The 50,361-nt window shown below is 57.0% G+C and carries 43 protein-coding genes, 1 tRNA gene, 2 pseudogenes and 2 riboswitches; of the genes and pseudogenes, 17 read left to right on the forward strand and 29 right to left on the reverse strand.

Annotated features, from left to right (window positions below; all coding sequences use genetic code 11):
* Positions 1 to 77: 77 nt before the first annotated feature.
* From NM10_RS07945 to NM10_RS14615, 10 genes are all read right to left on the reverse strand, one after another.
* Complete coding sequence (locus tag NM10_RS07945) at positions 78 to 698, reverse strand: cyclodeaminase/cyclohydrolase family protein (RefSeq protein ID WP_020311065.1); 621 nt, start codon at positions 696 to 698, stop codon at positions 78 to 80.
* A gap of 1 nt (position 699) precedes the next feature.
* The gene (locus NM10_RS07950; protein WP_020311066.1) at positions 700 to 2,379 is read right to left on the reverse strand and encodes a formate--tetrahydrofolate ligase; all 1,680 of its coding nucleotides are present in this window, start codon (positions 2,377 to 2,379) and stop codon (positions 700 to 702) included.
* 51 nt (positions 2,380 to 2,430) lie between these two features.
* A riboswitch (ZMP/ZTP riboswitch) is annotated at positions 2,431 to 2,508 on the reverse strand.
* A gap of 54 nt (positions 2,509 to 2,562) precedes the next feature.
* Complete coding sequence (locus tag NM10_RS07955; RefSeq protein WP_036201137.1) at positions 2,563 to 4,071, reverse strand: phosphoglucomutase; 1,509 nt, start codon at positions 4,069 to 4,071, stop codon at positions 2,563 to 2,565.
* Between the two features lie 63 nt (positions 4,072 to 4,134).
* Positions 4,135 to 5,055, reverse strand: a complete 921-nt coding sequence (locus tag NM10_RS07960) for a transketolase family protein (RefSeq protein ID WP_020311068.1) — start codon at positions 5,053 to 5,055, stop codon at positions 4,135 to 4,137.
* On the reverse strand, positions 5,055 to 5,873 hold the full coding sequence (locus NM10_RS07965; protein WP_020311069.1) for a transketolase: 819 nt from the start codon (positions 5,871 to 5,873) through the stop codon (positions 5,055 to 5,057). The genes NM10_RS07960 and NM10_RS07965 overlap by 1 nt, the downstream gene beginning before the upstream one ends.
* 393 nt (positions 5,874 to 6,266) lie before the next feature.
* The gene (locus tag NM10_RS07970) at positions 6,267 to 7,082 is read right to left on the reverse strand and encodes a Cof-type HAD-IIB family hydrolase (RefSeq protein WP_020311070.1); all 816 of its coding nucleotides are present in this window, start codon (positions 7,080 to 7,082) and stop codon (positions 6,267 to 6,269) included.
* Positions 7,079 to 8,431 (reverse strand): MATE family efflux transporter, encoded by a 1,353-nt coding sequence (locus NM10_RS07975; RefSeq protein WP_020311071.1) that lies wholly within the window; start codon positions 8,429 to 8,431, stop codon positions 7,079 to 7,081. The genes NM10_RS07970 and NM10_RS07975 overlap by 4 nt, the downstream gene beginning before the upstream one ends.
* Positions 8,432 to 8,434: 3 nt before the next feature.
* Positions 8,435 to 8,938: a hypothetical protein gene (locus NM10_RS07980; protein ID WP_020311072.1), complete on the reverse strand. Its 504-nt coding sequence runs from the start codon at positions 8,936 to 8,938 to the stop codon at positions 8,435 to 8,437.
* A 12-nt stretch (positions 8,939 to 8,950) separates the two neighbouring features.
* Positions 8,951 to 9,196 carry a hypothetical protein gene (locus NM10_RS14610; RefSeq protein ID WP_020311073.1) on the reverse strand — a complete coding sequence of 82 codons (246 nt, stop codon included), beginning with the start codon at positions 9,194 to 9,196 and terminating at the stop codon, positions 8,951 to 8,953.
* Positions 9,148 to 9,414, reverse strand: a complete 267-nt coding sequence (locus NM10_RS14615) for an RrF2 family transcriptional regulator (protein ID WP_020311074.1) — start codon at positions 9,412 to 9,414, stop codon at positions 9,148 to 9,150. The genes NM10_RS14610 and NM10_RS14615 overlap by 49 nt, the downstream gene beginning before the upstream one ends.
* A 156-nt stretch (positions 9,415 to 9,570) precedes the next feature.
* Here NM10_RS14615 and NM10_RS07990 point away from each other — a divergent pair, with 156 nt between their 5' ends.
* Complete coding sequence (locus NM10_RS07990) at positions 9,571 to 11,175, forward strand: peptide chain release factor 3 (RefSeq protein WP_020311075.1); 1,605 nt, start codon at positions 9,571 to 9,573, stop codon at positions 11,173 to 11,175.
* A gap of 179 nt (positions 11,176 to 11,354) precedes the next feature.
* Here the strand turns inward: NM10_RS07990 and NM10_RS07995 are convergent, their stop codons facing one another.
* The 5 genes from NM10_RS07995 to NM10_RS08015 all read right to left on the reverse strand — a co-directional run bounded on the left by NM10_RS07995 (position 11,355) and on the right by NM10_RS08015 (position 18,862).
* On the reverse strand, positions 11,355 to 11,993 hold the full coding sequence (locus tag NM10_RS07995; protein ID WP_020311076.1) for a metallophosphoesterase family protein: 639 nt from the start codon (positions 11,991 to 11,993) through the stop codon (positions 11,355 to 11,357).
* Positions 11,994 to 12,100: 107 nt separating this feature from the next.
* Positions 12,101 to 13,828: an ammonium transporter gene (locus tag NM10_RS08000; RefSeq protein WP_020311077.1), complete on the reverse strand. Its 1,728-nt coding sequence runs from the start codon at positions 13,826 to 13,828 to the stop codon at positions 12,101 to 12,103.
* The gene (locus NM10_RS08005) at positions 13,825 to 14,811 is read right to left on the reverse strand and encodes a Gfo/Idh/MocA family protein (RefSeq protein WP_020311078.1); all 987 of its coding nucleotides are present in this window, start codon (positions 14,809 to 14,811) and stop codon (positions 13,825 to 13,827) included. The genes NM10_RS08000 and NM10_RS08005 overlap by 4 nt, the downstream gene beginning before the upstream one ends.
* Before the next feature lie 14 nt (positions 14,812 to 14,825).
* Positions 14,826 to 17,297: a homocysteine S-methyltransferase family protein gene (locus NM10_RS08010; RefSeq protein ID WP_036200743.1), complete on the reverse strand. Its 2,472-nt coding sequence runs from the start codon at positions 17,295 to 17,297 to the stop codon at positions 14,826 to 14,828.
* Positions 17,298 to 17,308: 11 nt separating this feature from the next.
* A complete protein-coding gene (locus NM10_RS08015) occupies positions 17,309 to 18,862 on the reverse strand; it encodes an ASKHA domain-containing protein (protein ID WP_335340748.1) in 1,554 nt (517 codons plus the stop codon).
* A gap of 749 nt (positions 18,863 to 19,611) precedes the next feature.
* Here NM10_RS08015 and NM10_RS08020 point away from each other — a divergent pair.
* A complete protein-coding gene (locus NM10_RS08020) occupies positions 19,612 to 19,740 on the forward strand; it encodes a hypothetical protein (RefSeq protein ID WP_020311081.1) in 129 nt (42 codons plus the stop codon).
* A 155-nt stretch (positions 19,741 to 19,895) separates the two neighbouring features.
* Here the strand turns inward: NM10_RS08020 and NM10_RS08025 are convergent.
* The 3 genes from NM10_RS08025 to dnaG all read right to left on the reverse strand — a co-directional run bounded on the left by NM10_RS08025 (position 19,896) and on the right by dnaG (position 23,112).
* Positions 19,896 to 19,970 (reverse strand) — tRNA-Ile (locus NM10_RS08025).
* A gap of 73 nt (positions 19,971 to 20,043) precedes the next feature.
* Positions 20,044 to 21,294, reverse strand: coding sequence for an RNA polymerase sigma factor RpoD (gene rpoD, locus NM10_RS08030; RefSeq protein WP_020311082.1), 1,251 nt, complete (start codon positions 21,292 to 21,294; stop codon positions 20,044 to 20,046).
* A 24-nt stretch (positions 21,295 to 21,318) separates the two neighbouring features.
* Complete coding sequence (gene dnaG, locus NM10_RS08035) at positions 21,319 to 23,112, reverse strand: DNA primase (RefSeq protein ID WP_020311083.1); 1,794 nt, start codon at positions 23,110 to 23,112, stop codon at positions 21,319 to 21,321.
* 308 nt (positions 23,113 to 23,420) lie between these two features.
* Here dnaG and NM10_RS08040 point away from each other — a divergent pair, with 308 nt between their 5' ends.
* The 7 genes from NM10_RS08040 (at position 23,421) to NM10_RS08070 (ending at position 30,379) form a co-directional block, all read left to right on the forward strand.
* Entirely contained in the window at positions 23,421 to 24,302 is an 882-nt protein-coding gene (locus NM10_RS08040) for an RluA family pseudouridine synthase (RefSeq protein WP_051132251.1), read from the forward strand.
* Positions 24,303 to 24,336: 34 nt separating this feature from the next.
* Positions 24,337 to 25,302 (forward strand): class II fructose-1,6-bisphosphate aldolase, encoded by a 966-nt coding sequence (gene fba, locus NM10_RS08045; protein ID WP_014016799.1) that lies wholly within the window; start codon positions 24,337 to 24,339, stop codon positions 25,300 to 25,302.
* Between the two features lie 90 nt (positions 25,303 to 25,392).
* Complete coding sequence (gene rpsT / locus NM10_RS08050) at positions 25,393 to 25,659, forward strand: 30S ribosomal protein S20 (protein WP_020311085.1); 267 nt, start codon at positions 25,393 to 25,395, stop codon at positions 25,657 to 25,659.
* A gap of 198 nt (positions 25,660 to 25,857) precedes the next feature.
* Positions 25,858 to 27,219 (forward strand): MATE family efflux transporter, encoded by a 1,362-nt coding sequence (locus tag NM10_RS08055; RefSeq protein WP_020311086.1) that lies wholly within the window; start codon positions 25,858 to 25,860, stop codon positions 27,217 to 27,219.
* 4 nt (positions 27,220 to 27,223) lie between these two features.
* A complete protein-coding gene (locus tag NM10_RS08060; protein ID WP_020311087.1) occupies positions 27,224 to 28,456 on the forward strand; it encodes an aminopeptidase in 1,233 nt (410 codons plus the stop codon).
* Positions 28,457 to 28,515: 59 nt separating this feature from the next.
* Positions 28,516 to 28,613, forward strand: a riboswitch (SAM riboswitch).
* Positions 28,614 to 28,701: 88 nt separating this feature from the next.
* Positions 28,702 to 29,745: a methionine ABC transporter ATP-binding protein gene (locus NM10_RS08065; RefSeq protein ID WP_020311088.1), complete on the forward strand. Its 1,044-nt coding sequence runs from the start codon at positions 28,702 to 28,704 to the stop codon at positions 29,743 to 29,745.
* On the forward strand, positions 29,726 to 30,379 hold the full coding sequence (locus tag NM10_RS08070) for a methionine ABC transporter permease (RefSeq protein WP_020311089.1): 654 nt from the start codon (positions 29,726 to 29,728) through the stop codon (positions 30,377 to 30,379). The genes NM10_RS08065 and NM10_RS08070 overlap by 20 nt, the downstream gene beginning before the upstream one ends.
* Before the next feature lie 231 nt (positions 30,380 to 30,610).
* On the opposite strand, the gene NM10_RS08075 is transcribed toward NM10_RS08070, so the two are convergent.
* From NM10_RS08075 to NM10_RS08100, 7 genes are all read right to left on the reverse strand, one after another.
* Positions 30,611 to 31,534 (reverse strand): dihydroorotate dehydrogenase, encoded by a 924-nt coding sequence (locus NM10_RS08075; RefSeq protein WP_020311090.1) that lies wholly within the window; start codon positions 31,532 to 31,534, stop codon positions 30,611 to 30,613.
* Positions 31,531 to 32,295 (reverse strand): dihydroorotate dehydrogenase electron transfer subunit, encoded by a 765-nt coding sequence (locus NM10_RS08080; protein ID WP_020311091.1) that lies wholly within the window; start codon positions 32,293 to 32,295, stop codon positions 31,531 to 31,533. The genes NM10_RS08075 and NM10_RS08080 overlap by 4 nt, the downstream gene beginning before the upstream one ends.
* 77 nt (positions 32,296 to 32,372) lie before the next feature.
* Positions 32,373 to 32,699, reverse strand: coding sequence for a MurR/RpiR family transcriptional regulator (locus tag NM10_RS14620; protein ID WP_239639671.1), 327 nt, complete (start codon positions 32,697 to 32,699; stop codon positions 32,373 to 32,375).
* Positions 32,699 to 33,229 carry a MurR/RpiR family transcriptional regulator gene (locus NM10_RS14625; RefSeq protein WP_239639672.1) on the reverse strand — a complete coding sequence of 177 codons (531 nt, stop codon included), beginning with the start codon at positions 33,227 to 33,229 and terminating at the stop codon, positions 32,699 to 32,701. Before NM10_RS14625 ends, NM10_RS14620 begins: the two co-directional genes overlap by 1 nt.
* A 34-nt stretch (positions 33,230 to 33,263) precedes the next feature.
* Positions 33,264 to 34,583 (reverse strand): gluconate:H+ symporter, encoded by a 1,320-nt coding sequence (locus NM10_RS08090; protein WP_020311092.1) that lies wholly within the window; start codon positions 34,581 to 34,583, stop codon positions 33,264 to 33,266.
* 15 nt (positions 34,584 to 34,598) lie between these two features.
* Positions 34,599 to 36,011, reverse strand: a complete 1,413-nt coding sequence (gene gnd / locus NM10_RS08095; RefSeq protein ID WP_020311093.1) for a decarboxylating NADP(+)-dependent phosphogluconate dehydrogenase — start codon at positions 36,009 to 36,011, stop codon at positions 34,599 to 34,601.
* Between the two features lie 25 nt (positions 36,012 to 36,036).
* Positions 36,037 to 37,596, reverse strand: a complete 1,560-nt coding sequence (locus NM10_RS08100) for a gluconokinase (protein WP_020311094.1) — start codon at positions 37,594 to 37,596, stop codon at positions 36,037 to 36,039.
* A 311-nt stretch (positions 37,597 to 37,907) separates the two neighbouring features.
* Between NM10_RS08100 and NM10_RS08105 the strand changes: the two genes are divergently transcribed.
* From NM10_RS08105 to hemL, 7 genes and pseudogenes are all read left to right on the forward strand, one after another.
* Positions 37,908 to 38,471: a flavodoxin family protein gene (locus tag NM10_RS08105; protein ID WP_020311095.1), complete on the forward strand. Its 564-nt coding sequence runs from the start codon at positions 37,908 to 37,910 to the stop codon at positions 38,469 to 38,471.
* A 363-nt stretch (positions 38,472 to 38,834) separates the two neighbouring features.
* Positions 38,835 to 39,482, forward strand: a complete 648-nt coding sequence (locus NM10_RS08110) for a precorrin-2 dehydrogenase/sirohydrochlorin ferrochelatase family protein (protein WP_020311096.1) — start codon at positions 38,835 to 38,837, stop codon at positions 39,480 to 39,482.
* Entirely contained in the window at positions 39,472 to 40,407 is a 936-nt protein-coding gene (gene hemC, locus NM10_RS08115; protein ID WP_020311097.1) for a hydroxymethylbilane synthase, read from the forward strand. Before NM10_RS08110 ends, hemC begins: the two co-directional genes overlap by 11 nt.
* Positions 40,408 to 40,418: 11 nt before the next feature.
* On the forward strand, positions 40,419 to 41,939 hold the full coding sequence (cobA, locus tag NM10_RS08120; RefSeq protein ID WP_020311098.1) for a uroporphyrinogen-III C-methyltransferase: 1,521 nt from the start codon (positions 40,419 to 40,421) through the stop codon (positions 41,937 to 41,939).
* A complete protein-coding gene (gene hemB / locus NM10_RS08125) occupies positions 41,936 to 42,925 on the forward strand; it encodes a porphobilinogen synthase (RefSeq protein WP_020311099.1) in 990 nt (329 codons plus the stop codon). Before cobA ends, hemB begins: the two co-directional genes overlap by 4 nt.
* A gap of 1 nt (position 42,926) precedes the next feature.
* On the forward strand, positions 42,927 to 44,195 hold the full coding sequence (hemA, locus tag NM10_RS08130) for a glutamyl-tRNA reductase (RefSeq protein ID WP_020311100.1): 1,269 nt from the start codon (positions 42,927 to 42,929) through the stop codon (positions 44,193 to 44,195).
* A 12-nt stretch (positions 44,196 to 44,207) separates the two neighbouring features.
* Positions 44,208 to 45,508 (forward strand): annotated as a pseudogene (hemL, locus tag NM10_RS08135) (glutamate-1-semialdehyde 2,1-aminomutase).
* Positions 45,509 to 46,006: 498 nt separating this feature from the next.
* On the opposite strand, the gene NM10_RS08140 reads toward hemL, so the two are convergent.
* The 4 genes and pseudogenes from NM10_RS08140 to NM10_RS08160 all read right to left on the reverse strand — a co-directional run bounded on the left by NM10_RS08140 (position 46,007) and on the right by NM10_RS08160 (position 49,231).
* Complete coding sequence (locus NM10_RS08140) at positions 46,007 to 46,726, reverse strand: amino acid ABC transporter ATP-binding protein (protein WP_020311101.1); 720 nt, start codon at positions 46,724 to 46,726, stop codon at positions 46,007 to 46,009.
* Positions 46,713 to 47,378: an amino acid ABC transporter permease gene (locus NM10_RS08145; protein WP_020311102.1), complete on the reverse strand. Its 666-nt coding sequence runs from the start codon at positions 47,376 to 47,378 to the stop codon at positions 46,713 to 46,715. Before NM10_RS08145 ends, NM10_RS08140 begins: the two co-directional genes overlap by 14 nt.
* A 332-nt stretch (positions 47,379 to 47,710) precedes the next feature.
* A pseudogene (locus NM10_RS08150) lies at positions 47,711 to 48,626 on the reverse strand (ATP-dependent 6-phosphofructokinase).
* A 44-nt stretch (positions 48,627 to 48,670) separates the two neighbouring features.
* Positions 48,671 to 49,231, reverse strand: coding sequence for a shikimate kinase (locus NM10_RS08160; RefSeq protein ID WP_020311105.1), 561 nt, complete (start codon positions 49,229 to 49,231; stop codon positions 48,671 to 48,673).
* 338 nt (positions 49,232 to 49,569) lie between these two features.
* On the opposite strand from NM10_RS08160, the gene NM10_RS08165 reads away from it, so the two are divergent.
* Positions 49,570 to 50,361: RNA-guided endonuclease InsQ/TnpB family protein (locus NM10_RS08165; protein WP_020311106.1), on the forward strand; the 792-nt coding region annotated here is incomplete at its 3' end.

The raw sequence follows: 50,361 nt of genomic DNA on the forward strand, positions 1-50,361 counted from the left end.
TCAGGGGGTCAGGGGTTAGAGCCGCTGACTGCTGAGTGCTAAAAAAGGCGCTGTCTTCATGCGACAGCGCCTTTTTTTCACCGCTTCCGGTATTCATATTCTACGTTTTGTTCGACGATGGCCGCTTTTTCTTCGATTTCGCGGATTTCGTTGATCATCTTCGTCACGAAGGTTTCATCCTTGATGGATTTCAGGTTGATGCGGACGCTGTAAAAAGCCGAGCGCATGGCTGCCCTGGCGTTCATGGTGGCAATGACGCCGTCCGTGATGACCCAGGCGTTGCCGTAGCGGACGACTTGTTCCGCCAGCTGGAGGAGGACGAAGATGTCCTTGCCCAGTTCAAAGGGCGACAGGGCCGCATCCTTGAAGGCCTGCTGGACCTTGGCCGCCCGGTCCGGCGTATCCTTGGGCAGGCGGACGGCGCGGATGACGCCATCGAAGGCCGCCGCGTCTTCAGCGATGCCGTCGAGGTAACGCTGGCGAAGGCCGTGAGCCTTATCGCGGATGGATACCATGAGTTTCTCGATTTCATCGTAGCCCTTCTTGCCGATGGTCAGGTTGGCGACCATCTCTACGAGCGCTGCTGCCGAAGCAGCGGTCATAGCGGCGATGCCGCCGCCGCCGGGAACGGGTTCCTTGGAAGCCGTGACTTCCAGGAGCCCGTCGAGGGGCATGGATTGGAATTGTGCAAAATCCATCTTAGAACAATCCCGTAATGATGCCATTTTCGTCGATGTCCATGCGGTTGGCAGCCGGTACTTTCGGCAGGCCCGGCATGGTCATGATATTGCTCGTCTGGCAGACGATGAAGCCCGCACCGGTGCAGACGCGGACGTCTTTGACCGTGACTTTGAAGCCCTTCGGTGCCCCCAGGAGCGCCGGGTTATCGGACAGGGAATACTGCGTCTTGGCCACGCAAATCGGCATTTTATCGAGGCCAAAGGCTTCCAGTTCCTTGATCTGTTTCTGAGCGTTGCCTTCAAAGAGGACGCCGTCGCCGCCGTAGACTTTCTTGACGATAGTTTCCAGTTTTTCAGGAATCGAAGCGTTGACGTCGTAGAGCGGTTTGTACGGGGTCTTCGGCTGCTGCAGCAGTTTCAGGACTTTTTCGCCCATTTCGACGCCGCCTTTGCCGCCTTCGGCCCAGCAGTTGTTGAGGGCGACTTCGACGCCGTAATCTTCGCAGAGTTTCCGCAGCGTAGCGATTTCTTCATCTGTATCGCTGATGAATTTATTGATGCCTACGACGACGGGGACGTCGAAGAGGCGCATATTTTCGATGTGTTTGGCCAGGTTGGCAAAGCCCTTCTTCAAGGCTTCGACATTTTCTTCCTGCAAGTTCTTCTTGTCGACGCCGCCGTGCATCTTCAGGGCACGGACGGTCGCGACGATGACGACAGCATCGGGTTTGATGCCGGCGAAACGGCATTTGATGTCCATGAATTTTTCAGCACCCAGGTCGGCACCGAAACCAGCTTCCGTAACGGCGATATCGCCCATCTTCATAGCCAGTTTGGTTGCGACGACAGAGTTGCAGCCGTGGGCGATGTTAGCGAAGGGACCGCCGTGGACCAAGGCCGGCGTATGTTCGATGGTCTGGACCAAATTCGGCTTGATGGCATCTTTCATGAGGATGGCCATGGCGCCTTCGACGCCGAGCTGACGGGCTTTGACCAGATTGCCGTCCAGGTCATAGGCCACGGTGATGTCGCCCATGCGCTTCTTGAGGTCCATGAGGTCGCTGGCCAGGCAGAGGGCTGCCATGATTTCCGAAGCGACAGTGATCATGAAATGGTCTTCCCGCGGGAAACCGCAGACTTTGCCGCCCATGCCGACGACGACGTTGCGCAAAGCCCGGTCGTTCATATCCATGACGCGTTTCCAGATGATGCGGCGCACATCGATGCGCAGGGCGTTGCCCTGGTGGACGTGGTTGTCGATGGCTGCGGCCAAGAGGTTATTGGCTGCCGTAATGGCGTGCATGTCACCGGTGAAGTGCAGGTTGATGTCTTCCATGGGCAGGACCTGGGAATAGCCGCCGCCAGCAGCACCGCCTTTGATGCCGAAGACCGGCCCCAGGGACGGTTCGCGCAGGGCGACGACAGCCTTATGGCCCATGTAGTTCAGTGCCTGGGCCAGGCCGATAGTGGTCAAGGTCTTACCTTCGCCAGCCGGTGTCGGCGTGATGGCCGTGACCAGGACCAGTTTCCCGTCTTCATTCTTCGACAGGCGCTTGATGGCGTCAAAAGAAATCTTTGCTTTATATTTTCCGTAGAGTTCCAAGTCATCATCGGTGAGGCCGACTTGTTTTGCAATGGCCGTAATCGGTTCCAATTTCGTCTGCTGTGCAATTTCGATATCGCTCAATACCTTTGCCATAGTAGTTGTCACTCCTGTTCTTTTCTTTGCATAAAAAAAGCCGCTCCGCTGGAAGGTTGCCCAGACGGTCGGCTTCAAGAAATCATGCTCCCCGTGGTAACTCCACTTCCGTCAGTCACATGATTATGGCTTCATTATACAAAAAAAAGAACCCTCTGGTCAAGGGTTCTTTTTCAGGACATCTTACTGGATCACGCTGGTATCGAGGTGTTCAAAGCCCGTGAGCAGGCCTTTCACCTGATTGGCGATCTGCTGACAGCCGCCTTTTTCCCTGCTTTCGATGTTCAGCGGCATGTTCGGGTCGTGGAGGGACATGCGCAGCAGGGCCCAGCCGTTAGGGAATACGAGACGCACGCCTTCATAGGACGGCTTGGCGATGGCGATGCCCGCTTGAGCGGCCCGTTCTTCAAACTGTTTAAGTACGTCAGCGCCGTAGGCCTGGACGTCGTCTGTGCCGGTGATTTTCAGGCGGAATTCGACGCCTTCCGCAGGATGGCCCAATTTGGCAATGAGGTCGCCGAGCTGTTTGCCTTCCTTCTTGGCTTTCGTCGCAGCGATGAGCAGTTTGACGGCCAGGTACGCGCCGTCGTCGAGGTAGTAGTTTTCACTCAGCGCGCCGTGCCCGGATGTTTCGATGGCCAGCGGCGAAACGGTGCCGGCCTTGTTGAGGCGGATACATTCGTCGATGACATTCTTATAGCCCCGCATATAGCGGTGATGGACCAGATGGAGTTCATCTTGGAGGAACGTCGTCAATTCGTCGGATGTGACCGAGTCGGTGACGATAGTGCTGCCGGGATAATCAGGCGCCAAGATGGCGGCCATCATGGCGATGAGGGCGTTGCGGTTGATTTCTTCCCCATCGGGCAGGACGGCGCTCATGCGGTCCACGTCGGTGTCGAAAATGAGGCCCAAGTCGGCTTTGTTGTCGAGGACGGCCTTGCGGATAGAGGCCATGGCATCGGCATTTTCCGGGTTGGGGATATGGTTGGGGAACATGCCATCCGGTTCGAGGAACTGGCTGCCCGTCGTATCGGCGCCGAGTTCCGCCAGGACCTTAGTGGCAAAGAAACCGCCGCTGCCGTTGCCGGCGTCGATGACGATGTGCATCCCTTCCAGAGGACGGTCGTACATGCCGGAACAGAGGCCGGCACAGATCTTACGGCGCAGGTGCAGGGCGTAGAGGTCGATCAGATCCAGCGAGGCAATGGCTGCCGATGATACGGCCATGGCCGACAGGCCCGAAGCCAGGGTCAGGACTTCTTTGACTTCGCTCTTTTCCAGGCCGCCGTCGACGGTAAAGAATTTCAGGCCATTGCGGTTATAGGGCAAATGGCTGGCCGTAATCATGATGGAGCCATCCATGTGGGTATCTTCAAAAATAATGGACATGAACATGGCCGGCGTCGAAGCCAGGCCGCAGTCCGTGACGTGGACGCCCTGACCGAGGAGGCCGCCGAATACGGCTTCTTTCATCATGCCCGCCGACACGCGGGAATCGTGTCCGACGGCAATGCGCAGGTCACTCGTCTGTTTATTCAGCTTCTTGGCTAAAAACTTGGCAAATCCAGCGGCAATGCGGTTGACCGCTTCCGGGACCAAGGTGACGTCTTCACCGGGAACGCCGGCGATGGCGACGCCGCGGACGTCACTGCCATTCTGTAATTTCATCATCGCTTCTGTAGTTATCATGTAGGGATGTTTCCTTTCTTCGATTTAGCGGACAGCGTCCGCTGCCTCTTATCATACTGAAAATCAGGCCAAAAGGCAAGCGTCGACAATGGCTTCTGCCGTCAGGCCGTACTCTTTCAAGAGGTCTCCGGCCTTGCCGGATTCACCGAAACAATCCTGGATGCCGACGTAAGCCTGGCGCGTCGGACAGCGGCGCGACAAGGTTTCTGCCACGGCGCCGCCCAGGCCGCCGATGACGCTGTGTTCTTCGGCAGTGACGACGAAGCCCGTCTTCCTGGCTGCAGCGACGACCAGGTCTTCGTCGAGCGGTTTGATGGCGGCCATGTCGATGACCATGACCTGACAGCCCCGATTGGCCAGGATATCGGCTGCTTTCAGGGCTTCCTGGACCATGAGGCCCGTAGCGATGACGGCAGCATCACAGCCGTCGCGCAGGACTGTCCCCTTCCCCCACTGGAAGGGACAGCCAGATTGATAGACGTCGTCGACTTTGGCCCAGCCCATGCGCACGTAGACCGGCCCGTCATGAGCGACAGCCGCCCGGATGACAGCTTCCGTTTCGGCGCCGTCAGCCGGACAGACGACGGTCATATTCGGCAGACTGCGCATGATGGCCATGTCTTCAACGGACTGATGGGTCGCCCCGTCTTCGCCGACACTGAGGCCGGCGTGGGTCGCACAGATCTTGACGTTGAGCTTTGGCAGGCAGATGGAGTTGCGAATCTGTTCAAAGGCCCGACCCGTGCCGAAGACGGCAAAAGTGCTGGCCAGGGGAATCTTGCCGCAAGCGGCGAAGCCCGCCGCCGTGCCCATCATATCCTGTTCCGAAATGCCCATATCGAAATAGCGTTCCGGTGCTACCTTTTTAAAAGCAATCGACCGCGTCGACGAACCCAGGTCGGCGTCGAGGACGACAATCCTCGGATTTTTATACAATTCCGTTTCTAAGAGATGCCCGTAGGCATCGCGCGTTGCCCTTGCCATCAGCCTTCGCCCCCTAATTCACGTAATGCCCGTTCACATTCTTCTTTCGTCGGCGCCTTGCCATGCCAGGACACGGCATTTTCCATGAACGATACGCCTTTGCCCTTGACGGTCTGGGCGATGATGACCGTCGGCTTCCCTTTTGCGGCCTGCGCCTGGTGCAGTGCAGCGCCGATGGCGTCGTAATCGTGGCCGTCGATTTCCAGGACGTTCCAGCGGAAGGCCCGGAATTTGTCGGCAATGGGCATGACGTCCATGACGTCTTCATTGGACCCGTCGATCTGCAGTCCGTTATGGTCGATGAACAGGGTCAGGTTGTCCAGTTTATACTGAGCTGCCGACATAGCCGCTTCCCAGATCTGGCCTTCTTCGATTTCGCCGTCGCCGGCGATGACGTAGACCCGCCAGTCCGCCCCGTCCAGCTTGGCCGTCATGGCCATGCCGTTGGCAGCAGACAAGCCCTGTCCCAGGGATCCCGTCGTCATGTCGATGCCCGGCGTCGTATTCATGTCGGGATTGCCCTGGAGCATGGCGCCGCACTGGCGCAGGTGCCACAATTCATCTTCCGGGAAAAAGCCCCGTTCGGCCAGCGTCGCATACAGAGCCGGTACGGTATGGCCCTTGGAGAGGACGAAACGGTCCCGGTCCGGCCAGTGAGGCCGCTTGGGATCGATCCGCATGACATCGAAATACAAGACTTGCAGCATATCGACGATGGACAAAGAGCCACCGGGATGACCGGACTGGGCCAGGGTGACCATCTTGACGATATCCTGCCGCACGTGAGCCGCATGACGGCTCAATTCTTTGCTATCCATGAGAAAGCCCCCTTTTGCCTTCCATTATAGCACAAAAGAGGTTGCCCGGCGGCAGCCTCTTTTGTGAGTTTGAAGTTTGCAGTTTGTAGTGGATGGTCATAAACTTGAAACCATCTTCTACAAACTCCGTACTACAAACTATAAAGAGAAATGGGCCTGCATGATGGCAAAAAGCTTCGTGCAACAGTCTCTTTTAAGTGGCTAGTGGTTAGTGGATGGCTTTAGATGTAAATGCCCATTGGCTCTCTTCATAGGAGAGCTGTCAGCACAGCTGACTGAGAGGTTCAACCTCTCCGGCCCTGCGGGCCACCTCTCCTATCAGGAGAGGCTTACGGTCTGCGACCTGCGGCCGCGGCCTTCGCAGTTCAGTTTCTTACGAGCCACGAGCCACGCTCACAACACATACTTCTCGATGGCTTCGGCGACGGCGCCTTCGTTATTGGTGGCGTCGGTGACGACGTCGCAGTATTGGCGGATGACGGGGTTGAGGTTATGGACGCCGACGGAAAGGCCGGCGGCCTTCAGCATGTCGATGTCGTTGATGTTGTCGCCAATGGCCATGGTTTCTTCATGGGCTACACCGAGGATATCCGCCAATTTCCACAGGCCCGCCCCTTTATTGACGCCTTTGTGCATGAATTCGATATAGCGGTTGCTGGAGAAGCTGACCGTAATGTCGTCCAGCAAGGGGCGGATTTCAGCGTGTATCTGCTGTAAATAGTCGTAATCCGTATTGGTCACGATGAGCTTGCAGACTTCTTCTTTGCCGCGGATGAAATCGAGGTCCTCCGCTTCGACAGGCACGTAGCCCATGCGGCCGTGGAGGAAGGCTTCTTCGTCGGGCGTAATATTCGTGATGTAGACGACATCACGCGTATAGATATGCATACATTGACCATAGGTACAGCAGCGGCGGAAAATCCGGTCGGCCAGGTCAAAGGGGATCGGGTCCCTGAAGAGGGAGCGGCTGCCCTTGTTTTCCGTAATATTGGCGCCGTTGAAGCCGATAACATACTGGTCCGCCTGGTCGTAGAGGCCCAGAGTCCTCAGAACGCCTTCGATGGAACGGAAGCCCCGGCCCGTACAGGGCACGAATTTCACGCCTTTGGCAATGGCTGCCGTAATGGCTTCGATATTGCGCCGGCAAATCGTCGCGTCGCTGCTGAGCAGCGTTTCATCCATATCACAAGCAATGATCTTATACTTCATGTCGTCTCCTTTTCTTTCGTAACGGCTGGGGCATAGTGGTCGTAAATCTTCCAGGCTGCCAGTGCTGCCAGACATTCAAAGATCCAGAAGGCGTGCCACACGCCGTCCGGTCCATAAACGCGGCAGAGGAGCCACGCCGCCGGCAGGCTGATGACGACGTAGCGCAACAGGGTGATGGCAAAGGACGGATTGCCCTTCCCCAGCCCTTCCAGGGCGCCAGACGCCGTAATAGACAAGGCCGACGGTACGAATCCCCAGGCAATGATGCCCAGGGCCGACGCACCGGCTGCGATGGTTTCCTCACGGGACGTGAACCAGCCCATGAGGACGTCCGGTACGGCCAGGCAGATGACCAGGCCTGCCGCCATGACCAGGCCGTTGAGGAACAGCGTCGTCCGATAAATGCGGCGCACGCGGCCCAGTTCCCCAGCTCCGTAATTATAGCCGATCAGCGGCCGCACACCTTGAATGATACCATTTGTCGGCATAGAAAGAAAGGTCTGGAGCTTATAATAGACGCCGAGGATGAAAATATACGTCGGCGAAAAAGGCGCCAGGAGATGGTTCAGGGCGACGAGGAAGACCGACGACAGGCCCATGTTGAGGGCCGCCGGGATGCCGATGCCATAGAGCCGTTTATCGAGTTCGATGTCCCAGTGGAGATGGCAGCGGCAAACTTCGACCCGCAGCGGCCGCCAATGGCAGACCACGGCATAAAAGAGGAGGTTCACCGTCTGGCCCAGGCCCGTCGCCCAGGCCGCGCCTTCAATCCCCATGGCCGGAATCGGTCCCAGGCCAAAGATGAGAATCGGGTCGCCGATGATATTGACCAGGCAGCCCAGGGACAAGCCGGCCATGGTGACCTGCATGCGGCCGACGGCCTGGAACATCTTTTCATAGACCAGGTCGACGCTGAGGATCGTAGAAAAGGCAAAGACGATGACGGCATAGCGCAGGCCCAGGTCGATGAGTCCCGCGTCCTGCGTAAAGGCCCGCAAAAAAGACGGCACGGCCCAGATACAGCCTGCCGTCATGACCAGACCATGAATGACAGCCAGGAAGACACCGTGTGTCGCAGCCACGTCGGCCGTCCCCTTCTGGCCGGCGCCGAGGCAGATGGAAATAATGGCATTGAGGCCGACGCCAAAGCCGATGCAGACGGCATTGACGAAGTTCTGCATGGGAAAGACCAGGGACACAGCCGTCATGGCCTGTTCACTGATCATGGCGACGAACAGGCTGTCGACGATATTATAGAGCGAATTGACGATCATCGACACGACGGCCGGCAGGGCCATAGAAGCGATGAGCGGCAAAATCGCCCGTTCTTTCATAAACGATTCGTCCATACGTCACCTTCTGCGGCGGTCTCGCAGCCTGCGGCGGTCTCGCAGCCAGCGCCAGAGGGCCGCTGCGCCCTTGATGACCAGGTAGAGGATGAAGATATTCACTAACAGGCCGAGGATATCGGCACCCCAGCCCAGGGAACCCCAGCCGAAGAGATGGCTGAGCATACTGCCCAGGAACATGCCGCCAGCAAAGAGGCCGATACCGCGCATGACGCTGCCCAGGCGGGACGAAGACGTCGTCCGGCTGGCATTGGCCTGAGCCGTTTCAGCCTTGCGGGCCTGCGTCTGCCCATTCGGTTTCGTATTGCCCAGGCTGGGCGCTTCATTTTTCGTCGTCCCCGTTTTCGGTGTCACATTCTTAGGCGCCGGGGCCGGCAGCGATTTCGGCGCCGATACGCGGGCACCGCCACCACCTTTGGCGGCCTGTACGGAAGACGGGACAGCCGGCAGGGCCAGGGCCGTCCACAAAGCAAAGACACAAACGGCGATAAGAGTCGTTTTTTTCATAAATAGGCTCCTTTATAACAAATTGTGCGACGGATCCGACCCTTTCAAAACGGCCGGTCCCCCATGGGGAAACATGATGTCATATAGATTCAATGTCGATAGATAATCGGCCAGCTTGCCCTGTACCCCGGCCAGGGCTTCGTGGACGTCACAGAAACCATAGCGGTGATGGTACGGGCACTGGAAATCGCCGTCCAGGCAGCTGGTGATCATGTTTTCCCGTTCGTTTTCCCGTTCCATGACGTTAATGATGTCCATGAGGTAATGCCGTGCAAATCCCGTGTCAGGCGGCATCCGCCCTGGGCGCCGCGGATGATTTCGATGAACCCGGCCCGTTCGAGTTTCTTGGAAATCTTGTAGGCGAACTGCCGGGGGACGAGCTGTTCGTCGCTGATTTCCCGTATATTTTTCAGCTGTAAATCAGCCAGGGATCGTAAAATGCGGATCGCATAGTCTGTTTCTCTGGTAATAATCACGATGTAAGACGCTCCTTCTCATTCTGTATAGATTAAGTCTATTATAACGTGAAATGACGAGAAATGCCAGTCGTAAATGCCTTGCGGTTACCAGAAAAACCCGATATAATAAATAGTGTTTGCATGTTTTAGCTTTAACTACAGATGAGGTGTACTATGTCATTAATCGATGAAGTAAATAATCGCCGTACTTTTGCCATCATCTCCCACCCTGATGCCGGCAAGACGACGTTGACTGAAAAATTACTGCTCTACGGAGGTGCCATCCACCTGGCCGGTTCCGTCAAGGCCCGCAAGACGGCGAAACATGCCGTTTCGGACTGGATGGAAATTGAAAAACAGCGTGGTATCTCCGTCACCAGTTCGGTCCTCCAGTTCGACTACGAAGGCCATCATATCAATATCCTCGACACGCCGGGCCATCAGGACTTCAGTGAAGATACGTACCGGACCCTCATGGCTGCCGACAGCGCCGTCATGCTCATCGACGTCGCCAAAGGCGTCGAAGCCCAGACGAAGAAGCTCTTCCGCGTCTGTAAAGAACGGGGCATCCCCATTTTCACCTTCGTCAACAAGATCGACCACTTCGGCCGCAACCCCTTCGACCTCATGGATGAAATCGAAGACATCCTGGGCATCCACGCCTACCCCATGAACTGGCCTATCGGCCTGAATGGCAACTACCAGGGCATCTACGACCGGGCTTCGTCGTCTATCGAACTCTTTGAAAAAGACACGACCCACGGCCAGCGCAAACTGGCATCGACCAAGGGCTCGGCAGACGACCCGATTTTCAAAGAACTCCTCGACGAAGACGTCCACCAGGGCCTCATCGACGACATCGAGCTCCTCGATGAAGCGGGCGACGAATTCGACATGGAAAAAGTCAAGCGCGGCGAACTGACGCCGATGTTCTTCGGCTCGGCTATGACCAACTTCGGCGTCAAGCCCTTCCTGGAAGAATTCCTGCGCATGGCTCCGAAGCCGCAGCCGCGCAAATGCCTGGAAGGCGTCGTCGAACCGACATCGGACCAGTTCACGTCGTTCGTCTTCAAGATCCAGGCCAACATGAACCCCCAGCATCACGACCGCATCGTCTTCATGCGCATCTGCTCGGGCAAGTTTGAAAAAGGCATGACTGTCACGCACCGCCAGTCCGGCAAGACCCTGCGCCTCATGCAGCCCCAGCAGTTTCTGGCAACGGAACGGACCATCGTCGAAGATGCCTATCCGGGAGACATCATCGGCGTCTTCGATAACGGCACCATGGGCGTCGGCGACACCCTCTATTCGGGCAAGAAGAAAGTCACCTTCAAGGACTTCCCGACCTTCCCGCCGGAACTCTTCGCCCGCATCCGCGCCAAGGATTCGATGAAGCGCAAACAGTTCCTCAAGGGCATGACCCAGCTGGCCCAGGAAGGGGCCGTCCAGATTTATGAAAACCTGGGCTCCATGGAAAGCTACATCGTCGGTGCCGTCGGGCAACTCCAGTTCGAAGTCCTGGAATACCGCCTGAAACACGAATACGGCGTCGACCTGGAAATGAACCGCCTGCCCTACACCGTCGCCCGCTGGATCCAGACCAACGGCCACGACTACAAAGAACTGAAGAACATCGACAGCGCCATGATCGTCAAGGACCATAAACAGCGCGTCGTCCTGCTCATCGCCAACGAATGGCAGACCAACTGGATCGTCGAACGGAACCCGGAATTCACATTCTGCACCACACCGGACCAGTTGAAAATAGAAGAAGAGTAGAAAAAAGGCTTGTCGCGTGCGACAAGCCTTTTCGAATATTAAGTTTGCAGTTTGTAGTTTTTAGTGAATGGTTTTAAATTTAAAGCAATCTTCTGCAAACTATAACTCTATGCTACAAACTATACCGAGAACGGGTCTACACATGATGGCGTATACCTCTATACATGTATACACGCCCCTCACGCCGTGAGGCAGCACCATTCCGGCAGGGTTACGGTACGGTCGAAGGCCGGGAGCCACTCGCCGCGGGTATGGTCATAGGTCCGGATGAGGATATGGTCTTCATAGAGGTAGAGGGAGTTGGTATAAATCGTATCTTCATCCCAATCGCTGTTGTAGACATTGAGGACGCGGCCTTCATAATAGTTGGCGTCGTCCATGAAGGTCGCATCGGACGGCATCGTATGGGTATGGCCCGATACCCACAGGCGGGCCTGGTGATGGCGGGCCAGGATGGTGCGGATATCCCCTGCCGGCTGGACGGAATTGCGCGGCGACGGCAGGCTGATGCCGGGCCGGCTCGATACGGCCGTCTGTTCCAGCGGCGCGTGGCAGAAGATGATCGTCGGCTGCTGGCGATGGGCGGCCAGGGTCTGGCCCAGCCAGGCCAGCTGCTGATGAGACAATTCGACAGCTAAGTCCAGGTCCCGCCAGTTATTCATTTCCTGCAGCACTCTTTCTTTGGCGGCCATCCGGAGCAGACGTTCTTTCGGCGTGACCAGGTTCTTGCAGGGGTAATGGAAATCACTGATGATGACCAGGCGGGAATAATTCCGCTGAGATGGGGCTTTGGCATTGGCAAATAACGACGCAAACATGGCATTTCCTCCTTCATCCATGAAAAAACAGGCTCTGGCTGTGCAGTTTCAGTATAGCCAGAGCCTGTATTTTTTTTGCAAAAATCAAGGGAAATGTCTGTAAAAGGTCATTTCTTCTGGACGACGGGATAGTCCTGCAGGGCATCGCAGCCTTCTTCGCCGGTCCGGATCTTGACGGCGTTGTCGATGGCCGACACGAAGACCTTGCCGTCGCCGTAATTGCCCGTATAGAGCACCTTCTTCGCCGTTTCGATGATGGTCCGCGGCGACACTTTGGAAACGACCATTTCGACGCGGACCTTGGGCAGGAGCTTGGCCGACACTTTGGCCCCGCGGTAGAATTCAGTCCGTCCCTTTTCGATGCCGAATCCCAGGGCGCGGGTGATGGTCATGCCCGTGATGCCGATGGCTTCCATGGCGTCTTTCAAGGTTTCAAAGCGCTTTTCATCGGTAATGATAGTCACGTTATACAGGGCATGGCCGCCGACCGGCTGGGGACTGGCCATGACCGAATCGGGGATAGCCTGGTCCAAGGGGATTTCTTGGACCCCTTCCGGCGCTTCCCCGGCCTTCAAGGCTTGCGACAAATCCTCCAAATCGTCGCTGCGGTCCAGTTCGTAAGCCGGTACCAGGCCGTTTTCCTTGAAGTCCAGGCCGTTGATTTCTTCGGCTGCCGAGACGCGCAGGCCTATCGTCGCCTGGAGGATGCGGAAAACCAGGGTCATAGCGACGAAGACGAACAGGGCCATAGCCACGACGCCGGCCAGCTGGACCAGGAACAGACGGATTTCTCCCGTATAGAACAGGCCGTCTTGGACGCTGAACAGGCCCGTCAGGAGGGTCCCCAAGGCACCGCAGCCGCCGTGAGCGGCAATAGCCCCGACCGGGTCGTCGATGCGCAGTTTCTGGTCGATGAATTCGATGAGGAAGACCGTCACGATGCCGGCCAGGGCGCCGATGACAAAGGCCCCAGGCACGCTGACGACATCACAGCCGGCCGTAATAGCCACCAGGGCCGCCAGGCTGCCGTCGAGAGTCATGGATACGTCGGGCTTGCCATAGCGGATCCATGTCGTCACCATGGCCGTCGTCGTCCCGGCAGCGGCGGCGATATTGGTCGTAAAGAAGATAGACGCGGCTTTTAGGATGGTCTGTTCTCCCGTCAGGGACAGGGTCTGGCCGCCATTGAAGCCGAACCAGCCGAACCATAAGATGAACATGCCCAGACAAGCCAGGGGCAGGCTGTGGCCGGGAATGGCATTGACCGAGCCATCGTCATTATATTTGCCGATGCGCGGCCCCAGGGCCTTGGCCCCGGTCAGGGCGCAGATGCCGCCGGTCAGGCTGACGACAGAAGCGCCGGCGAAGTCATGGAAGCCCAGGGCTGCCAGCCAGCCGCCGCCCCAGGACCAGTGCCCGACGATGGGATAGATGAGCAGACTGATGAGGATCGTAATCAGACAGGATGACGAAAATTTCGTCCGTTCAGCCATAGCGCCGGACACGATGGCCGCCGTCACGGCACAGAGAACGGTCTGGAAGAGCAAAAAGGCCAAATCCGGATAAGGCGTCCCGGCCATGAGGTCCATATGCTGGGCGAAGAAATCGGGCATGCCGATGAATCCGCCTATGTCGCGGCCAAAGAGCAGGCTGAAGCCGACGATCCAGAAGGCCAGGGTCCCGAGGGAAAAGTTCATGAAATTCTTCATGACGATATTGCCGGCATTCTTGCCCCGCGTCAGGCCGGCTTCGAGCATGGCGAAACCGGGCTGCATGAAGAAGACCAGGACGGCCGCCATGAGGATCCACAAGGTATCGACCGATGAATAACTCATTGCGCTCCCCCCTCTTCTTCGGGATAGGTCAGGCCCCACTGCTGGCGGATGGCCGTCATGAGGTCCATGACATCTTTCGTATAAGCCTGGCACATGCCCTGGCCGCCGTGGGCCACGGCGTCTTCCATGTCCCGGATTTCGTACTGCAAGGCCTTGGACTGACTGCCGGCCTGCAGGACATCCTGATGGCCGTCGGCCGTATAGGTGATGGTCGCCGTATCGGCCCGGGGATAGTCGTAGATTTCGATATATCCCTTATCGAAGGCGGCCATGCCCCGTTTCGGCTGCTTGGCATGGAGCGATAAGGAAAGCGTCGCCATCTCCCCTTCCCGGTTCTGCAAGAGGATACCTGCCTGCTCGTCGACACCGGTCGGTGCCAGGCGGACCTGGGACGCGATCTGGTCGGGCTGACAGCTCATGAAATAGCGGACGAAGGACAGCGCATAGACGCCGATATCGAGGAGGGCACCACCGGCCAGGGAGCGGTTGAAGAAGCGGTTGTTCATATCGTACTCTTTATAACTGCCGAAATTCATCTGAATGAAACGCAGCGGCCCCAGGGCGCCGGAACGGATGAGTTCAGCGAGCTGTTTGTAAATAGGCATATGATATAAGGTCATGGCTTCGGCCAGGACGACGCCGTGTTCATCAGCACAGCGCCGGGCCTGGTCCAGTTCCAGGCTGTTAAGGGTAATGGATTTTTCGCAGAGCACGTGTTTGCCCGCTGCCAGCGCCGGCAGCAGATAACGGATATGCGTATTATGAGGCGTCAAAATATAGACGATATCGACGTCGGGATCCGAAAAGATATCCTCTGGCTTGTCGTAGACCTTGGCGATGCCGTATTTTTCAGCAAAAGACAAGGCCTTTTCATGGGTCCGGTTGCCGACACTGTACAAATTCCCGCCCAGGGCCTGCATAGCCTGGGCCAGTTCATTGCCGATGACGCCGCAGCCCAAAGTCGCCCAACGATATGCTGGCATAATGATTCCCCCTTTTACGATAACAGGCGGCTGACGAGCTTGACACAGTCTGCCGCATCTTTGGAATAGCCATCGGCACCGATTTCATCGGAGAAACTCGGCGTAACGGCTGCGCCGCCGATGATAATCTTGCCGCCATACTGTTTATCCGCCGCTTCGGCGATGACATCTTTCATGTGCATCATCGTCGTCGTCATCAAGGCCGACAAGCCGACGACAGATGCCTTTTCGCGCAGCGCCGTCTCGATGATGGTGCCGGCCGGCACATCCTTGCCCAGGTCGATGACCTTATAGCCGTAGTTGCGCAGCATGAGGCCGACCAGGTTCTTACCGATATCGTGGACGTCGCCTTCGACGGTGGCAATGACGATGGTCGCCATGTCCTGCTGGCCCGGGTCTTTCTTGATGAGCGGTTCCAAATAGGCAATGGCCGTTTCCATCGTATTGGCACTGGCAATGAGCTGGGGCAGGAAGTAAATCTGTTTATCGTATAAATCGCCGACCTCAGTGATGGCCGGAATGAGCAGGTCGTTGATGATGGCATCCGGTGCCATACCCTTGGCCAGTTCTTCCTGAGCCAAGGCGACGACGGCGTCCTTTTCCCCTTCCAGGACAGCCTGGTAGACCGGATTGACCGGCCCTTGCTCAGCGTCTTGGGACTCCCCCGCCGTTTCGACAGCCCCAGCCGTACCGTGGCTGGCCAGGAGTTCTGCTTCTTCCTGCCGTTTTCTTTCGGCTTCTTTCTTGTCGAAATACTGCATGCGGTGGATGTAGGCCAAATCGCTGCCCTCTTTATTCATGAGCATATTGGCCGCTGCTGCCGTATTCATGAGCAAATCCTGGGACGGATTGGCAATGGCCATGGTCAGGCCGCTGGCAATGGCCATGCCCAAGAAGGTGGCGTTGACATAGATCCGGTCCGGCAGGCCGAAGGAGATGTTGGACAGGCCGCAGACCGTAGCCAGTCCCAGGTCCTGCTTGCAGTGAGAAAACGTGGCCATGCAGTCCAGGGCCGACGTCGGCGCAGCCCCGACCGTCGCTACCAGGGCGTCGACGACGACATCTTCCGGCGAAAAGCCGTGGTCGTAGGCATCGGCCAGGAGCTCGTCGAGGACGGCATGTTTTTCTTCGAGGGTCTTGGGGATACCGTTATCCGAAACAGGCAGGGCGATGAACATGGCGCCGTACTTTTTGACGACAGGTAGGAGTTTCTTTCGCTTTTCCGTTTCACAGGAAATGGAATTGACCAGGGCCCGGCCGGGATAGATGCGCAGGGCCGCTTCCATGATGTCCGGTGAGCTCGTGTCGATGCTGAGGGGCAGGCCCGATACGCCTGTCACTTCGTAAATGGCCTTGAGCATCATTTCTTTTTCATCGATGCCGTTGGTCCCCATGTTGACGTCGAGGATAGACGCGCCGTTGCGTTCCTGTTCGCGGGCCATGGCGCGGACCATGTCCAGCTTGCCCGCCCGCAGTTCAGCCTGGAGCTTCTTCTTGCCCGTCGGATTGATGCGTTCGCCAATGACCTGGAAAGAGCCGTCGAGCTTGATTTCTACGACCTGCCGTTCCGAGGCCAGGACGCGGTGATGGCTGGCATGCGGCGCTTTCGGCGTCAGCCGGCAGACAGCCTCGTGAAGGGCCCGGATATGGTCCGGCGTCGTGCCGCAGCAGCCGCCGACGATATGGGCACCGGCTTCGATGAGCAGCCGGCCGTCCTGGGCGAATTCTTCCGGCGTCGTCTTATAGACCGTCTTGTCACCATCCAATTCCGGCAAACCGGCATTGGGCTTGGCAATGAGGGGAATCGTCGCATATTCATACATCTTCCGGACCGTTTCCACCATGTCGGCCGGTCCTGTCGAGCAGTTCAGGCCGACGGCATCGACACCGAGGTTCTGCAAGACGACGACAGCCGCTTCCGGCGGCGTCCCATAGAGGGTACGGCCGTCTTTTTCAAAGGTCAGTGTCGCCATGATGGGCAGGTCGCAGACCTCCTTGATAGCCAGGACACAAGCCCGCGTTTCCTGGAGGCTCATCATGGTTTCGACGATGAACAGGTCGACACCGGCATCGTACAAGGCCTGGGCCTGTTCGCGATAGACGTCGACGAGACCGTCAAAGGTCAGTTCACCCATAGGATAGAGCTGCTGGCCCGTCATGGTCATGTCGCCGGCAACCAGGGCCTTCCCCTGGGCCGCTTCTTTGGAGATAGCAACCAAGCCCTGATTGATGGCGACGAGCTGGTCATCGAGGCCGTATTCGGCCAATTTGAGCCGGTTACCCGTAAAGGTCGGCGCATAGAGGATCTGCGAGCCTGCTTCGACGAAACGGCGCTGCAAATCGATCATGACGTCGCGGTTCTCTAAGATCCATTGTTCCGGGCAGACGCCGATAGGCATGCCCGCCTGTTGCAGGTTCGTCCCCGTCGCCCCGTCGAGCAGGACAACACCGCCCTGTAGAAGTTGTTGAAATGCTTCGTTAGTCAATCTAAGTCCCCCTAAAAATTCAGATAATCAATGTATAAGCGTTGAAAGGCTTCGTCGTTGCCGAGGACGATTTCCTCTACCCCGGCGGCGATGGCCTGTAACTCTTCCAAAGTCACGGCGCCCGTCAAAAGGCCGATGGCCCCTTTCAGGGACGTGTTGCCGACAGCCGTCGTCCGTTCGGCCAGATCCGCTGGCAACAGGCCGATGACAGCCGCTTTCTGCGGATCCAGGTAATAACCGAAACCGCCGGCCAGGAAGACCTGGTGGACGCGCTGACGGCTGATTCCGCTGCGTTCGATGAGCGATTCGATGCCTGCCCGGATAGCGCTCTTGGCCATCTGGATTTCACGGATATCCTGCTGGCTCAGGGTAATGCGCTGATAATCCAGCGTCGACGCCAGGGGAAAGCCCTTATGGAAATAAGGCTCTACGAGTTTCCCCGTTTCGTCGACCAGGCCTTCCCGGACCAGGCCGGCCATGGCTTCGAGGATGCCCGTCCCGCAGATACCGACGGGAACGGCGTGGTCGATAGTCCGCACCTTAGCCCGGCCCCGCTCGATGCGGACGCCGCAGATGGCCCCGGGAACACTGCCCGTCCCCCAGGTCAGCTTGCCCCCTTCCAGGGCCGGACCGGCCGGAGCCGATGCAATGAAGCGCTGGTCCTTATTGCCCAGGACCATTTCCCCATTCGTCCCGAGATCGACGAAGAGGCTGACGTCGTCTGACGAGGCCAGGCCGCACTGCCAGATGCCGGCCGTAATGTCGGCACCGACGTAGGTGCTCATGCCGGGCAGCAGGGTCACTGTAGCGTCTGCCAGTGGCGACTGCGGTCCCAGGACCTCCTGAGCGCGATAAGTCTTCCCGCCCAGGGATACGGGATGGAACGGCCAGTCGCCCAGGCCGTCGCAGGGCCAGCCCATGAGCAGGTGGAGCATGGTCGTATTGGCGGCAATGGCCATCTGGCGGCAGCGAGCGGCCGTGCCGGGATGGTCCTTCAGGAGCTGCTTCATCAGCCGCGTCAGGTCCCGGCGGACGGCCTTCTGCAAGGCCTTGCCTTTGCCATGGCAGGCGGCACCGATGCGGCTGACGACATCGGCCCCAAAAGAGCGCTGGCTGTTGACTGCCGTCGCTGTCGCCAGGATTTTTCCATCCGTACAGTCTACCAGAGCTGCGGCCAACGTCGTCGTCCCGATATCGACAGCCAGGCCATAGTCATGGTCCGCTGCCAGTGAAAGGGCTCCCTCGTCAGCGGCTTCGGCAGCCAGAGCCGAAAAGCCCTGCTGTTCCTGCACGGGAACGACAATTTCGACCGCTTCACGGGTTACGGCCTTGCAGGCCAGGCGCCAGCCCTGGGCCAGCTGAGCTTCGGAAAAGATGCGCTTGTCTTCCGGGGTGACGGGAAGCCGCCCCCGGACGACGCGGACACGGCATTTGCCGCACATGCCCTTGCCGCCGCAGGGCATAGCCAGGGCCGTTCCCTGAGACTGGATATAGTCATGGACCCGGCAGCCGCAGGGCAGGTCAGCCGTACTTCCCGGGCCGATTCGGCCTGGCGCTGCGGGCAATCCGTCTTAGGGCAGGCCGTACAGTCATGTTTCACCTGGAATACAGCCGGGTCTTCGCAAAGGTCAAAGACGAGGCTCATGGATTTCTCCGGCGACAAAGCCATGGCCGCATTGACCGTCACGCCAGCCGTCCGGCCGGCAGCCGTCTCACAGACCGCATCGGCCTGGACCGATAAGGGCAAATCGCTGCCCGGTTCGTGGCGGCAAACGATGCCACAGCCCTTTTGCCGGCAAATAAGGCGCAGCTGCTGCAAAACCTGCTGTTCCAGGGCAAAGAGGCACGTATCAGCCATGGCAGCGAAGAGCACGGCGGCCAGCTCATCCCCGTCATCCTGATAGCGGTCGATCTGCCGGCTCACAGCAGCACCTAACGTCAGGATGACATAGAGCCGTTTCTCTGTAAAGGCCAGGACCGCCTTGGCCTGCAAAGACCGCCGCAAGAGCGGTGCCATATCCCGGCACATCCCTTCAGCCCGTTCCCAAGCTGCCCCTTTCGATTCATAACCAGCAAACCGCAGAGCCTGCTCCACGTCGGGGACGATCCGCTGCCCCCGGATGATACGAATATCTGCCATGTCTATCCTCCTAAAAATTCTATCCTCCTAAAAATATTATCTATAATACATAATTATATAACCTCAAGGCGCCTCGTGGCAACACAATCTTAACAGAAACCTCACGGCCGTATACATTTCCCTTCCCTTTGGCTATAATGAACGTAGTCTTTTTTTGCTAAAGGAGGAATACCCATGTTAACCAACGTCTTTTTCGACTGTATCAAACGCGATGGCATCGTCTCTGTCGCTTCGGCCAATGCCGAAGGCCAGGCACACATTGCAAACACCTGGAACAAAAAAGACCGAACTGTAAATCTATAACATATTGGAGAATACAAAAATAACCGCTTCAGACCCTAATCTTGAGCGGTTATTTCTATAAATAATTTATTCTGGGATCATCCATCTATCGGCAATATTTTGTATACAGAAAAAGAGCCCGGACACGATTACGTGCAACAAGCTCTTTTCATTCATGGTGGGCCCACTTGGGTTCGAACCAAGGACCAACCGGTTATGAGCCGGTGGCTCTACCACTGAGCTATAGGCCCAAAAGATAAGGCGCAAGGCCTTACCAAATTATTATACGCGAATTAGCATATGGCGTCAAGGAGAGATTTCGGCTTAGAGGAAATCCTTGATTTTTTCCCGTTTGCCCCAGTTGCGCAGTTTGCTCAGGGCCTTGCCTTCGATCTGGCGGATACGTTCACGGGTGACGTTGAAGTGCTGGCCTACTTCTTCCAGTGTGCGCGGACGGCCATCTTTGAGGCCGAAGCGCAGGTAGAGGACTTTGCGTTCCCGGTCGGTGAGACAGGAAAAGACGTCTTCGATTTGTTCTTTCAGCAAGATGAAGGAGGCGGCGTCATCAGGGGCGACGGCTTCCGAGTCTTCGATGAAATCGCCGAGGTGCGAGTCTTCTTCTTCGCCAATCGGTGTTTCCAGCGATACCGGTTCCTGGGCGATCTTCATGATTTCCCGGACGCGTTCGACAGGGATGTCCATTTTTTCAGCGATTTCTTCCGGCAGCGGTTCGCGGCCTTTGTCCTGCAGGAGCTGGCGGGAAATGCGGATCAGCTTGTTGATAGTTTCGACCATGTGGACCGGGATGCGGATGGTCCGGGCCTGGTCGGCAATGGCACGGGTAATGGCCTGGCGGATCCACCATGTCGCATAGGTACTGAACTTGTAGCCTTTGCTGTAGTCGAATTTATCGACGGCTTTCAACAGACCCAGGTTCCCTTCCTGGATGAGGTCCAGAAACAACATGCCCCGGCCGACATAGCGCTTGGCGATGCTGACGACGAGGCGCAGGTTGGCATCGGTCAGTTTCTTCTTGGCAATCGTGCCGGCTTTGATGTCTTCTTCTGTTGCATCGGGAGCATTGCCCTTTTCGATGGCCTTGGCCAGGGTAATTTCTTCCGTCGCCGACAAGAGGGGGACGCGGCCGATTTCTTTCAAATACATGCGGACCGGGTCATCGATGTTGATGCCTTCCGGCACGCTGAGGTCGACATTGTGAAGGTCCGGGACTTTTTCCGTATCTTCATCATCTATATCATCATGTTCCGCCATGGAGTCGTCTTCGCCGATGATGTCGATGCCCTTGTCGGCAAAGACTTCATACATCTTGTCGATCTGGTCCGGCGTCAGTTCGTCTTCTTCCATGAGGTTCATGATTTCCGTATACGTCAGGCTGCCCTTCTTCTGCCCCATTTGCAGGAGCTGCTTGATGTGCTGCAGGGCCAGGGCCTGGCGTTCTTTTTCACTCAACGGTTTCTTGGCGGCAGCGTCCTTCTTCTTGGACGGCTTGCGGCGCGTCGTCTTTTTCGTCGTTTTCTTCGTTACTTTTGTATCATCTGTCGTTTTATTCACCATGGTGTACAGGCTCCTTTCTGCTCCTCAAGACCATTGTTTCATTTCATCGTTAATTTTCTTACATGCTGCAAGCTCTTCGGCCAGCCTTGCATCGCCAGTCCGGCTATAAGTGGCAGCCAGGCGGCTGTGCGCCAGGTACTGCTTTTGTAAATCGGCCATGCGAAAGCGCTTGACATAATCCATCAGTACATTTTCGTCCAGTGGGACATCTTGTAGAACCATAATTCGTGCTACTTCTTCGGCCTCCTCAGGAGTTAATTTTTGCTGGATGTCATGTGGTGTGTACATCCCTTGGTGTGCATACGTATCCAAAATGAGCTGGTAAATGTGGCGCCGCCGTTCATCGGCAAAGAGGTCCGCCGATACTTTGGCGTGGATCCGCCCGCAGGCAGCCGGCTTTTCCAGGAGGAAACGCAGGATATTCTCTTCGGCTACAGCCATGGCACCGCTCCCGCGGGCTGCGGCATTTTCCTGGGATACGGACGAAGAGATGACGACCGGCTGCTGGCCTGCTTCCGGATGGGCAGCGACATACTTGTTGAATTCGCTGCGCACGGCGTTTTCCCCTATCTGCAGCTGACCTGCCAGTTTCTTCAGGAACGCTTCCAGCAGGACCCGGTTGTCGACGGCAGCGACGACGGGCAGGACCATGGTCGTAATGGATGATTTCCCTTCCAGCGTCGTCACGTCGAAGCGCTGCAAGGCCCGCATGAGCATGTAATCGAGCACATTCGGCGCTTCGTCGACGGCCTGGCGGAACTTGTCCGGCCCGGCGGCATTGATGTATTCATCAGGGTCCTTGCCCTGCGGCAAGGACAAGACGCGGATGCGCATGCCCAGGCCGCGGACGATTTCCATAGCCCGCTGCGTCGCCTGACGGCCGGCGCCGTCCATGTCGTAGCCCAGGACGAGTTCCTTGGCCTGGCGCTGCAAGAGCCGCGCCTGTTCCGGCGTAAAGGAGGTCCCCAGGGACGCGACGACATTATGGATGCCCCGGTTATGAGCGGAAACGACATCCATATAGCCTTCGACCAGGATGGCTTTCCCCTGCTCATAAATCGCTTTATGGGCCAGGTCCATGGCGAAGAGGAGCCGCCGTTTATTGAAAATCGGCGTTTCCGGCGAATTGAGATACTTCGGCTTGCTGTCGTCGAGGACGCGGCCACCGAAACCGACGATGCGGCTGCGGCCGTCGCGGATGGGGAACATGACCCGTCCGCGGAAGGCATCGTAAAAGTGGCCGTTCTTTTCTTTAGCCAGTCCCAGGAGGACTAATTCCCTGCCAGTGACACCTTTTTTCATGAAAGCCGTCGTCAGTTTATCCCAGCTTTCCGGAGCAAAGCCCAGCTTAAAGGCCTCGATGGTATCATCCGATACGTGGCGCTTGTGGAAATAGGCCAGTCCGGGCTGCCCGTAATGAGTCTGGGTCAGGCAGTTATGGAAAAAATTGCCCGCCATTTCGTTGATCTGATACAAGCGGTCCCGCTGTTTATCGCGGGCGATTTCTTCGGCCGACCGTTCGACGACGGGCAGGGCGATATGGGCCCGTTCAGCCAGGCGTTCGACGGCATCCGAAAAGGAAAGGTTTTCTTTCTTCATAATGAATTGGAAGACATCGCCGTGAGCATGGCAGCCAAAGCAATAAAAGAATCCTTTGTCGGCAGCGACGCTGAAGGAGGCGGTCTTTTCATTATGGAAAGGGCAGCAGGCCCAGAAGTTGCGGCCCCGCCGTTTCAGCGTCACATAATCGGAGATGACGCTGACGATGTCATTGGCCTGCCGGACCTGTTCGATAAATTCGCTGGAAAACCGTTTCACTCATATCACCTGTTTCATTTCAATAACGCTGACGTATATATTATTCTCTATCCACCTGTGAAACTCCTTCTTTAGGGAACACTCTTTTAAGGTAAATCTAAAAAATGGATACATAACATTCCTATGATATACTATTTCGACGCGGAGCGTCAAGTTTCCTTTTCCAGGAGATGATTTTTTCTGGCCAGCCGCACTCCCAGGCCCTTGCGGGCTAAAATATAGCCCACATGTTTTCACGAAATGTATGGATTTATTTATTTTCATTTTGTATAATAGATGTAGACAAAGCCAATATAGGGGAAATGCAAATGATTCATTTTACAGTAGGGACGATCATACGGCCTACATCGTTAGGCGGCGCTTTGAAACATTTCGGCGTTTCGTCGACATTGCGGCGCCGTATCAAGCACAACGGCATCTGTACCATCAACGGCCAGGCCGCCTCGACGCGGGACTTCGTCCATGAAGGCGACGAGATCTGCGTCACCCTTCCGGAAAAGAACCCCTTCCCGCCACAGGACATACCCATTGGCATCGTCTATGAAGACGACTACCTCATGGTCATCGACAAGCCTGCAGGTCTCCTGATGCATCCCACATCAGCCGTACGGGACGGGACACTGGCCAACGCCGTCGCCTATCATTACGAACAGACGGGGCAGCACTGTTCCTACCACCCCATGCACCGCCTGGACAAGAATACGTCCGGTCTCTGTATGGTCGCCAAGGAACCGCAGATCCAATACGCTTTCGATAAGCAGGACTTGGGCTATAAGCGCTTGTACTTAGCTATCTGTGAGGGACGATACCCGTCGCGGGTCACAACTGTACACGCCCCCATCGGAAGATGTCCCGATAGCATCATCACCCGCTGTGTCCGCCTCGACGGCAAGCCGGCCTGGTCCGATTTCACCTGCCTCGCAGCCGGCAAGGACTACAGCCTGCTCCAAGTCGTCCTGCACACGGGCCGGACCCATCAGATACGGGTCCACAGCAGTTACCTGGGCTATCCCCTGGCCGGCGACGACCTCTACGGCGGTTCGCGCCGCTTCATCGGCCGCCAGGCCCTGCACGCCTACTGTCTCCAGTTCACCCACCCCATGAGCCACCGCTTCATCACCGTTAATTCCCGGCTGCCTGAAGATATGGACGCCTTCGTCCGACGGGCCGGCTGGAATTATATATATTAACCATTTTTACGTATTATGTAGGAGGAATGTAAACATGCCATTAATTGGAACTACAGAAATGTTTAAAAAAGCCTATGAAGGCCACTATGCTATCGGTGCATTCAACATCAACAACATGGAAATCGTCCAGGGCGTTACCCAGGCCGCTGCTGAATTGAACTCGCCGATCATCCTTCAGGCTTCGGCCGGTGCCCGCAAATACGCTAAACCGCCGTATTTGAAACATCTCGTAGAAGCAGCTTTGGAAGATCATGATCTCCCCATCGCCCTTCACCTCGACCACGGCGCTGACTTTGAAACCTGCAAAGACTGCATCGACGGCGGTTTCACTTCCGTCATGATCGACGGCTCGAAACATTCTTTCGAAGACAATATCGCCCTCACGAAAAAAGTCGTTGAATACGCACACGCTCACGGCGTCGTCGTCGAAGGCGAACTCGGCCAGCTGGCCGGCATCGAAGACGATGTCAAAGTCGCTGCCCACGAAGCTCACTACACGCGTCCGGAAGAAGTCGAAGAATTCGTATCCCGCACGGGCGTCGACTCCCTGGCCATCGCTATCGGCACCAGCCACGGCGCTTTCAAATTCACTCCGGAACAGTGCACGCGCAACGCTGACGGCGTCCTCGTACCGCCGACACTCCGCTTCGACATCCTCGAAGAAGTCTCCAAACGCCTGCCGGGCTTCCCGATTGTCCTCCACGGCGCATCTTCGGTCGTACCGGAATACGTCAAGATCATCAACGAAAACGGCGGCAACCTGGCTGACGCTATCGGCATCCCGGAAGACCAGCTCCGCAAAGCAGCTTCCATGGCTGTCTGCAAGATCAACATCGACTCCGACCTCCGTCTCGGCCTGACTGCCGGCATCCGTCAGCACATGGCACAGCATCCGGAACATTTCGACCCGCGCCAGTACCTCGCCGACGGCCGTCAGTTCGTCCATGACATCGTCGCTCACAAGATCAAATGCGTCCTCGGCTCGGAAGGCAAAGCTTAATCGCATGTCTTGTAAAAAAGGTATTGCTTTTTTCTGCGCCATATGGTAAAATTTCTTCTAGTGTTCTTGTAAATTAGGGAGGTGAATCCATTGCCGCAGATTAAATCCAATATCAAAACGATGGAAAAAGACGCAGCTCGCCACGCAGCTAACTCTCAGGTTAAATCTTCTGTTCATACCGCTATCCGCCGTACGACCGAAGCTATCGCCGCTGGTGACGCTGAAGCTGTTAAAAAAGCATTCGATAAAGCTAGCAGCGTAATCGACAGCGCCGCACAGAAAGGCGTTCTCCATAAAAACACTGCAGCTCGTAAAAAATCCTGTTTGGCTTCCAAAGTCAATGCTATGGGTAAATAAGTTCGACTGAAAAGGGGGACTGGCGCATGAAGGTTTCGGCCATCATGCACGGTCCCTTTTTCTGTACAGTTTAAGGTTTGATGTTTGAAGAAGGCCTTTAAATTTAAAGCCATCCGCTAACAACTAACTGCTAGCCACTACCAACTTTAAAGGGCTTGTCGTTGTGCGACAAGCCCTTTTTCATACAAGGAGGATATCATGTTCCCCCATTGGTTCCAATTACGCCATTTCCTGGCCCTGTTCTTTCCCCTGCTCCTGACCCAGATGGCCCAGGTCGGGACATCCGTCTTCAGTTCTATCTTCAGCGGTCAGGCCGGGACGATTGACCTGGCCGGGGTCGCCGTAGCCGTCAATATCTGGTATCCCGTCTTTGCCGGCCTGTGCGGCATCTTCTTCGGCATCTCGCCGATCATCGCCCAGCTCCGGGGCGCTCAGAAGACCGAGGAAATCCCGACGTACATTATGCAGAGCCTCTACTTGAGCCTGGGCTTTACGGCCGTCATTTTCCTGGCCGGCGCCTTTCTGCTACCGCCCTTTCTCGACTTTATGGGCCTCGACGCACCGGTCCGCTACATCGCCTGGGAATACCTCAAGGCTCTGGCCCTGGGACTGGTCCCCATCTGCCTGCAGGCGACGATGCGCTACATCGTCGACGCCCACGGCAAGACCCACGTTTCCATGGCCATCTTAGTGACCAACCTGGTCCTGACGATCATCCTCTTCCGCCTGCTCATCTTCGGCGCCGGCCCCATTCCAGCTATGGGCGGTATCGGTACGGGCTATGCCATCACCATCGCGTCGTGGCTGTCCTTCCTGCTCTTCGTGGGCGTCCTGCAGTGGATGGAGCCTTTCCGCTCTTACCATCTCTGGAGCCGCCTGCGGCCTTTCAGCTGGTATCATGGCTATCATCAGCTGGAGTTGGGCATTCCCATCTTCATCGCCGTCTTCTGCGAAACGAGCCTGTTCTCCATCGTCGGCCTGCTCATGGCCGAATTCGGCACCTTATACCTGGCGGCCAACCAGGCAGCCATCAGTTTCTCGACCCTGACCTATACCCTGCCCTGGAGCATCAGCCTGACGGCGACTATCGTCATCGGCTACGAAGTCGGCGCCCGCAACTACGCCGCTGCCCGGCAGTATGCCGTGCTCTGCCAGATGACGGCCTTCACCATCGCCATCGCCCTCATCGTCGTGACTTACCACTTTGTCGATCATATCGCCGCCATCTTCACGAGCGATGCCGAAACGTTCTGGGCCATCCGCATGTTCATCTTCTACGCCGTCGCCTTTTCCTTCTTCGATGCCGCCGGCACGCCGGTCCAGGGCATCCTGCGCGGCTATAAGGACGTCAGGATCATCACTTACGTCGCTTTCGTGACCTACTGGCTCATCAGCATCCCTATGGGCTATGCCATGGCCCACGTCACGTCCTACGGGCCCTATGGCTATTGGATCAGCCTCATTATCAGCCTGGCCATCAATGCCAGCGCCCTGAACTGGCGCTTGTGGAAGCATACGGCCTGGAAAGTCCCTGTCCTATCCTCATCTACTAAGGAGTGATTTTATGCCAACTACCAAACAATTAACGGCTTATGCCCGCGTCCTCTTGCAGAAGGGCCTGAATCTCCAGAAAGGTCAGACCCTGGTCATCAATGCCCCTGTCGAATCGCACGACTTCGTCGCCCTCCTGACGAAAGAGGCCTATACGGCCGGCGCCGCCCAGGTCGTCTGCAACTGGCGGTCTGACGACCTGGCCCGCCTGCGCTACGAACACGAAGATTTGCAGTATTTCGAGTCCCTGCCGGACTGGCGCCGCGATTTCAGCCTTTACTATTACCATAAGAAAGCGGCCTTCCTCAGCCTCATCTCGGCGAATCCGTACCTCATGGACAGCATCGACACCCATAAAATCTTTGCCCAGCAGAAAGCCCAGAATGAAGCCTTGAAGGAATACATCGACGGCATGATGGCCTCGAAGACGACGTGGCTCGTCGCCGCCGTCCCCAGTGCCGTCTGGGCCAAACTGCTCTATCCGGACCTCGACGAAGCCGCCGCTTACGAAGCCTTGTGGAAGCAAATCCTCCAGTCGTCCCGTGCCGACGGTGCCGATGCCCTGGCCGATTGGGACGCCCATCTGGCCGAATTGAAGAAGCGCCGGACCTGGATGACGGACCAGCATTTCACCAGCCTGCACTATACGAACGGCCTGGGAACGGACCTGACTATCGGCCTGCCGGCCGGTCATATCTGGCAGGGCGGCATGGAAGAAACGGCGGACCACCTGCTGTTCAATGCCAACATCCCGACGGAAGAAATCTATTCGGCCCCCAAGGCAGATGCGGTCAACGGCACGGTCTACAGCACCAAGCCCCTGGTCTATAACGGCAACCTCATCGACAAATTCCACCTGACCTTCAAAGACGGCAAAGTCATCGACGCTGCCGCCGAAACGGGCGAAGACGTCCTGAAGAAACTCATCGCCATCGACGACGGCGCCTGCCGCCTCGGCGAAGTAGCCCTCATCCCCTATCATTCGCCCATTTCCCTGTCGGGTATCCTCTTCTATGAAACACTCTTCGACGAAAACGCCTCGTGCCACCTGGCCCTGGGCGCATCGTACCCGACCTGCCTGGCTGGCGGTGCTGATATGGACAAAGATGCTGTCGCCGCAGCCGGCCTCAACGACTCCATGATCCACGTCGACTTCATGGTCGGCTCGCCGGACCTGACCATCACCGGGACCAGGGCCGACGGCACGACGGTGCCGGTCTTTACCGATGGCGACTGGGCGCAATAACGATTTTCCATTGACAATCCCGGCCATCCGTGCTATTATAAGACACAACAACCATATACCCTTCATCCAGAGCAGCTGAGGGACTGGCCCGATGACGCTGCGGCAACCCCCTATCGGGAAGGTGCCAATTCCAACGGAACATTCCGACAGATGAAATGAAACCGTATATACGGCCGTCATCTGCATGACGGCCTTTTTTTTGTGGTTGCTTTCTCTAGTTACGCCTATTTTGAGGAGTTGATACTGTGATTACACTGAAAAATATTACCAAGACCTACGGCGGCGCCGCACAGGTCCAGGCCCTGAAAGGCATCAACCTGACCATCGACGACGGCGAGATCTTCGGTATCATCGGCAAGAGCGGTGCCGGCAAATCGACGCTGGTCCGCTGCATCAATATGTTAGAAAAACCGACGAGCGGCCAGGTCATCATCGACGACAAGGATTTGACCAAGATGAATGAATCCCAGCTGCGGGCAGAACGCAAGAACATCGGCATGATTTTCCAGCACTTCAATCTCTTATCATCCCGTACGGTTGCCGAAAACATTGCCTTCCCGCTGGAACTCGTCGGCGCTTCCAAAGACGTCATCGAAAAGAAAGTCGCTTCCCTCCTCGACCTGGTCGGCCTCAGCGACCGGGCCGGCAACTATCCGTCCCAGCTCTCAGGCGGCCAGAAACAGCGCGTCGGCATTGCCCGTGCCCTGGCGAGCGATCCGAAAATCCTGCTCTGCGACGAAGCCACGTCGGCCCTGGACCCGCAGACGACGAAATCCATCCTGGAACTGCTCCAGGACATCAATAAACGCCTGGGCATCACTATCGTCGTCATCACCCATGAAATGGCCGTCGTCAAGGAAATCTGCCATCGCGTCGCCGTCATCGAAAGCGGTGTCATCAAGGAAATGGGCCGCGTCGTCGACATCTTCACCAATCCTCAGTCCCAGACCATGAAAGATTTCGTCACGTCCATCATCAATATGGAACTGCCGGCAGGCATCAAGAACCTGGGTGTCACCGACCAGCCGTCGCCGGACCGCTACATGCTCGTCCGCCTGCGCTTCAAAGGCGCTGCGACCAGCGACCCCGTCGTCGCCGACATCGTCCGCAAATTCAACGTCGAAGTCAGCGTCCTCTACGGCAACATCGACTACATCCAGGATGAACCGTTCGGCTACCTCATCGTCGTCATCATGGGCGATATGGAAACACAGGCCAAGGCATTCTCGTACATCAAAACATTACCGATTGGAAGTGAGGTTTTAGGTTATGTCCCAAGAAATCATTAAGTTAATGCTCCAAGGCATTGAAGAAACGTTCTACATGGTCGCCGTCGCCACGGTCATTGGCGGTATCATCGGCATTCCCCTGGGTATCACCCTGGTCACGACCAGCAAGGGCCATATCCTGGAAAACCGCTTCATCAATCAAATTCTTGGCACGATCGTCAACATCATCCGTTCCATCCCGTTCATCATCCTCATGGTCGCCATCATCCCGCTGACGCGTCTCATTGCCGGCACGTCCATCGGTACGACGGCAGCCTGCGTCCCCTTGACCATCGTCGCCATCCCCTTCCTGAGCCGTCTCGTCGAAACGTCCATCCGCGACGTCGACTTCGGCCTCGTCGAAGCGGCCGAATCCATGGGGGCTACGCCGTTCCAGATCATCCGCAAGGTCCTCATTCCCGAAGCCTTGCCGACGATCATCAATAACATCACCGTCCTCATCGTCAACCTCATCGGAGCATCGGCCATGGCCGGCGCCATCGGCGGCGGCGGCCTCGGGGACATCGCCATCCGCTATGGCTACCAGCGATTCCGTCCCGACGTCATGCTGGCGACGATCATCATCCTCATCGTCGTCGTCAACGTCATCCAGGCCGGCGGCGACTTCGCATCACGAAAAAAGAATAAGAAATAAATAATAGAAAAAAGGAGCTGTTGCACATGCGACAGCTCCTTTTTTCTGTAGGGGCGCCCCGTGGGGCGCCCGTCCACGCAAATGGGTATATAAATGTCTTGGCGTATATCCAGGGCAGCTCGTGAATGGGATTCCCACAACGGGCCGCTCTTTGGGACGGCCCCTACAAAGCGGTCCATGGGACCGCGGCTAACTGCTGACGGCTGACCGCTGACTGCTAATCCCTAGCCACTAGCCACGAATCTCCAATGCCCCTACAATATCCTGTATATGTTCGATGCCTTCTTCTCGGCAATACTGGTCCAGGCCTTCGGCGATGGTTTCGACGGCTCTGGGGTCGACGAAGTTATGGGCGCCGACGGCGACGGCACTGGCACCGGCCAGCATGAATTCGACGGCATCCTGCCAGGTCGATATGCCGCCCAGGCCGAGGATGGGGATGGATACGGCCTGAGCCGTCTGCCATACCATGCGCAGGGCGACGGGCTTGACAGCCGGGCCGGACAGGCCGCCGGTGATATTGCCCAGCAAGGGGCGGCGGGTCTTGATGTCGATGGCCATGCCCGTCAGGGTATTGATGAGCGATACGGCATCGGCACCGGCCGCTTCGACGGCTTTAGCCATGACCGTAATGTCCGTGACGTTTGGCGACAGTTTGACGATGACCGGTTTCCAGGTATGGTCCTTGACACTGCGCGTCACAGCCGCAGCCGCTTCCGGCTGGGTCCCGAAGACGATGCCCCCTTCTTTGACGTTAGGACAGGAAATATTGACTTCCAGGGCAGCCACGCCGTCGACGTCGAGCTGAGCTGCCAATTCGCCGTATTCTTCGGCAGTCCCGGCCGATATATTGACGATGAGCGGCGTCTGGCAGGCCTGCTGGACCTTGGGCAGGATATCCCGCTTGAAGACTTCGACGCCGGGATTTTCCAGGCCGATGCAGTTGAGCATCCCTGCCGGCGTTTCGGCCACGCGGACGCCGGGATTGCCCGGCCGCGGCAGCGGCGTGATGCCCTTGGAAATAATGGCCCCGACGTGATCGAGGTCGAGAAAATCACTGTATTCTACGCCAAATCCAAAGGTCCCCGATGCTCCCATGACCGGTGTCTTCATGGAAATACCGGCAAACTGGACGGCAATGCGTTCGCTGATCATGCAAAGACCTCCTTCGCGTCAAATACGGGGCCGTCGGCACAGACTTTATAGCGTTTGCCGTCGAGCTGGCTTTCAAAGGTGCAGCCCAGGCAGACGCCGATACCGCAGGCCATCCGCTTTTCCATGGACACTTCACAGGCGACGCCGGCTTTGGCCGACGCCTGGGCGATGGTCTTCATCATGACCGTCGGCCCGCAGACCGATACGCGGTCGATGGCGTGTTCTGCAAAGATCTGCGGCAGGGCATCGACGGCAAAGCCCTTGATACCCAGGGAGCCGTCGTCAGTGGTCACGTAAATCTGGCCGGCATAGGGTTCAAAGAACTTGGTCCAGAACGTTTCAGCCGCCGTCTTGCCGGCAACGAGCACGATGGGATGGTCCAGGCGCTTAGCCAAAAAGATGAGCGGAGCCAGGCCGACACCGCCGCCGGCCAGCAGGACCTGGCCCGGCGTTGTCGTAAAGACGCCTTCGCCCAGGGGCCCTTCGACGCTCAATGCGTCACCGCTGCGCAGGCCCTTCATTTCTTCTGTGCCCTTGCCGACCAGGCGGTAAATGATGGTGACATGACCCGTTTCGGCATCGGCATCGACGATGCCAAAAGGCCGGCGCAAAAAGGTCTGTCCCCCATCGTGATGGACATTGACAAACTGGCCGGGCTGCGCTTCCCGGGCAATCTGCGGTGCATGGAATACCATTTTCCATACTTCAGGAATAATGGCTTCATTCTCGACGATAGTCGCCATTTCCAAGAATTTCTTCACCTGCTAATCATCCTTCCTCTGTTTGCAATAAGAACAGTTTTATTGTACCACAGAACGGCCGATTTTCGTAGCCAAAATCAGTGCTGCCGCTTTTTGACGATTTCGCGGCGCATCTTTTCCATATTGTCCTGAAAGACCGCCTTTTCCTGCATGGCCACGCGCGTATAGAGGACATCGCCGATGGCCATGTGGATCAGGCGCGACGCCCCGGCTTCTGACGTGTACTGGACTTCGCGCCCCATGCCGCACAGGCAGATATCGGCTAACGCAGCCAAAGGCGACTGGCCATGGCTGGTGATGACGATGACTTTGGCCCCGTTCTCCCTGGCGGCCTGGACCGATTGCAATAGTTCCTTCGACGCCCCGCTATGGGATACGGCGATGACCACATCGTCGGCCGTCATCAGGCCGCCGCCGTGACCTGCATATGGGAGTCGGCATACTCCCGGATAGCCAGTCCCAGGCGCAGGAAACGCGTGGCCATATCCATGCAGACCGTCGCCGAGTTGCCAAAGCCAAAGACGTAGATGCGCTGGGCTTTCAAGAGCAGCCGGGCCGCCGCATCGAGAGCGCCATAATCGAGGAGGCTCAGCGTATCCTGCAATCCTTCGGCAATATTGGCAAAGACCTTGGCCGCTACGTCCCGTCCGCTATCGCCGGTCTGGATGTCGTGGAAGGCCTTCTGCGGCGCCGCCGATAATTCCGCAGCCAGCATGAGCTTCAATTCCTTCAGGCCGCTGCATCCCAATTTCTTGCAAAACCGGGAAATAGTGATTTCCGAACTCTGCGCATGAACGGCCAGGTCCGAAACGGTCTGTTCCATGACCTCGTCCGTATGATCGACGATATAATCGGCAATACGGCGCTCTGACTTGGTCAGACCGCCGTATGCACTGCGCAGGACAGGAAATAACTGGAGTTTCGTTTCTTCCATTGTCTTCCCTCCCACTTCTGTATTTACTTTTATTTTAGCCTACAAAGATGTTCAATACAAGGACACCGGCCAGGCCCATGACGGCGATGATCGTTTCCAAAGCGCACCACGTGCGGACCGTCTGTTTGACTGTCAGGCCGAAGAATTCCTTGAAGAGCCAGAAACCGGGGTCATTCGGCGGGCTGAAGATGAGCGAACCGGCGCCGGTTGCCAGGACCATCAGTTCCGGATTGGCACCGGTGACGGCGCAGATAGGCGCTGCGATACCGCCGGCTGTCAGGGCTGCAACCGTAGCCGAACCGCAGGCCGTGCGGATGACGGCAGCGACCAGCCAGGCCAGGAGCAGCGGCGATAAATCAGAACCGGCGACGAGGTTGCCGATATACGTGCCGACACCGCTGTCGATGAGGACCTGTTTCAAGGCACCGCCACCGCCGACGATGAGCAAGATCATAGCAATGGTCAGGACGGCATCCTGGACCGTCTTCATGACGTCTTCCATGGATTTACCCCGTCCCAGGCCGAAGGTATAGATAGCGATGGCGACGGAAATAGTCAGGGCGATATCCGGCTGGCCGAAGAAGGTCAGGACGTGACGGGCCGGGACATCGGCACCCATAGTCAATTTGGCAATCGCCGAAGCGGCCATGAGGATGACCGGGACCAGCGCCGTGAAGACGGAGATGCCGAAGCCGGGCATTTCGTCGTCTTTAAAGATTTTCGGGTTGTACATGCCCTTGGGGATTTCCGGATTGATGTCGCGCGTCAGCGTGCAGTACAGCGGACCGGCGACGATGGCCGTCGGGATGGCGATGATAGCGCCATAGACCAGGGTCGTGCCGATATCGGCATTATAGATGATGGAAATAGCTGTCGGGCCCGGATGAGGCGGCAGGAAGCCGTGGGTGACCGACAAGGCCGCAGCCATAGGGATACCGACTTCCAGCAGAGGAATCTTGGCTTCTGCGGCAATGGTGAAGACTAAAGGAATGAGCAGGACAAAGCCGATTTCATAGAACAAGGCGATACCGACGATGAAGCCTGTCAGGCAGACGGCCCATTTGACGTTTTCCCGGCCGAAGACGTTGATCAGCGTCATGGCGATGCGCTGAGCGCCGCCGCTTTCAGCCATGAGCTTGCCCAGCATGGCGCCGAAAGAAACGACGATGGCCAGGCCGCCTAGGGTACCGCCCAGCCCCTTTTCAATGGTCGGGATGAGCTTGTCGATAGGCATGCCTTCAGCCAGGCCGACGGCGCCGGCGACGAGGAGCAAAGCCAGGAAACTATTGAGTTTTACTTTGACGATGAGGAAAAATAAGACAAGAATGCCAATGGCTAGGATGACGAGTGGCATAATGAGAAGCCTCCTTTATTTTGTATAGTGCTCGTGCCAATGATGATGGAAAGTGCCTTCTTTATCGACGCGCTGGAACGTATGGGCGCCGAAGTAGTCGCGCAGGGCCTGGATGAGGTTGGCCCCGACCTGGGGACTGCTGTAGGCATCGAGGTATTGCAGGGCTGCCGAAAAAGCCGGGATAGGCAGGCCGTTGGCGATGGCCAGGCCGATGATCTGCCGCAGGGCGCCCTGATTGGCGTTAATCTTTGCCAGGAAGAAGTCATCGAACAAGAGATTGTCCAGGTCCGGATTCTTGTCATAGGCTTCGGTAATCTTGGTCAGGAATTCGGCCTGGATGATGCAGCCAGCCCGGAAAATAGAAGCGATAGCGCCGTAATCGAGGTGCCAGTCATACGTTTCCGACGCGCTCTTGTAGAGGGAAAAGCCCTGGGCATAAGCGACGATTTTCGCCGCATAGAGGCTCTGGCGGACGGCTTCGACGAAGTCGTCACCGTGCTGATGGGACAAGGCAGGCATTTCGATGCAGGCCTGGGCTTTCGCACGGCCCAGTGCATTGGACATGACGCGGGCATTGCAGGCTGCGGTGATCATGGAAATATCGACGCCTTGTTTCATCGACTCGATACTCGTCCAGCGGCCTGTCCCCTTCTGACCGGCAGCGTCGACGATCTTATCCAGGACCTGTCCGCCGGCTTCGTCGTCTTCAGCGAAGATGTCTGCAGCGATGCCGATGAGGAAGCTTTTCAACTCGCCCTGGTTCCATTCATGGAAAATCTTGGAAATAGCGGCGTTGTCGTAACCGCCGACGTATTTGAGCAGCAAATAGGCTTCGGCAATGAGCTGCATGTCGGCGTATTCGATGCCGTTGTGGACCATCTTGACATAGTGGCCGGCACCGTCTTCGCCGATATACGTGCAGCACGGCTTGCCGTCAGCGGCTTTAGCGGCAATGGCCTCGTAAATGGGCTGGATTTCCGGGTACGTTTCCTTATTGCCGCCAGGCATGATGGCCGGGCCGCGGCGGGCCCCCGTTTCCCCACCGGAAATCCCCATGCCGTAGAAGTGGATGCCGTCTTCCCTGCAACGGTCGTAGCGGCGGCGCGTATCGCCGAAATAGGAATTGCCGCCGTCGATGATGATGTCCCCCGTATCGAGGAGAGGCAGCAGCTGGTCGAGCATGCTGTCCACGGGAGCGCCGGCCATGATCATGAGCATGACCTTGCGCGGCCGCTTCAGGGAAGCCAGGAAATCTTTCAGCTCGAAGTAGCCCGTAATCTTTTCATGAGGCCGTTCTTGGAGGAACTGTTCCGTCAAGCCCGGCGTATAGTTGTAAACCGAAACGTCATAGCCGTGGTCGGCCATATTCAGGGCCAGGTTACTGCCCATGACGGCCATGCCGACGACGCCAATATCGTGAAGTGCCATAGCAATCGCTCCTTTTCACTGGAAATTATAATTTCTGCTGATATGCCGTGATGTCGGCAAATTCGCGCTGCAAGTTATGATAGAGCCGGACGAAGATGTCATAGAGCTGCTGATAGACGGCAACGTTTTCTTCCATAGGCGTATACACCTTCTTGGCGTGGACCAGGTCGGCCGTATCGGCGATGCTCTTCAACCTGCCGCTGGAAATGAAGCCCAGCACAGCCGCCCCGAAGGCAGCGCCTTCGCTGTTGTCCGGCAGGGTAATGGGCTGGTTGAGGACGTCTGATAAAATCTGGAGCCACAGTTTCGACTTGGTGAAACTGCCGCTGACGCGGATGTCCTTGACGTCACCGAATTCCTTGAGAGCTGCCATGACGCTGTTCAGGCTGTAACAGATGCCTTCCATGACGGCGCGGATCATGTGGGACCGGCTGTGATTTAGAGAAAAGCCGAAGAACATGCCCCGCAGTTCCGAATTCCAGTACGGCGCCCGTTCACCCGTGAAATACGGCAGGCAGATGAGGCCGTCGGCGCCGGCATCGACGTGTTCTGCCTTCATGGTCATCAGGTCATAAGGGTCGATGTCCAGCGTTTCCAGGGCACTGCCGCCGTAATGGCAGATCTTGTCGCGGACCCACCGCAGAATCATGCCGCCGTTGTTGATGGCCCCGCCGGCGACCCACATGTCGTCGGTCAGGTTATAGCACCACGTGCGCATCTGCGGGTCTGTCTTAGGCTGGCGGGTCAGCATGCGCAGGGCGCCGCTGGTCCCGATGGTCCCGCTGAGCTGGCCCGGTTCGACGGCTCCGATGCCGACATTGACCAGGACGCCGTCAGTAGCGCCGATGACGACGGGAAGGCCAACAGGCAGGCGCAGGGCTTTGGCCGCTTCTTCACAGAGCCCCTGGCTGTACGTCGTCGATACGACAGGCGGCAGCTGGTCCTTGGTGATACCGGCATAGGCCAGGATTTCATCGTCCCAATCCAGAGTCTGTTCGTTGTACATGCCGCTCGTGCTGGCAGCAGACTTATCGATGACCCATTGGCCAGTCAAATGATAGAATAAATAATCCTTCAGCGAGCCCACATAGCGCATCTGGCGGAAGAGTTCCGGCTGATTCTGGCGCAGCCAGATGATCTTGGCCAGGGGATAGCAGGCGTGGATGGGGCAGCCCGTCCGTTCATAAAAGGAGCGGCACAAGGCTTCGTCTTTCTTCATCTCCCGGACGATGGCCGCACTGCGGCTGTCTGCCCAGGTCTGCATGTCCATGAGGGGCTCTCTGCCTTCATCGAGGCCGGCAAAACTGTGCATGACCGTACTCAAGGCGATGCCTGCCAGTTCTTTGTTCTTATAACGCAGCTGAGCCGCCGTCTTACTGATGACTTCCTGGACGGCTTCGAGGATCTGGAGCGGGCTTTCTTCAGCCCAGTCCGGATGAGGTGTCAACAGCGGATAAAAGGCTTCCGACGAGCAGACGTTGGTCCCGTCTTCCGTATAAGCAATGGCCCGGACCCCGGTCGTACCGACATCGACGCCGATCCATACTTTCTGGTTCGCCGAATCCATAGGCGTAATGATATTCATGAGTCATACTCCCTTTCACGTAGCTTGGTAAGGAATCTTTTCGATGACTTTATGATACCATTCCCGTTGACTAAATGCAATAAAAATATCATTTTAAATTTTATATTTTGATATTTTTATATCATAGAAGTAGGGTACCCTATGCGTCTGGGGAAAAACCAGCCGTTAGCAGTTAGCGGCTAGCCGCTGGTTTTGCGAACTGCGGCCTGCATATTTGCTTTTTTGCCCTTTCTGTGCTATAGTATCTTTGCAAGAATGGTAGTTTTCTATCATCTCTATATGTAATCATGATATTTACAGGAGGGATTCCCATGAAAGTTATCTTGTTAAATGGCAGCCGCCGTGAAAAGGGCTGCACGTATACGGCTTTATCCGTCGTCGCCGACACGCTCAAAGAAAACGGTATCGATGCTGAAATCGTCCACGCCGTTCCCGACGATGCTACCGTCGACGCTGTCGCTGAAAAAATGAAGGCTGCTGACGGCCTGGTCATCGGCTCGCCGGTCTACTGGGCTTCGCCGTCTGGTGAAATCATCTCCTTCATGGATAAACTGGCTGGCAAAGCCGGCGCTGCCCTGACCCATAAAGTCGGCGCCACCGTCGCTTCGGCCCGCCGTGCCGGCACGACGGCAACGCTGGACGTCCTCAATAAATACCTGGCTTATCACCAGATGGTCAGCGTCGCATCCAACTACTGGCCCATGGTCCACGGCAACACACCGGAAGAAGTCAAGAAAGACGAAGAAGGCTTGCAGATCATGCGTACCCTCGGCCGCAACATGGCTTGGATCCTGAAATGCATCGAAGCCGGCAAAAAAGCAGGCATCGAAGCCCCGGCAACAGAAGCCAAAATCATGACCAACTTCATCCGCTAAGGGCTCGTAGGGATAAGAAATCGTAGGGGCCGTCCCAAAGGGCGGCCCGCTCTCGTGCCCCACTGGCTCTCTTCATAGGAGAGCTGTCAGCGAAGCTGACTGAGAGGTTGCTCTTTTTATTGCACGCAAAGCAGTTTTTGAGTGTAGGGGTCACCATTTGGAATTTGCAGTTTATAGACAACGGCTTTAAATTTAAAGCCATCTGCTAACGGCTAACAGCTAGCCGCTGACTTCTAAAAAGGAGCTGTCGCGATGCGACAGCTCCTTTTTCATTCATAAAATATTGTATTTACTACAGCTTTTTTCCGTTATAGTTATAATGGTATAATAAGAAGCGTACAACTTTGAAAGGGAGTTCCTCTTATGTATCCAATCAACCTCGATCTCAACGGCCAGTCCTGTCTGGTCCTCGGCGGCGGCGCCGTCGCCGAACGCAAGGTCTGCCGCCTGCTGGCCGAAGGGGCTGCCGTGACGGTCATTGCCCCGTCCCTGACCCGGCCGCTGCAGGAACTGGCCGAAAGCCACCACCTGACCTGGCAGCCGCGGACATACCAGGCCGGTGATGAGTCAACCTTCTTCCTCATCATCTGTGCCACTGACAACGAAGCCGTCAGCCACGCCGTCGCAGCTGCTGCCAAAGCCCAGGGGAAACTGCTCAACGTCTGTGACGTCCCGGATTTGTGCAACTTCACCCTGCCGTCCATCGTCCGCCAGGGCGACCTGCAGCTCACCATTTCCACCAACGGCAAGGCACCGGCGCTGTCGCGCTGGCTCCGGAAGCAACTGGAACAGCACTTCGACGAACGCTATGGCCGCTGGCTCGCTGAATTAGCAGCTATCCGCCGCCAAGGGCAGTCCGTCCTTCCGACCAGCCGGGACCGCCAGGCCTTCTGGCGCCAGGCCCTGACGGACGACGTCATGGCCCTGGTAGACAATAACGAAATCGACGCAGCCAGCGCCCTGCTCCGGGATCGGCTGGCCGCCTGGGAAAGGAAAAACCATGAAACGTAATCTGACCATCGGTACGCGGCGCAGCCAGCTGGCCCTGTGGCAGGCCAACTACGTCGCCGACGCCCTGCGCCGCCACGACCCGGAGCTGTCCGTCCAGCTCCAGCATATCGTCACGCAAGGCGATAAAATCCTAGACGTCCCCTTAGCCCGCATCGGCGGCAAGGGGCTGTTTACGACGGAATTGGAACGGCGCCTCCTGGACGGCACCATCGACCTGGCCGTCCACAGCCTGAAAGACCTGCCAGCCGACGTCCCGGACGGCCTCTGCCTGGCAGCCATCACGGCCCGCCACCACGTCCACGACGCCTTCGTTTCCAATACGTATGCCACCCTGGAATCCCTGCCGGCCGGCGCCTGCATCGGCACATCGAGCCTGCGCCGCAGAGCCCAGCTGCTCCACACCCGGCCGGACCTGGTCGTCAGCGACCTTCGGGGCAACGTCGATACGCGCCTGAAAAAGCTCGATGACGGTCAATACGACGCCATCATCCTGGCCGAAGCCGGCCTGCAGCGCCTGGGCCGGGCCGACCGCATCTGCCAGCTCCTGCCGGTCACGACCATGATTCCTGCCGTCGGCCAGGGAGCCCTGGCCATCGAAACCCGCGCCGACGATATGTCACTGAGGCAGGCACTGGCTTTCCTCAACGACCAGGACACGGCCGCCGCTGCGACAGCAGAACGGGCCTTCCTGGCCGCCATCAACGGCAGCTGCCAGGTTCCGGTCGGCGTCTACGGCACGGTCCGGAACGGGACGCTGACCTTACAGAGCATCATCGCCGCCCCAGACGGCAGCCAGGTCTGCCGCACGACGACGCAAGGTCCCGTCGCCGACAGCGCTGCCATCGGCAAAGAAGCGGCCTGTACGCTCCTCGATGACGGCGGCCGCCGCATCCTCACCGATTTAGGCATTACGCCGACTTACTAAGGAGGTTTTCCATGAACGGTATCGTTTATCTCACCGGCGCCGGTCCCGGCGACTACCGCCTGCTCACCCTGCGGGGCCAGGAAGTCCTGGGCCGGGCCGACGTCGTCATCTACGACTACTTGGCCGATCCGCGCCTTTTAGAATTCGCCCCGCCAGGTGCTGAAAAAATCTACGTCGGCAAAAAAGCCGCTGACCATACGTTATCGCAGGACAAAATCATCGACCTGCTCATTGCCAAAGCCAAAGAAGGCAAGACCGTCGTCCGCCTCAAAGGCGGCGACCCCTTCGTCTTCGGCCGCGGCGGTGAAGAAAGCCGGGCCCTTCACGACGCCGGCCTGCCCTTTGAAATCATCCCAGGCGTCACATCGGCCATCGGCGCACCGGCTTATGCCGGCATCCCCGTGACCGATAGGACGGCGGCCTCTTCCTTTGCCGTCGTCACAGGCCACGAAGACCCGACCAAGGGCCATTCATCGATTCACTGGGACAAACTGGCGACGGCCGTAGATACCCTGATTTTCCTCATGGGCGTCCACAACCTGCCATCCATTACCAAACAGCTCATCACCTACGGCCGCCCGGCTTCCACGCCGGCCGCCCTAGTCCGCTGGGGCACCAAGGCCGACCAGGAAACGCTGGTAGCCACGGTTGGCGACATCGCTGAAAAAGCGGCAGCCTGCCACTTCCAGGCACCAGCTGTCTTCATCGTCGGCGACGTCGTCGCCCTGCGTCCGTCCATGCAATGGTTCGATACCAAGCCCCTCTTCGGCCTGACCATCGCCGTCACCCGGACCCATGCCCAGGCACCGGCCTTGACACACCGCCTGGAAGAACTGGGCGCCCGCTGCCTGGAAGTCCCGACCATCCGCATCACGCCGCCGACTGACGATTATCAGGCCCTGGACGAAGCCATCGGCCGATTAGCCAGCTATGACTGGGTCATCTTCACCAGCACCAACGGCGTCGATGCCTTTTTCCACCGCCTCCAGCACCACGGCCGCGACAGCCGGGCCCTGGGCCGGGCCAAACTGGCCGCCATCGGCAGCGCTACGGCCGAGGCCCTGAACCGGTACGGCCTTCGCGCCGACGTCGTCCCCGACGCCTACTGTGCCGAAGACCTGGCCGCCGCTCTGGAGGCTCATTTGTCGGGAAAAGAACGCATCCTCATCCCGCGGGCCAAAGAAGCCCGGTCTGTCCTGCCTGACACCCTGCGCCGCTGGGGTGCCGTCGTCGACATCTGCCAGGCCTACTGTACCGTCGCAGCCAGCGAAAACAGCGAGACCCTGACGGATCTCTTGACGCGCCGGGCCGTCGACGTTGTGACCTTCACCAGTTCGTCGGCCGTCCAGAACTTCCTGGCCCTGAACCAGGCCCCGACCGACGTCCTCGACGACATCACCATTGCCTGCATCGGTCCCATCACGGCCCGCACCTGCCAGGAAGCAGGCCTGAAAAAAATAATCACAGCCCAGACCTACACCACAGCCGGTCTGGCTGAATGTATTACAGATTGGAGAATCCAAAAGTCATGAAATTGAATACCTTACGCCCCCGCCGCCTGCGCCTTTCTGCTCCCCTGCGCGTTATGGTCCGGGAAAACCATGTATGTCTCAACGATTTGATTTATCCTATCTTCGTCGTCCCCGGCACGAATGTCAAAGAAGAAATCCCCAGCATGCCCGGCTGTTATCACCTGTCCGTAGACAACGCCGTACGCCTGGCCGAAGACATCTATGCCTTGGGATTGCGGGCTATCGAAGTCTTTGGCCTGCCGGCTTATAAAGACGAAATCGGCTCCAGCGCCTGGGACCCGCAGAGCCCGGTCCAATGTGCCATCCGCGCCATCAAGAAAGCCCTGCCGGACATGGTCATCGTCGGCGACGTCTGCCTCTGCCAGTACACGGACCACGGCCACTGCGGTCAGGTCAAAGACCACTACGTCGATAACGACGCGACGCTGAAGCTGCTCAACAAAGTCGCCGTCAGCCAGGCCGAAGCCGGTGCCGATATCGTCGCCCCGTCGGATATGATGGACGGCCGCATCGCATCCATTCGTCAGGCCCTGGACGAAGAAGGCTTCATCAATACGATTATTATGTCCTATGCCGCCAAATACGCATCCGGCTTCTACGGCCCCTTCCGCGACGCCGCCGATTCGGCACCGCACTTCGGCGACCGCCGCCAGTACCAGATGGACCCGGCCAATGGCCGCGAAGCCATGAAGGAAATCGACCTCGACCTGGAAGAAGGCGCCGACATCATCATGGTCAAACCGGCCCTTTCCTACCTGGATATCGTCTATCAGGCCCGCCAGCGCTGCCAGCGCCCCATTGCGACCTATAACGTCAGCGGCGAATACGCCATGGTCAAAGCCGCAGCCCGCAACGGCTGGATCGACGAAAAACGCATCGTCATGGAAGAACTGACCAGCATGAAACGCGCCGGCGCCGATATCATCATCACCTACCACGCCGTCGACGTTGCCAAGTGGCTGAAAAACGGCGAAGTCGAGGCATAAAATGGACCTCGTCATCCTCGGCCTCAATCATAAGACCGTCCCCGTCGCCATCCGGGAACACTTCACTATGACACCCGACGCCATCCACGACGCCCTGCAGCATCTCGACGATTACGGCGGCCTGCGCGAAGCCGTCATCCTGTCGACGTGCAACCGCGCCGAAGTCTATGCCGTCGTCGACGACGTGCGCGATAATGAACAGGCCCTGCGCGACTTCTTCCTCGACGCAGCCGGCCGTCCGGCTTATGAACCGTCCTATTTCTACATCTATACGGGAAAAGCCTGCATCCACCACTTGTTCAACGTCGCTGCCAGCCTGGACTCGCTGGTCCTCGGCGAAGGTCAGATCCTCAGCCAGGTCAAACAGGCCTACGTCATGGCCCACGAAAACGGCGCGACCAGTGCCATCCTGAACATGCTCTTCCAGCAGGCCATCGCCACGGGCAAGCGGGTCCGGACGGAAACGCACATTGCCTACAACGCCGTATCCGTCAGCTATACAGCCGTCCAGATGGCCGAAAAACAGCTCGGCTCCCTGTCTGGCCGGAATCTCCTGCTCTACGGCGCCGGCCAGATGGCCCGCCTGACGGCGCAGAATTTCTTAGGCAAAGGCGCCGGGAAACTGTACATCGTCAACCGCCATCTGGAACGGGCCCAGGAACTGGCCGCTGACGTCGGCGGCCAGGCCGTCCACTATAAAGAAGTCCAGTCCGTCGTCTCCGACGTCGACATCATCATCGCCTCGACGGGGGCACCGCACTACGTCATCACCGTCCCCCGGCTGCAGCGCTTCCAGGAACTACGCCAGGGCCGGCCCCTGCTGCTCATCGACATCGCCGTACCGCGCGACGTCGACCCGGCCGTGACCCGTCTGCCCGGCGTCACCTTATACAACATCGACGACCTTCAGGAAGTCGTCCACGACAACGAAGCTACGCGCCAGCGCGAAGCCGTAGCCGCCAGCTATATCGTCGACGAAGCCGTGAACACCATGATTGAACGCTATCAATACCTGTCGGTCCGTCCCGTCGTCCTCAGCCTGTCCCAGCAGGCTGAACGGACACGGCGCCATTTCGTCAAACGAGCCCGCAACAAACTGCCCGAACTGACCGATGACCAGTTCCGCGTCGTCGAGAACTTATCCCATATCCTGGTCCGCAAAATCCTGCGTGCTCCCCTGCGCCGCACGGTCGAAGCAGCCAACACGCCTGACGAAGACCGGGTCGTCCGCGAACTGCGGAACATCTTCAATTTAGACATCAAAGAATAAGGAGGCCTTTCCATGCTTCACTTAGAAAAATCAGCTGCCGCTTTTGAAGAAGCGCAGACCCTCATGCCGGGCGGCGTCAACAGCCCGGTCCGCTCGTATAACCGCATCGGCTGCCCGCCGCCGTTCATTGCCTGGACCAAAGGCAGTACCATCTGCGACATCGACGGCAACCAGTATATCGACTACGTCGGTTCCTGGGCCCCATGATCGTCGGCCACGCCCATCCCCGCGTCGTCAAGGCCCTGCAGGAAGCGGCCACCCGCGGCACGAGCTATGGTGCGCCGACGCTGATTGAATCGCAGCTGGCCCAGTTGGTCAAAGAAATCTATCCGTCCATCGAAAAACTGCGCATGGTCAACTCCGGTACGGAAGCGACGATGAGCGCCATCCGCGTCGCCCGGGGCTACACGGGCCGCGATAAAATCGTGAAATTCATCGGCTGCTATCACGGCCACGGCGACAGCCTGCTGGTCAAGGCCGGTTCCGGCGCCGCTACCTTCGGTCAGCCTGACAGCCCGGGCGTCACAGCCGGCACGGCCAAAGACACGCTGACCGTCGCCTATAACGATGCCGACGCCTTCCGGGAACTCATGGACCGCTGCGGCGACGACATTGCCGCCGTCATCGTCGAACCCATTGCCGGCAACATGGGCCTGGTCCTGCCGGAAGACGGCTACTTGCAGCTCCTGCGCGATGAAACGAAGAAACACGGCACAGTCCTCATCTTCGACGAAGTCATGTGCGGCTTCCGCACGGCCCTGCACGGCGCCCAGAGCATCTATGACATCGTCCCGGACATGACGACCTTGGGCAAGATCATCGGCGGCGGCCTGCCCGTCGCTGCCTACGGCGGCCGCAAGGACATCATGGACTGCGTCTCGCCGGCCGGCCCGGTCTATCAGGCCGGTACCCTCAGCGGCAATCCCCTGGCCATGGCAGCCGGATTGGAAACACTGCGCATCATCACGGAAGACCCGGATTACGTCGAAAAAGCCTGCGCCAAAACGAAAATCCTGACAGACGGCCTCAAAGCCGCTGCTGACGAAGCCGGCGCCGCCGTCCAGGTCCATCGGGCCGGCACCATGTTCAGCGTCTTCTTCAGCGCCGTCCCGGTCACCAACTATGCCACATCCGAAGCCAGTGACCAGGAAGCCTTCCGGCGCTACTTCCTGTCCATGCTGGAACAAGGCATCTACCTGGCACCGTCCCAGTTTGAAACGAACTTCGTCTCCGGCGTCCACAGCGACGAAGACATCGAAAAAACCATAACCGCCGCCCGCACAGCCTTTGAAAAAGCAGTGGTTCGTGGCTAGTGGCTAGTGGTTAGGTCTCGCAGCCTGATGGCTGCATCGTAGGGGCCGTCCCAAAGGGCGGCCCGGCTCTCCTGCTAGGAGAGCTGTCAGCGCAGCTGACTGAGAGGTTTATCGGCGGCCTGCGGTATCAGGTTGCGGAATTCCCACAAGCGGGCCATCCATCCTCAGCTGTCCGTTTCAGCAACCGTCGGGTGCCTTCCATGGGTCGGCACCCGACGGGCTGAAAAAGCTTGGGGACGACCCCTACGGCAAAAAGGGCTGTCGCACGAAGCAAAAATTGCTTAATGCGACAGCCCTTTTTTTGAGTTTTAAGTTGAAAGTTTGATGTCTGATGTGGGTCGCCACGTGGGCGGTCCGTTTGGAATTTGGATGATTCTCCTAGTAAACTGGTTAGGAAAATCGTGCATATGCGGAAGCGGGCTCGCCACGTGCGAGCCCCTACTGCAGCTTGCGACCTGCGACCTGCGAACCGCGTGCGCCCCCTAGGGCGCACTTCTCCTACAATATCTTCGACAAGAACAGTTTCGTCCGTTCTTCTTTCGGATGGAAGAAGATGTCATCCGGCTTCCCTTGTTCCAGGATTTTCCCTTCGTCGATGAACAGGACGCGATCGGCGACTTCCCGGGCAAAGCCCATTTCGTGGGTGACGATGGCCATGGACATGCCGTCTTTGGCCAAATTCTTGATGACGTCCAATACTTCGCGGACCATTTCCGGGTCCAATGCCGATGTCGGTTCATCGAAGAGCATGAACTTCGGTTTCATGGCCAGGGCGCGGGCAATGGCCACACGCTGCTGCTGACCGCCGGACAAAGTTTCGGGATAGGCGTCTTTCTTATCGGCCAGGCCGACTTTTTCCAAGAGCTGGATAGCCGTCTTCGTCGCTTCATCCTTGCTTTCACCGCGGGTCTTCATGGGCGACAAGATGATGTTCTGCAAGACCGTCATGTGCGGGAAGAGATTGAAGCGCTGGAAAACCATGCCGACTTCCTTGCGGATATTGTTGATGCTCTTGGCATCGCTCATGCTGATGCCGTCGACGATGATTTCCCCAGCCGTCGGCTGTTCCAGATAGTTGATGCAGCGCAGGATCGTACTCTTGCCGGAACCGGACGGGCCGATGATGACGACGACTTCTTTATCTTGAATGGTCAAGTCGATGCCCTTCAGGACTTCGTGCTTGCCAAAACTTTTTTTCAAACCTTTAATTTCTATCATCCGTTGCGAACCTCCGTTCCAAATAGCTTACGAGACGGGCAATGGTCAAAGTCATGACCAGGTAAATAGCAGCGACAGTCAGCCAGATTTCAAAAGAACCATAGGTCTTGGCTATGATGAGCTGGCCGCGGCGGGTCAATTCTTCAAAGCCGATGACCGAAACCAGGGACGTTTCCTTGGTCATGGAAATAAATTCGTTGCCCAGCGGCGGGATGACGTGTTTAAAAGCCTGGGGCATGATGACATAGCGCATGGTCTGCATCCACGACAAGCCCAGGGAACGGCCGGCTTCCATCTGGCCTTTATCAACGGACTGGATCCCGGCGCGGAAGATTTCCGAAACGTAAGCACCACTGTTGATCGAGCAGGCAGCGACGGCAGCGACGAAGGGGTTGATGCGTTCGCCAATGACCATCGGCAGGGCAAAATAAATCAGGAAAATCTGGACCAGCATAGGCGTACCACGGATAATATTGACGTAGCAGACGGCAATGACCTGTAAAGTCTTGACGCCCGACAAGCGGCACACACTGGTAATCAGGCCGAAAATGAAACCCAGGCCGACAGCGATTGCCGTGATTTCAATAGTGACACCGGCACCTGCCAACAACAGGGGCAATGAGTTCCAAATCAGACTAAAATCAAACGACATGATAACACTCCTCTAAATGACACTCTATAACATATGATAATATATACGCTACTCTATTATACGTGCATATTTATAAGATGTCAACGCATTTTCCCTGTCTCCCTTCATAGGCCCTTTGGGACCTGTCAGGTGCTGACCGCAGGAAAGAGCAGGCCAGTTGCCAAAAGGGAGCGCCGAGCTGGAGGTGGCCTTAAGGGCCGGAGACGTTGCACTAAAAAAAGTTGTCGCATGACGGCGAGAACCTTCATGCGACAACCTCTTTCCAAACCTCTCAGTCAGCTATGCTGACAGCTCCCCTATCAAGGGAGCCACAAACTACGAGCCACGAACGCCTATCTCCCCAGGAGATGGACGAGGTGGAACAGGTTTTCGTCGATGGGATAGCGCAGGGCTTCGGCTTCCGAATACGGTGTCGCTACGACGCGGTTGTCGATGAGGCCGACGACGCAGTTATACGTGCCAGCCAGCAGGCTGTCGACGGCTTTCTGAGCGAAACGGCCGGCCATGATGGCATCGTAAGCCGACGGGGCCCCGCCGCGCTGAACGTAGCCGAGGACGGTCAGATTCGGCGACAAATACGTATGTTCCTTGATATAATCGACGACGTCCGCCCCTTTGGCAGCGCCTTCTGCGACGATGACGATGCTGCTCAGTTTCTTCATGCGGTGCGATTCTTCCAGGTGACGGCAGAGGGCAGCCAGATCGACGGGATGTTCCGGGACCAGGACCGCTTCGGCGCCGGAAGCCATGCCGGCGTTGAGGGCGATGAAACCGGCTTCACGGCCCATGACTTCGATGACGGCGACGCGGTCGTGGGAGAAGGCCGTATCGCGGATTTTATTGACCGATTCCAGGACGGTGTTGACCGTCGTGTCGAAGCCCAGGGTATACTGCGTCCCCATCATGTCGTTATCAATGGTGCCCGGAATCGTAATCGTCGGGAATCCCAACCGGCTCAGTGCCTGGGCACCACGCATGGAACCGTCGCCACCAATGACGACGAGAGCATCTATTTCCAGTTCACGCAAATAAGCAACGGCTTTTTTCTGCGTTTCTTTTTTTTTTGAATTCCAGGCAGCGGGCTGTCCGAAGCATGGTACCACCGCGATGGATGATAGCGCCGACATCACGACGGCCCAAGGGACGCGTTTCATGACTCAGCAGCCCTTCATAACCGCGAATGATGCCTTCCACCGTGAGGCCTTTCTGAATGGCATACCGCGTGACGCCGCGGATAGCCGCATTCATACCGGGGGCATCCCCGCCGCTGGTCAATACTCCGATTTTGTTGATCATTTTTCATCAATCTCCTTTTTTTCCCTGGCAATGAATTGCACATGCCTTTCGTTGATTTTATGGACAATAGATTCGACGATCTGTGATGCTCCCCCGCGCGTCGTATCAATGACGCAGTCGCAGTACGGATAGACCTCTTCCCACTGTTTCATCATCGTGTGGACGAAATCATGAAGATTTTCATAGTCGACAGTCGGCCGCTTGCCTATATGGCGGCTGACCCGTTCTTCCACGCGGAACGGTTCAGACAATAAGGCGACGATAAACCCATGGCGATGCAGGATTCGATAAGTACCGACATTCATAGGAAAATTGCCGCCAAAGGAAATGACAGCTTCATGATAGCGGCTGACTTGCTGCAGGACATTGATTTCTCGTTCGCGAAACACTTTTTCCCCGGAGCTCGCAAAGAACTCGGCAATGGTCATGCCCACAGCCCGTTCAATACGCCGGTCCGTATCGACAAATTGCCAGCCGAGGCGCTGAGCCAGCTTGCGGCCAATATGACTCTTGCCGCTCCCCATCATGCCGACGAGAACGATATTCCGCTTCATCATTATCGGCGCACCTCCTCAAATTAGTATACTCTGTATATGTACCCCCTTATTCTATCATAATTTTTTCTCCTTGACACAAAAAACTCTGTACTTTTTCTTCATATATCTATAAATGGAGCGAATTTTTCCTCATAACAAGATGTTTCCGTCCCTATCCAAGGCGGACGGCCTGCTTTATCATAGTTTCGCCAGAAGACTCCTTCCTCTTAGGTAGGGGCATCAATGGCGATGGATTTCGCAGGTTCGATGCCTGAGAAATCCACCCTATGTCTTTTCCATCTTAGCCTTTTCACTTCGTCTACAGTATAATGGTAGATAACAGAGGAGGTGAATCCTAGATGTACTTGACGCAATCGAATGTCATCCGCGGCTTGGCGAAACAAGACTATACGATGCTCCGGGAAATGTGCCAATACAGTAATAATCTGTACAATGTAGCGGTCTATACGATTCGGCAGCATTATTTCGATACCCAGCAATTCTTGCGGTATGAAAAAAATTGCCATGTCTGCAAGAAAAATGAAAATTACAGCTTATTGCAGGCTGGTGTTTCTCAACAGATATTGAAAGTAGCCGACCGTAGTTTTCGTTCTTTTTTCGGGCTTTTGCAGAAAGTCAAGTCAGGTGACTATGGTTCAAAGGCTGTCTGCCTGCCACACTATCGTGAAAAAGGCGGTCTCTTCAATCTTATCTTGTCGACGAACGCTATTACCATTAAGAATGGCTTCTTAACCGTGCCGATGAGCCGTGAATATATGAAACGCCATAATGGTCATCGGATTCGGATTCCTGTTCCTGACAGGCTGAAGGATAAGAAAATCAAGGAAGTCCGCATCTGTCCTATGTATGGCGGACGGTATTTCAAGATTCAGTATTGCTACTTACAGGACTCAGAACCGGTGAAAACCTCGTCAGACCGTGTCCTGGCTATCGACTTGGGCCTGGACAATCTGGCCGCCTGCGTTACCAATACAGGGACGTCGTTCCTCATGGACGGTCGTAAACTTAAATCTATCAACCAGTATTGGAACAAACGCAAAACCAGACTCCAAAGCATTGCCGCCAAGCAGGGCCAGAAGACGACGAACCAGCTCTGTCAGTTAGCGAAGAAACGCAATTTCCGGATGCAG

It is taken from the genome of Megasphaera sp. NM10, from assembly GCF_000417505.1.
GTDB lineage: Bacteria > Bacillota > Negativicutes > Veillonellales > Megasphaeraceae > Megasphaera > Megasphaera intestinihominis.

What these genes read in the sequence shown, in the direction of transcription:
- NM10_RS08070 (WP_020311089.1), top strand. Translation starts at nt 29,726, where the DNA reads ATGTCCCAAGAAATCATTAAGTTAATGCTCCAAGGCATTGAAGAAACG.
- cobA (WP_020311098.1), top strand. Translation starts at nt 40,419, where the DNA reads ATGAACGGTATCGTTTATCTCACCGGCGCCGGTCCCGGCGACTACCGC.
- NM10_RS08005 (WP_020311078.1), bottom strand. Translation starts at nt 14,811, where the DNA reads ATGCCAGCATATCGTTGGGCGACTTTGGGCTGCGGCGTCATCGGCAAT.
- NM10_RS07945 (WP_020311065.1), bottom strand. Translation starts at nt 698, where the DNA reads ATGGATTTTGCACAATTCCAATCCATGCCCCTCGACGGGCTCCTGGAA.
- NM10_RS08145 (WP_020311102.1), bottom strand. Translation starts at nt 47,378, where the DNA reads ATGTCGTTTGATTTTAGTCTGATTTGGAACTCATTGCCCCTGTTGTTG.
- NM10_RS14610 (WP_020311073.1), bottom strand. Translation starts at nt 9,196, where the DNA reads ATGGACATCATTAACGTCATGGAACGGGAAAACGAACGGGAAAACATG.
- hemB (WP_020311099.1), top strand. Translation starts at nt 41,936, where the DNA reads ATGAAATTGAATACCTTACGCCCCCGCCGCCTGCGCCTTTCTGCTCCC.
- NM10_RS08110 (WP_020311096.1), top strand. Translation starts at nt 38,835, where the DNA reads ATGTATCCAATCAACCTCGATCTCAACGGCCAGTCCTGTCTGGTCCTC.
- NM10_RS07975 (WP_020311071.1), bottom strand. Translation starts at nt 8,431, where the DNA reads ATGGACGAATCGTTTATGAAAGAACGGGCGATTTTGCCGCTCATCGCT.
- gnd (WP_020311093.1), bottom strand. Translation starts at nt 36,011, where the DNA reads ATGGCACTTCACGATATTGGCGTCGTCGGCATGGCCGTCATGGGCAGT.
- NM10_RS08075 (WP_020311090.1), bottom strand. Translation starts at nt 31,534, where the DNA reads ATGATCAGCGAACGCATTGCCGTCCAGTTTGCCGGTATTTCCATGAAG.
- NM10_RS08105 (WP_020311095.1), top strand. Translation starts at nt 37,908, where the DNA reads ATGAAAGTTATCTTGTTAAATGGCAGCCGCCGTGAAAAGGGCTGCACG.
- NM10_RS08040 (WP_051132251.1), top strand. Translation starts at nt 23,421, where the DNA reads ATGATTCATTTTACAGTAGGGACGATCATACGGCCTACATCGTTAGGC.
- NM10_RS14620 (WP_239639671.1), bottom strand. Translation starts at nt 32,699, where the DNA reads ATGACGGCCGACGATGTGGTCATCGCCGTATCCCATAGCGGGGCGTCG.
- NM10_RS07980 (WP_020311072.1), bottom strand. Translation starts at nt 8,938, where the DNA reads ATGAAAAAAACGACTCTTATCGCCGTTTGTGTCTTTGCTTTGTGGACG.
- NM10_RS07960 (WP_020311068.1), bottom strand. Translation starts at nt 5,055, where the DNA reads ATGGCAAGGGCAACGCGCGATGCCTACGGGCATCTCTTAGAAACGGAA.
- NM10_RS08140 (WP_020311101.1), bottom strand. Translation starts at nt 46,726, where the DNA reads ATGATAGAAATTAAAGGTTTGAAAAAAAGTTTTGGCAAGCACGAAGTC.
- hemA (WP_020311100.1), top strand. Translation starts at nt 42,927, where the DNA reads ATGGACCTCGTCATCCTCGGCCTCAATCATAAGACCGTCCCCGTCGCC.
- NM10_RS14625 (WP_239639672.1), bottom strand. Translation starts at nt 33,229, where the DNA reads ATGGAAGAAACGAAACTCCAGTTATTTCCTGTCCTGCGCAGTGCATAC.
- NM10_RS07965 (WP_020311069.1), bottom strand. Translation starts at nt 5,873, where the DNA reads ATGGATAGCAAAGAATTGAGCCGTCATGCGGCTCACGTGCGGCAGGAT.
- NM10_RS07970 (WP_020311070.1), bottom strand. Translation starts at nt 7,082, where the DNA reads ATGAAGTATAAGATCATTGCTTGTGATATGGATGAAACGCTGCTCAGC.
- rpoD (WP_020311082.1), bottom strand. Translation starts at nt 21,294, where the DNA reads ATGGTGAATAAAACGACAGATGATACAAAAGTAACGAAGAAAACGACG.
- NM10_RS07955 (WP_036201137.1), bottom strand. Translation starts at nt 4,071, where the DNA reads ATGATAACTACAGAAGCGATGATGAAATTACAGAATGGCAGTGACGTC.
- NM10_RS07950 (WP_020311066.1), bottom strand. Translation starts at nt 2,379, where the DNA reads ATGGCAAAGGTATTGAGCGATATCGAAATTGCACAGCAGACGAAATTG.
- NM10_RS07990 (WP_020311075.1), top strand. Translation starts at nt 9,571, where the DNA reads ATGTCATTAATCGATGAAGTAAATAATCGCCGTACTTTTGCCATCATC.
- NM10_RS08060 (WP_020311087.1), top strand. Translation starts at nt 27,224, where the DNA reads ATGCCAACTACCAAACAATTAACGGCTTATGCCCGCGTCCTCTTGCAG.
- NM10_RS08090 (WP_020311092.1), bottom strand. Translation starts at nt 34,583, where the DNA reads ATGCCACTCGTCATCCTAGCCATTGGCATTCTTGTCTTATTTTTCCTC.
- NM10_RS08100 (WP_020311094.1), bottom strand. Translation starts at nt 37,596, where the DNA reads ATGAATATCATTACGCCTATGGATTCGGCGAACCAGAAAGTATGGATC.
- NM10_RS08020 (WP_020311081.1), top strand. Translation starts at nt 19,612, where the DNA reads ATGTTAACCAACGTCTTTTTCGACTGTATCAAACGCGATGGCATCGTC.
- NM10_RS07995 (WP_020311076.1), bottom strand. Translation starts at nt 11,993, where the DNA reads ATGTTTGCGTCGTTATTTGCCAATGCCAAAGCCCCATCTCAGCGGAAT.
- NM10_RS08055 (WP_020311086.1), top strand. Translation starts at nt 25,858, where the DNA reads ATGTTCCCCCATTGGTTCCAATTACGCCATTTCCTGGCCCTGTTCTTT.
- NM10_RS08000 (WP_020311077.1), bottom strand. Translation starts at nt 13,828, where the DNA reads ATGAGTTATTCATCGGTCGATACCTTGTGGATCCTCATGGCGGCCGTC.
- NM10_RS08160 (WP_020311105.1), bottom strand. Translation starts at nt 49,231, where the DNA reads ATGATGAAGCGGAATATCGTTCTCGTCGGCATGATGGGGAGCGGCAAG.
- hemC (WP_020311097.1), top strand. Translation starts at nt 39,472, where the DNA reads ATGAAACGTAATCTGACCATCGGTACGCGGCGCAGCCAGCTGGCCCTG.
- fba (WP_014016799.1), top strand. Translation starts at nt 24,337, where the DNA reads ATGCCATTAATTGGAACTACAGAAATGTTTAAAAAAGCCTATGAAGGC.